General features: G+C 41.1%; 50 protein-coding genes and 1 tRNA gene (1 of these 51 running past the window's edge). 16 read left to right on the top strand and 35 right to left on the bottom strand.

The window, feature by feature from the left end; genetic code table 11:
• A protein-coding gene (gene thyD, locus UYK_RS0107145) for a thylakoid membrane protein ThyD (RefSeq protein WP_009458264.1) crosses the window boundary here: on the bottom strand, positions 1-379 show its start. 542 nt of this gene lie to the left of the window's left edge; 379 of the gene's 921 nt are visible here — the first part of the coding sequence; its start codon is at positions 377-379; its stop codon lies beyond the left edge, outside the window.
• A 263-nt stretch (positions 380-642) separates the two neighbouring features.
• Here thyD and UYK_RS0107140 point away from each other — a divergent pair, with 263 nt between their 5' ends.
• Entirely contained in the window at positions 643-990 is a 348-nt protein-coding gene (locus UYK_RS0107140) for a hypothetical protein (RefSeq protein ID WP_009458263.1), read from the top strand.
• A gap of 96 nt (positions 991-1,086) precedes the next feature.
• On the opposite strand, the gene UYK_RS0107135 is transcribed toward UYK_RS0107140, so the two are convergent.
• From UYK_RS0107135 to UYK_RS0107115, 4 genes are all read right to left on the bottom strand, one after another.
• A complete protein-coding gene (locus tag UYK_RS0107135) occupies positions 1,087-1,590 on the bottom strand; it encodes an FHA domain-containing protein (RefSeq protein ID WP_009458262.1) in 504 nt (167 codons plus the stop codon).
• 312 nt (positions 1,591-1,902) lie between these two features.
• A complete protein-coding gene (locus tag UYK_RS0107130; RefSeq protein WP_016871169.1) occupies positions 1,903-4,410 on the bottom strand; it encodes a heavy metal translocating P-type ATPase in 2,508 nt (835 codons plus the stop codon).
• A 548-nt stretch (positions 4,411-4,958) separates the two neighbouring features.
• Positions 4,959-5,234: a TM2 domain-containing protein gene (locus tag UYK_RS0107120; protein ID WP_009458259.1), complete on the bottom strand. Its 276-nt coding sequence runs from the start codon at positions 5,232-5,234 to the stop codon at positions 4,959-4,961.
• 767 nt (positions 5,235-6,001) lie between these two features.
• Positions 6,002-7,582, bottom strand: coding sequence for a CPBP family intramembrane glutamic endopeptidase (locus UYK_RS0107115; protein ID WP_009458258.1), 1,581 nt, complete (start codon positions 7,580-7,582; stop codon positions 6,002-6,004).
• Positions 7,583-7,645: 63 nt separating this feature from the next.
• Between UYK_RS0107115 and UYK_RS26015 the strand changes: the two genes are divergently transcribed.
• Entirely contained in the window at positions 7,646-7,789 is a 144-nt protein-coding gene (locus UYK_RS26015; protein ID WP_157221814.1) for a hypothetical protein, read from the top strand.
• A 213-nt stretch (positions 7,790-8,002) separates the two neighbouring features.
• Here UYK_RS26015 and UYK_RS0107105 read toward each other — a convergent pair whose 3' ends face one another.
• From UYK_RS0107105 to sufB, 4 genes are all read right to left on the bottom strand, one after another.
• Positions 8,003-9,271: a cysteine desulfurase gene (locus tag UYK_RS0107105; protein WP_016871167.1), complete on the bottom strand. Its 1,269-nt coding sequence runs from the start codon at positions 9,269-9,271 to the stop codon at positions 8,003-8,005.
• A 24-nt stretch (positions 9,272-9,295) separates the two neighbouring features.
• A complete protein-coding gene (sufD, locus tag UYK_RS0107100; RefSeq protein WP_009458256.1) occupies positions 9,296-10,636 on the bottom strand; it encodes a Fe-S cluster assembly protein SufD in 1,341 nt (446 codons plus the stop codon).
• Entirely contained in the window at positions 10,636-11,424 is a 789-nt protein-coding gene (gene sufC / locus UYK_RS0107095) for a Fe-S cluster assembly ATPase SufC (protein ID WP_009458255.1), read from the bottom strand. The genes sufD and sufC overlap by 1 nt, the downstream gene beginning before the upstream one ends.
• A gap of 117 nt (positions 11,425-11,541) precedes the next feature.
• A complete protein-coding gene (gene sufB / locus UYK_RS0107090; protein WP_009458254.1) occupies positions 11,542-12,978 on the bottom strand; it encodes a Fe-S cluster assembly protein SufB in 1,437 nt (478 codons plus the stop codon).
• A 219-nt stretch (positions 12,979-13,197) separates the two neighbouring features.
• On the opposite strand from sufB, the gene sufR reads away from it, so the two are divergent.
• Together sufR and UYK_RS0107080 are read left to right on the top strand one after the other, a co-directional pair.
• Entirely contained in the window at positions 13,198-13,872 is a 675-nt protein-coding gene (sufR, locus tag UYK_RS0107085) for an iron-sulfur cluster biosynthesis transcriptional regulator SufR (protein ID WP_009458253.1), read from the top strand.
• A 152-nt stretch (positions 13,873-14,024) separates the two neighbouring features.
• Positions 14,025-14,285, top strand: a complete 261-nt coding sequence (locus tag UYK_RS0107080) for a hypothetical protein (RefSeq protein ID WP_009458252.1) — start codon at positions 14,025-14,027, stop codon at positions 14,283-14,285.
• A gap of 84 nt (positions 14,286-14,369) precedes the next feature.
• Here the strand turns inward: UYK_RS0107080 and UYK_RS0107075 are convergent, their stop codons facing one another.
• Together UYK_RS0107075 and UYK_RS0107070 are read right to left on the bottom strand one after the other, a co-directional pair.
• Positions 14,370-14,999, bottom strand: a complete 630-nt coding sequence (locus UYK_RS0107075; protein ID WP_009458251.1) for a hypothetical protein — start codon at positions 14,997-14,999, stop codon at positions 14,370-14,372.
• A gap of 336 nt (positions 15,000-15,335) precedes the next feature.
• Positions 15,336-15,662 carry a YbjQ family protein gene (locus UYK_RS0107070; RefSeq protein ID WP_009458250.1) on the bottom strand — a complete coding sequence of 109 codons (327 nt, stop codon included), beginning with the start codon at positions 15,660-15,662 and terminating at the stop codon, positions 15,336-15,338.
• Between the two features lie 727 nt (positions 15,663-16,389).
• On the opposite strand from UYK_RS0107070, the gene UYK_RS0107055 reads away from it, so the two are divergent.
• On the top strand, positions 16,390-17,013 hold the full coding sequence (locus UYK_RS0107055; protein ID WP_026086386.1) for a tetratricopeptide repeat protein: 624 nt from the start codon (positions 16,390-16,392) through the stop codon (positions 17,011-17,013).
• A gap of 2 nt (positions 17,014-17,015) precedes the next feature.
• On the opposite strand, the gene UYK_RS0107050 is transcribed toward UYK_RS0107055, so the two are convergent.
• The 6 genes from UYK_RS0107050 to UYK_RS0107030 form a co-directional block, all read right to left on the bottom strand.
• Positions 17,016-17,867: an ABC transporter ATP-binding protein gene (locus UYK_RS0107050; protein ID WP_009458247.1), complete on the bottom strand. Its 852-nt coding sequence runs from the start codon at positions 17,865-17,867 to the stop codon at positions 17,016-17,018.
• Between the two features lie 92 nt (positions 17,868-17,959).
• On the bottom strand, positions 17,960-18,190 hold the full coding sequence (locus UYK_RS26010; protein ID WP_131474249.1) for a hypothetical protein: 231 nt from the start codon (positions 18,188-18,190) through the stop codon (positions 17,960-17,962).
• 34 nt (positions 18,191-18,224) lie between these two features.
• Positions 18,225-19,973, bottom strand: a complete 1,749-nt coding sequence (locus tag UYK_RS0107045) for an NAD+ synthase (RefSeq protein WP_009458246.1) — start codon at positions 19,971-19,973, stop codon at positions 18,225-18,227.
• 118 nt (positions 19,974-20,091) lie between these two features.
• Positions 20,092-20,838, bottom strand: a complete 747-nt coding sequence (locus UYK_RS0107040; protein ID WP_009458245.1) for an NUDIX hydrolase — start codon at positions 20,836-20,838, stop codon at positions 20,092-20,094.
• On the bottom strand, positions 20,799-21,398 hold the full coding sequence (locus UYK_RS0107035; RefSeq protein WP_009458244.1) for a nicotinate-nucleotide adenylyltransferase: 600 nt from the start codon (positions 21,396-21,398) through the stop codon (positions 20,799-20,801). Before UYK_RS0107035 ends, UYK_RS0107040 begins: the two co-directional genes overlap by 40 nt.
• A gap of 38 nt (positions 21,399-21,436) precedes the next feature.
• Positions 21,437-22,816 carry a nicotinate phosphoribosyltransferase gene (locus UYK_RS0107030; protein WP_009458243.1) on the bottom strand — a complete coding sequence of 460 codons (1,380 nt, stop codon included), beginning with the start codon at positions 22,814-22,816 and terminating at the stop codon, positions 21,437-21,439.
• A 539-nt stretch (positions 22,817-23,355) separates the two neighbouring features.
• Here UYK_RS0107030 and UYK_RS26700 point away from each other — a divergent pair.
• The gene (locus UYK_RS26700) at positions 23,356-23,493 is read left to right on the top strand and encodes a hypothetical protein (RefSeq protein WP_009458242.1); all 138 of its coding nucleotides are present in this window, start codon (positions 23,356-23,358) and stop codon (positions 23,491-23,493) included.
• Positions 23,494-24,111: 618 nt separating this feature from the next.
• Here UYK_RS26700 and UYK_RS0107020 read toward each other — a convergent pair.
• Entirely contained in the window at positions 24,112-24,807 is a 696-nt protein-coding gene (locus tag UYK_RS0107020; protein WP_009458241.1) for a hypothetical protein, read from the bottom strand.
• Positions 24,808-25,131: 324 nt separating this feature from the next.
• Between UYK_RS0107020 and UYK_RS0107015 the strand changes: the two genes are divergently transcribed.
• Positions 25,132-25,530 (top strand): hypothetical protein, encoded by a 399-nt coding sequence (locus UYK_RS0107015; RefSeq protein WP_009458240.1) that lies wholly within the window; start codon positions 25,132-25,134, stop codon positions 25,528-25,530.
• A gap of 39 nt (positions 25,531-25,569) precedes the next feature.
• Here UYK_RS0107015 and UYK_RS0107010 read toward each other — a convergent pair whose 3' ends face one another.
• Positions 25,570-26,280 carry a diacylglycerol/polyprenol kinase family protein gene (locus UYK_RS0107010; protein ID WP_016871164.1) on the bottom strand — a complete coding sequence of 237 codons (711 nt, stop codon included), beginning with the start codon at positions 26,278-26,280 and terminating at the stop codon, positions 25,570-25,572.
• Positions 26,281-26,338: 58 nt separating this feature from the next.
• Here UYK_RS0107010 and yidD point away from each other — a divergent pair, with 58 nt between their 5' ends.
• The 3 genes from yidD to UYK_RS0107000 all read left to right on the top strand — a co-directional run bounded on the left by yidD (position 26,339) and on the right by UYK_RS0107000 (position 29,964).
• Entirely contained in the window at positions 26,339-26,560 is a 222-nt protein-coding gene (gene yidD / locus UYK_RS0107005) for a membrane protein insertion efficiency factor YidD (RefSeq protein WP_009458238.1), read from the top strand.
• 295 nt (positions 26,561-26,855) lie between these two features.
• Positions 26,856-27,062: a hypothetical protein gene (locus UYK_RS26005; protein ID WP_146005842.1), complete on the top strand. Its 207-nt coding sequence runs from the start codon at positions 26,856-26,858 to the stop codon at positions 27,060-27,062.
• 709 nt (positions 27,063-27,771) lie between these two features.
• Positions 27,772-29,964, top strand: a complete 2,193-nt coding sequence (locus tag UYK_RS0107000) for a lytic transglycosylase domain-containing protein (protein ID WP_009458237.1) — start codon at positions 27,772-27,774, stop codon at positions 29,962-29,964.
• Between the two features lie 81 nt (positions 29,965-30,045).
• Here the strand turns inward: UYK_RS0107000 and UYK_RS0106995 are convergent, their stop codons facing one another.
• From UYK_RS0106995 to gndA, 12 genes are all read right to left on the bottom strand, one after another.
• Positions 30,046-31,824, bottom strand: a complete 1,779-nt coding sequence (locus UYK_RS0106995) for a glycosyltransferase family 2 protein (RefSeq protein WP_009458236.1) — start codon at positions 31,822-31,824, stop codon at positions 30,046-30,048.
• 18 nt (positions 31,825-31,842) lie between these two features.
• Complete coding sequence (locus UYK_RS0106990) at positions 31,843-33,150, bottom strand: glycosyltransferase (RefSeq protein WP_016871162.1); 1,308 nt, start codon at positions 33,148-33,150, stop codon at positions 31,843-31,845.
• A gap of 115 nt (positions 33,151-33,265) precedes the next feature.
• Positions 33,266-34,231: a GDP-mannose 4,6-dehydratase gene (locus tag UYK_RS0106985; RefSeq protein WP_016871161.1), complete on the bottom strand. Its 966-nt coding sequence runs from the start codon at positions 34,229-34,231 to the stop codon at positions 33,266-33,268.
• 157 nt (positions 34,232-34,388) lie between these two features.
• Positions 34,389-36,074, bottom strand: coding sequence for a glycosyltransferase family 4 protein (locus UYK_RS0106980; protein ID WP_009458233.1), 1,686 nt, complete (start codon positions 36,072-36,074; stop codon positions 34,389-34,391).
• Between the two features lie 22 nt (positions 36,075-36,096).
• On the bottom strand, positions 36,097-39,183 hold the full coding sequence (locus UYK_RS0106975; protein ID WP_009458232.1) for a glycosyltransferase: 3,087 nt from the start codon (positions 39,181-39,183) through the stop codon (positions 36,097-36,099).
• Entirely contained in the window at positions 39,158-40,678 is a 1,521-nt protein-coding gene (locus UYK_RS0106970; protein WP_016871160.1) for a class I SAM-dependent methyltransferase, read from the bottom strand. Before UYK_RS0106970 ends, UYK_RS0106975 begins: the two co-directional genes overlap by 26 nt.
• A 51-nt stretch (positions 40,679-40,729) precedes the next feature.
• Positions 40,730-42,001, bottom strand: coding sequence for an ABC transporter ATP-binding protein (locus UYK_RS0106965; RefSeq protein WP_016871159.1), 1,272 nt, complete (start codon positions 41,999-42,001; stop codon positions 40,730-40,732).
• A gap of 99 nt (positions 42,002-42,100) precedes the next feature.
• Positions 42,101-42,946 carry an ABC transporter permease gene (locus UYK_RS0106960; RefSeq protein ID WP_016871158.1) on the bottom strand — a complete coding sequence of 282 codons (846 nt, stop codon included), beginning with the start codon at positions 42,944-42,946 and terminating at the stop codon, positions 42,101-42,103.
• A gap of 180 nt (positions 42,947-43,126) precedes the next feature.
• On the bottom strand, positions 43,127-43,876 hold the full coding sequence (locus UYK_RS0106955) for a Uma2 family endonuclease (protein WP_016871157.1): 750 nt from the start codon (positions 43,874-43,876) through the stop codon (positions 43,127-43,129).
• 293 nt (positions 43,877-44,169) lie between these two features.
• Complete coding sequence (locus UYK_RS0106950) at positions 44,170-45,324, bottom strand: SpoIID/LytB domain-containing protein (RefSeq protein ID WP_016871156.1); 1,155 nt, start codon at positions 45,322-45,324, stop codon at positions 44,170-44,172.
• A gap of 301 nt (positions 45,325-45,625) precedes the next feature.
• Complete coding sequence (locus UYK_RS0106945; protein WP_009458225.1) at positions 45,626-46,144, bottom strand: P-loop NTPase family protein; 519 nt, start codon at positions 46,142-46,144, stop codon at positions 45,626-45,628.
• A 309-nt stretch (positions 46,145-46,453) separates the two neighbouring features.
• The gene (gene gndA, locus UYK_RS0106940; protein WP_016871155.1) at positions 46,454-47,884 is read right to left on the bottom strand and encodes an NADP-dependent phosphogluconate dehydrogenase; all 1,431 of its coding nucleotides are present in this window, start codon (positions 47,882-47,884) and stop codon (positions 46,454-46,456) included.
• 300 nt (positions 47,885-48,184) lie between these two features.
• Between gndA and UYK_RS0106935 the strand changes: the two genes are divergently transcribed.
• A complete protein-coding gene (locus tag UYK_RS0106935) occupies positions 48,185-48,925 on the top strand; it encodes a Ycf66 family protein (protein WP_009458223.1) in 741 nt (246 codons plus the stop codon).
• Positions 48,926-49,029: 104 nt separating this feature from the next.
• The gene (locus UYK_RS24095; protein WP_146005634.1) at positions 49,030-49,527 is read left to right on the top strand and encodes a hypothetical protein; all 498 of its coding nucleotides are present in this window, start codon (positions 49,030-49,032) and stop codon (positions 49,525-49,527) included.
• A 13-nt stretch (positions 49,528-49,540) separates the two neighbouring features.
• Here the strand turns inward: UYK_RS24095 and UYK_RS24090 are convergent, their stop codons facing one another.
• Together UYK_RS24090 and UYK_RS24085 are read right to left on the bottom strand one after the other, a co-directional pair.
• Positions 49,541-49,963 (bottom strand): DNA cytosine methyltransferase, encoded by a 423-nt coding sequence (locus UYK_RS24090; protein WP_026086385.1) that lies wholly within the window; start codon positions 49,961-49,963, stop codon positions 49,541-49,543.
• A 50-nt stretch (positions 49,964-50,013) separates the two neighbouring features.
• Positions 50,014-50,421 carry a helix-turn-helix domain-containing protein gene (locus UYK_RS24085; protein ID WP_040469099.1) on the bottom strand — a complete coding sequence of 136 codons (408 nt, stop codon included), beginning with the start codon at positions 50,419-50,421 and terminating at the stop codon, positions 50,014-50,016.
• Between the two features lie 245 nt (positions 50,422-50,666).
• Between UYK_RS24085 and UYK_RS26520 the strand changes: the two genes are divergently transcribed.
• Together UYK_RS26520 and UYK_RS0106915 are read left to right on the top strand one after the other, a co-directional pair.
• Complete coding sequence (locus UYK_RS26520) at positions 50,667-50,879, top strand: 4-Cys prefix domain-containing protein (RefSeq protein ID WP_009458217.1); 213 nt, start codon at positions 50,667-50,669, stop codon at positions 50,877-50,879.
• A 43-nt stretch (positions 50,880-50,922) separates the two neighbouring features.
• Positions 50,923-51,795, top strand: coding sequence for a serine/threonine protein kinase (locus UYK_RS0106915; RefSeq protein WP_235182308.1), 873 nt, complete (start codon positions 50,923-50,925; stop codon positions 51,793-51,795).
• A 198-nt stretch (positions 51,796-51,993) separates the two neighbouring features.
• Here UYK_RS0106915 and UYK_RS0106910 read toward each other — a convergent pair.
• Positions 51,994-52,062 (bottom strand) — tRNA-Gln (locus UYK_RS0106910).
• A 237-nt stretch (positions 52,063-52,299) separates the two neighbouring features.
• Here UYK_RS0106910 and ileS point away from each other — a divergent pair.
• Positions 52,300-55,176 (top strand): isoleucine--tRNA ligase, encoded by a 2,877-nt coding sequence (gene ileS, locus UYK_RS0106900; RefSeq protein WP_009458215.1) that lies wholly within the window; start codon positions 52,300-52,302, stop codon positions 55,174-55,176.
• A 152-nt stretch (positions 55,177-55,328) separates the two neighbouring features.
• Here the strand turns inward: ileS and UYK_RS26000 are convergent, their stop codons facing one another.
• On the bottom strand, positions 55,329-55,556 hold the full coding sequence (locus tag UYK_RS26000) for a hypothetical protein (RefSeq protein WP_131474248.1): 228 nt from the start codon (positions 55,554-55,556) through the stop codon (positions 55,329-55,331).
• An 8-nt stretch (positions 55,557-55,564) separates the two neighbouring features.
• On the opposite strand from UYK_RS26000, the gene UYK_RS0106895 reads away from it, so the two are divergent.
• A complete protein-coding gene (locus UYK_RS0106895; RefSeq protein WP_009458214.1) occupies positions 55,565-57,667 on the top strand; it encodes a M3 family metallopeptidase in 2,103 nt (700 codons plus the stop codon).
• The last annotated feature ends 4 nt before the right edge of the window (positions 57,668-57,671 follow it).

Genomic DNA, 57,671 nt, shown 5'->3' with positions numbered 1-57,671 from the left:
AGTAACCTATAGCAGAAGCGTTAACTAGAACACTAGGTTGAGGATCAGCCTTAGCTATTGCCTCCACTATTTTTTGAGTCGTCAGTTTACGGCTGTTGAGAATTTCTTGTTTTCGTTCTGGTGTCCACCGTCCTTCACCTATGGGTTCGCCAGTCAAATTAACAACACCATCGCAAGAAGCGATCGCTTCTTGCCAAGTACCAGATACAGTCGGCGTATAAGCAACAATTTCTACGTTAGAGAAAGCTTTCTTGGGAAAAACCTTTTGAGCATGGGCGATGTTACGAGTTAATACCAATACCCGATGACCATCTTTGTGAAGCTGTTCTACCAAGCGACTACCGACAAATCCTGTTGCACCGCTTATTGCTACTTTCATAAGTTAACCTCTATCAAATCTTATATTAAAGTTTTTTATTGCACATGGAAATAGAAGTTGGCAGCTAGTGGCCTGTGTCATTAATGATGAGAGGTTGGTAGTGAGCAAGTTATCGCTCAATTTTCACGAACTTTCACGATTTATCAAAATTAGTGACATGAACTACTAGTATCAAGCACTTCCTTAATGAATCTATAACTACTTGTGTTTAAGAGGGTTCGATATTATAGGATGGACTGAGTGTTACAAGCCTTGGGTCTATTATGGCTCGCTATACCTGTTCGTTCATTCTTTCTATTCCCATTCACCATCTCCAGCCTCTACTTGTAGAACTGCTACAAGACTGCAACTTGGATGTGCAGTACTCTACATTGGATTACATCATGGCGCGTGAGATTGTCGGTACTGTTTCCTACTCAAAAATGGTGACAGTAGAAATATTTATTGATAAAAGCACAGCCACCGAAACAGAAACTCGAATGAGCATTGTGATTAAAAACCAAGAACTGCCACTCCAGCTAGATAATCATTGTCGGCAGGTGTTTGAATATATCAAGCAGGCAATTGAAGAAAGCCGCCATTGGCATCTGATTGAAAGCTTAGCAGGATAAGATACAAATGCTTACAGCAAGGGCGTCTGCTAAAGCTAGCTTTGTGCCAATCTAGCTTAGAGCATAACGCCACAGAAAATATTACCAATGCACTTTTTAGTCTTCTAAATCGTCGGTCATACCGGGGTTGATAAGTGTAATGTCATATTCACTAACATCAGCCTGACCAGGGGGCATTGTATCACGTTTTAACAGGTAATAAATGGCACGTACCTGCGGCCCAAAAACAACTTCATCTTCATTTTTAAGGTCATGGGCTGCGAGTTTGCGCCCATTAATCATCAGACCATTAGAACTGGGCTTGCCTTTAGCGTCACCATCAACAATTCGATAATAATAACTTTTGCTATTATCATCTCTGGGCAACCTTACTAAGGTAGCGTGACGACGTGAGACAAATTGTGAGACTAAACGGATATCACATTCTCGGTCTCGACCAATGGAATAAATAGGACGCTCTAGAGTGAATTCCTTACGTCCTTGATCGTCTTCCACGATCAGTATATGGCTTTCATGGTTTTCTGCTGCCATTGACAAATCGTTACTAAAATCAGTTGAAGTCTTATGAATTAAGAATTGTTTAGAATTGTTTTCTGCCATTTTCTAAACCAGAGTCTCTAGTACTGCATAGTTACGACTAAGAGTAAAACAGTACAGTATAGTTTTACTCTTAATATCTACAGTGGCATCTACTGGCGCTCTGGGAAAAGAGTCAATGACTTTGTGAGATTTTTTAAACAGTGGCTTATCGATTTAGTTTAACCTGAGACAGACAGAACAGATATTCTATTCACTCTTTTGAAATATATCAGAGCAAATATTCTACCAGTATAGTATGGCAAAAATAACTACACAGATAAAATAAGCTAAAAAGCTTGATTTGCAAGCTTCGTAGCTTTCTGCCTTCTTGTATTAACTACGAGAAAACCGCCGCAGCATTAGGGAATTGGTAACAACACTAACCGAGCTAAAAGCCATTAGAGCCGCAGCGCCAGCAGGACTAAGAACAAAATGTAGACTGGGCAATAATATACCAGCTGCCAAAGGAATTCCTAGCGTGTTGTAGGCAAAAGCCCAAAATAAATTTTGGCGAATTTTGTTGAAAGTGGCACGACTGAGTTGAATTGATGTGACTACATCGCTTAAACAGTTCCGCATCAAAACAATATCAGCTGTTTCAATCGCTACATCTGTAGCTGTGTGTAAGGCAATACCAATATCGGCTTGAGACAAAGCCGGAGCATCGTTGATGCCATCTCCTACCATTGCGACTACAGACTTGGGATCGGCACTTGTTTCTATTTCTCTGTTTTGAAGAGATTGTATTACCTCTGCTTTCTTGGCTGGAGGTACAGCCGCCATGACATCGGCAGTATCTAATCCTAGCTGGTTAGCTATAGCGAAAGCTGCTGTTGGCGTATCACCACTGAGGAGCATAACTCGCAGTCCCATATGACGCAACTTGTCTACAGCTGCTTTCGCATCTGGTCTGAGGGTATCTTGAATAGCAATGAGTCCCGCAACTGTTCCTGCAATTGCCATTAACACAACAGTTTTACCATCCTCTGCTAATTTCTGTACCTGCTTGTGTACATTGTCATCAATGACGATTCCGTGCCAACTCAACCAATCGCAATTTCCTAATAGTACTAAATTGCCTTCAACTACAGCAGAAACACCAAGTCCCGGTTCTGTGTGAAAGTCAGTAGCTGGTAGAATAGTTAACTGTTGCTGCTGTGCTTGATTCTGAATTGCTGTCGCCAGAGGATGACAAGTACCCCTTTCTACGGCGGCGGCGAGTTGTAATAAGTATTGGGGATTAGGGATTGGGGATTGGTGATCGGGAGGAGACGCAGAGAATCTATCAAAATTATTTTCCATGTCCCCACCTTTGGCTTGTCCCTCCAGCACAACACAATCTGTAACTGTAGGATTACCACTAGTCAGCGTGCCTGTTTTATCAAAAACTATGGTATCCAACTGATGGACTTTTTCTAAAACATCACCGCCTTTGATTAATAGACCTCGTTCAGCAGCGATCGCAGTTCCTACGAGAATCGCTGTGGGTGTGGCTAGTCCTAAAGCGCAGGGACAAGCTACCACCATGACTGCAATGGCTAACTTTAAGCTTACCAACAACGGAGAGTGATGAGTAGGTATCGGTACACCATAATAGTGGTGGGCCATATTCATGCCAGCCCAGATGGTAACATCGTGCCAAACATGAGTGCCAATAAAGTACCAAAACAAAAATGTCAACACAGCTGCTGCTAGTACACCGTAGGTAAAGTATCCTGCGACTGTATCTGCTAATTTCTGTACGGGTGCTTTTCTAATTTGTGCCGCTTCCACTAGAGCAACAATTTGTGCCAAAGTGGTATCGTTGCCAGTGCGAGTCGCTTCAATTGCGATCGCTCCGGATTGGTTGAGTGTTCCAGCTGTGACCGTATCTCCTCTTTGCTTGAGTACTGGTACAGCTTCTCCAGTCAGCATTGACTCATCAATGGTTGTTTGACCATCGATCACTACACCATCTACTGGTATTTTGTCTCCTGGGAGAACTTGTAACCATTCGCCTACACGTACTTGTTCGGCAGGAATTTCGATCACCTCGGTAAGAGAAGGTTGTAAAGATGCACCATCTCTGGTCTCTACACTCCGTTTCGGGATCAATCTTGCTAACTGGGGCTGGAGGTCAAGCAAGTTTTTAAAGGCAGCGGTAACTCGACCTCTGGCTTGTTTTTCTAATGTTCGTCCCAATAAGATAAAGCCCAACATCATTACAGGCTCATCAAAGAAGCACTCCCAGCCAAGCTGGGGAAACAGCAGAGCAACCAAACTAGCTGTGTAGGCAATCAGTGTTCCCAAGCCGACAAGAGTATTCATATTGGGTGCTAGCCGTCGCCAGCTCACCCAGCCATCTATCAAAATCGAACGGCCAGGAATTAGTAGCGCTATCGTTGCTAATCCACAGTGAAACCAGATGTTATGCAAAACAGGCAGTACAAAGCCACCACTATTGCCAAAATGTCCGATTCCTGACAACAGCAGCAGCAATGCTGCAATAATCAACTGCCTACGTGCAGACTGAATCTCTCGGCGCTGTCGTTCTGCTGGGTCAGATTTGCCTTGGTTTTTATCCGCGACTTTCCCACTTGCTTGCCTGGGTTGAGACGGAAATCCAGCCGCCGTCAATTGCTGTGCTAGTGCATCTGCGTCTACCACACTAGTTTCTAACTCTACGACAGCAATCTCTGTTGCCAGATTGACACTGGCGCTCTTCACTCCAGGATATTGAAACAGTTGGCGCTCTACAGCCTTTACACAGCCACCACATTTCATACCCCCCACATCTAAGATGATTTTCTCTGTTGTCGGAGTTGGTTCTGGGGAAAGGTTAGTTTTTGGGACAAGTTGCATGGAATAGTGTTTAATTTTGTTACGAACCTAGAAGTACGCTAAGACGTACCTCTATTTCGAGAGTAGGCGAAATTCGCAACAATGACAGAATGTCAATAATATGAAGTTTTGTTAAGTAGAGGAGGCAGTGCGTTGCGGGGGTCTCCCTCCAACCTCACTACTGTGACGACCCCAAAGCAAAGCGTTGTAGTACCTGCCGTGCGTACAGCCGTACACCCCTCAATATGTATCAGGATTTTTGTGAAAAGGTATCAGTCGACTCTCTACGATTCCAGCGCAGATATGTAGAATAGATGATGACAAATAACTGTGTTGGCATCAAAGCTACCTGACTTCTTAAAAAAGGATTGATCTCTAAATGGGATAAGGTAGTAAAATATACCAATCCCAACAAAGCAAAAAACACTAAAGATATATACTTACGCTTGAAAATTAACATATTGGTAGAAGGGAGAAGGCAGAGGGGGTGTGAGGGGATGGAAGATGGGGCAGTGAGTGAGGATTAAAGACTATTAACCACTAACTACTAACCATCAACAAACAAGCAACTAAAACCAGCCTTGTTTGTTAACAAAGTAGGTATCAACAAATTGGTTATAGGATTTGTTTAGGTAGATCATTCCTTCTATCAAACCCACAAGCTGCATAATGAATAGGGTTAAACCGTAAGTAAAATAACCTCCCACTAAAGAAATCATGAGCATGATAAATCCTTCTGTGGTATAACCCAGAACAAACTTATGAATTCCAAGACCTCCTAGCATAATGCCACTATACCCAGCTAATAGTTGTTTAGTGGCATGACTGGGGTTGAGTTTTGCCATATGAGTACTACTCCTTTATTAGTAATGTATAAAATTGAAATTCTATATTTTTAACAAGAAGTAAATCTACTGACTATCCTGTTTACATTATTTTACTTTTTATTCAGTATAAATACTGAATAAATAAATATGTTGAACTGACGTTACTTGCGAGGTCAAGTAACGCTATTTTTTGAAGATATAGTGTTCAGAAATTGTCTGAAACTAGATATCTCCAGAAAACTATTTTGAATAAAAATAAAAACCGCTACATAGATAGTATTGAATTCTAAGCCAGAAACCTCTGTGTTACAGGATCAATGGCAAACACATTGTGTCATAATACTTTATACACATCCGACAGTATCATTTCCGGATTTTTTATTGTCACGGTAAATAATTAAAGATACTGACTTAGAGTAAATTAGACACCTTATTTCAGCGGCTTTTTACAGATGGTTTTCTAAGTTTAGCCAGGCAAATAGCTACAAACTAAATTCTGTAAATTTTCCGTAATCATTTAATTGAAAACGGAAATGTAAAAGTTAATATTCCTGGACAGAAACTGTCAATAAGCAATAGTCATCCATTAATGGCTAATTTGTTATTTATTTAACTAAATTGCTTGAGTTTTTATTAGCTATGTATTTTCTCTCAAGCTAGCATTTTTTTATCCTGAATATCAACATACTGTTGGTAGATTTTTGTGACGAAGGGGATTAGGGATCAGGGATTGGGCATTGGTGTTTCTTTTCTCCTGTTTCCCTATTCCCCGATCCCCGGTTCCTTTAATTACTGCCACTACCAAGGATAAATAAGCTAAGTAGAGTGCCACTGTTCCAGAGGCTGTGGAGGAGCATGGGGGCAAGGAGATTACGCGATCGCGTGTAAACTACCCCCAAGACAATTCCCAAGGCGAATAGTGGTAAAACTTCCGATAAACTCAAATGAGCGATCGCGAACAAAAAGCTACTGGCGATAATTGCCCACCATACGGACATATAACGAGTCAGAGAAGGTAACAGAAAACCCCGAAATAGGAATTCTTCAAACAAAGGAGCAGCGATCGCAGCAGTCAAGAAAAATATACCCAAAGCCAGAGAATCTTGACTTTCCAAGGCTAACTGCAACAGAGGATTACTACCACCTTGTCCTTGCCATATTTGTTGATTAATCAAAGATACCACAACTACCACAGGCAAAGCCGCACAGTAACCACCAAATCCCCACAAAAACCACTTACCCCGTAAATTGAAGCGAAACCAGCCAGAGTCTAGTGGTAAAAAACGTTTAATAGATAAATACAGTACAGATATAGCACCCGATGCCACTAATATGTAACTTAAGAATACATAGAATGCTTGCAGGCGTAGATTTTGGGCAGGACGGGGGATAGGAAGTAGGGATAAAATTATGGGGATCAATACTTGTCCCATAAAGAAAAAGCCGACGACAAATACTTGCAAAATCGTTTCACCATCCCAAGGTACTGACCAACCCGTATCAGCATTTTGTCCCAATAAACTAGCTTTACCTTTAACAACACGTTGACCAATTAGAAAAATCAGCAATCCTACACCCACAAAAGCTCCCAGTGCTGGAATAGTACCAATAATCGCCAATTTCACAAAAGCTTGTTCCGCAGCTTCTTGTTGTGCTGTTTTAAGGTTGGCTAGAGCTTCTTGACGTTGTTGGAGTTGGTAGAGTTGAGTCAAAGCAGTATAACGAAACCAACCATCTAAATTATCTTGAATCAGTTGTTGAGCATTGGGAAGCAAACGAGGCGGACTACTCCACATTCCACTCAACGCCGTAGCAGTTTCGCGTAACTCCGGTTTTATTTGGGAATTTTGCTGTAATTGCTGCCAAGTTTTCAAGGCTGTATCTGTTTGTTTTTGCTGTGCTTGTAACATTCCCAAGCGCAAATCGATCTCAGCAATTGATTTTTGCAGTTGCTCAATTGTTTTTTGTAATTGTTTTTGCTGTATTGAACGAGAAGTATTAGTTGCAGGAGGAATTTCTGGTTGGGGTTTAGGAGTTGTGGGAGTTGTGACAGGTTCGGAACTTAAGTTTGCCAGCAGTTTTCTAGCTTTTTCTAAATTAATTTCAACCGATTTCCGTGCTTCTTGATACTGCTTAGTGGCGGTTTCTAGGGGTTTTTCACCGATGATTGCTTCTTTGGCTGCTTGAAAATCATTATCCTTGCCATCTGAGATTTGCCACTGGGAAGCTTCCAAGACAATATTTGTCTGATAAAGTTCGAGGCGAATTTGGAACTGTGGTTCTTTCCAACTGTTGAGTAAAGACGAACCTGCAACAAAAATCGCTAATAACGTTAACAAAAATAAACCCAACCGCTTAGGTGTCATTTATTCTCCTCTTGACTCATACTGAGTTGCAATTAATTCGTGTTAACTGGGGAGGTACGGGGGATGGGAGCATCCATCACTACCCCATCAGTCTCTACGACTAAATACTACTTTTTTTATCAGCCATTTGGAGTGCTGCACCTAATGGGAATTTGCGATCGCTTTTTACTGTATGGTGGCTTGGTGGTAAAAAGTCATACTTTTTAAACCACGAAGACACTAAGACACAAAGGTTTATATATTACACTACTGCTAAAGATTTATCTTTTTCCCAGGTGAGTAATTGGTCAAGTTTTCCTAATTCTGTAAAAGTTCTAGGAGCTAGTAGACTATGCAGTAAATTAATAGACATTTTTGCTGGATAAACAAAGTCCGCCTACGCGGACTTAATTATAGTTTGAGGAGGTGTATTGCTCTCCGTCATTCATCACCAAACAAGCCGCTAAAAAAGTCAATTGTTTCTTTCAAGGCTTTGATGAATACATCAATTTCCTCACGGGTATTGTAGAAAGAGAGACTGGCGCGTGCGGTGGCAGGAATTTTGAGATAGCGGTGTAACGGTTGGGTACAGTGGTGTCCAGAACGGATGGCAATCCCTTCTGTATCTAATAATGTTGATAAGTCATTAGCATGAACTTCGGCGGCGGTGAATGCAGCTAAAGCAGCTCTACCTTCACCTTGAGCATTTGGTTTGGGCCCGTATATTCTAATTTGGGGTATTTTTTCTAATTGCTGGAATAGGTAAGCAGTTAATTCTGCTTCGTAGGTGTGGATTTTGTCCATGCCTATTTTAGTAAGATAGTCTACTGCTGCACCAAGGGCGATCGCTTCGCCAATGGCAGGTGTACCAGCTTCAAATTTATGTGGTAAATCTGCGTAGGTAGAATGGTCTAAAAACACCTCCGCAATCATCTCACCACCACCTAAAAATGGCGGCATAGCTTGCAGTAATTCCAGCTTGCCATACAAAATACCAATACCAGTGGGAGCGCACATTTTATGCCCAGAAGCCACTAACCAGTCGCAGCCAATTTGCTGCACATCAACGGGCATGTGGGGGACACTTTGGCAAGCATCAATTAATACTTTGGCTCCATATTTATGTGCGAGGGTGCAAATTTCTGCCACTGGGTTAATGCAACCCAAAGTGTTAGAAACATGTACCACCGACACCAATTTTGTTTTATCCGAAAGCAGCTTTTGGAAATGTTCCAAATCCAATGTTTCTTCTGGTGTCAATTCTACAAACTTCAGTACTGCACCCGTTTTAGCGGCGACAAACTGCCAAGGAACAATATTACTGTGGTGTTCCATCACCGACAGAATAATCTCGTCTCCTGGCTGCAAATTATTCATTCCCCAACTGTAAGCAACCAAATTGATCGCCTCAGTTGCATTGCGGGTAAAAACAATTTCCTGACGTGATGCAGCATTGACGAACGCAGTAACTTTATCTCTGGCTGCTTCGTAAGCCTCTGTAGCTTTAGCACTGAGGGTATGTACGCCACGATGGACATTAGCATTGTACTGCTCGTAGTAGTCTCGGAGAGTATCGAGTACGAACAGAGGTTTTTGGGATGTCGCAGCGTTGTCAAAGTACACTAAAGGTTTGCCGTTGACTTCCTGGTGTAAAATCGGGAAGTCAAGACGGACTTGATCAGCAAGGGTTCTTTCTTGGGTAAAAGTCATGTTTAAAAAGTCAAAAGGTATTGACTAAAATCTGTTGATGGTTTGCGTGAGTTTTTCACACAGGGAAGGAACTGGTATTTGGTGAATAATTTCCGCAGCAAAAGCATGAACTAATAAACTGCGCGCACTTTCTTCATCAATACCCCGACTTTGCAGGTAGAAGATTTCATCGTCTTCCAACTGACTTACAGTCGCACCGTGAGCGCATTTAACATTATCTGCGGTAATTTCTAGTTGGGGTTTGGTATCAACTCTGGCTTTAGATGATAGCAGCAAATTGCGATTCAATTGTGCCGCATCCGTTAACTGCGCTAGTTTAGGAACAAAAACTTTGCCATTGAACACCGCATGAGCGCGATCGCCTACGATAGTTTTGTGCAATTGCCGACTTGTACCATAAGGATAATTGAGAGCGATCGCACTGTGAGTATCCGCCAACTGATTACCACCGATCACCGTCAACCCATTCAAATTAGTTTCCGTTTGCTCACCAGTTTGCAAAATCTCTAAATTGTGGCGCGAAACCCTACCACCCAAACTAATCGCATTACAAGTATACCGACTGTAACGCCCTTGGGTCACAGCAGTCTTCCCAATATGAAAAGCCTCCCTACTATCCCACTCAACCCGCGTGTGATTTACCTGAGCATTATCTTCCAACCAAATCTCAGTCACCGCGTTACTCAAGTAAACCTCCTTGGCGTTCTTGGCGTCATGGCGGTTCCTATACTCTTCCACCAAACTCACCTGTGAACCACTTTCCGCCACCACCAAACAACGCGGCTGAGAAATGAACGGCTGATCACCAGCAGCAATAAACACCAAATGAATCGGTGTTTCTACCACCACATCCTTCGGAACCCAAACCACCGCCACATCATTAATACCAGCAGTATTCAGGGCCGTGAACACATCCAACGCTCCCTCAGCTCGTGCCAAATATTTCTGCACACCAAGCTGACTTGCAGCATCCAAATTGCTAACTACTACCCCCTTTGGTAACCCAGCTACCACCGATAACTCTGGTACATAGATACCATTCACAAACACCAAACGAGAGTTAGCAGCTTCCGGCAAAATATCTGGTTGTAGAGACTTTGCATGCAAGGTCTCTACATTAAATTTTACCTGCCGTAAAGCAGACAAATCAGTAAACCGCCATTCCTCATCCCGGGTAGTAGGTAAAACAGAATGACGCACCCAATTCGCTGCGCGATCGCGCACCTGTTGCAACCAACCCTCTGACTTTGATACAATCACCCGATTTAATAACTCAGTTAAATAAGCATCCCTATCTAACAAAGTTGCACTCAAACTAGCTGCACTTGAGTTAGGAATTGGACTGGGAGAAACTTGGATAGCCATTACACACCCACCTCAGCCGCAAATTCATCTAACAACCAGTCATAACCACGAGATTCTAACTCTAACGCCAACTCCTTACCACCAGACTTAATAATCCGTCCTTGTGCCATCACATGCACATAGTCCGGCACAATATAATTCAGCAGTCGCTGATAGTGAGTAATCATAATTGTGGCATTCTCAGGACTCGCCAATTGATTTACACCATTTGCCACAATTTTGAGGGCGTCAATATCCAAACCTGAATCTGTTTCATCCAGAATCGCCAGCTTAGGTTCCAGTAACGCCATTTGCAAAATCTCATTGCGCTTTTTCTCACCACCAGAGAAACCTTCATTCACACTCCGGTTGAGAAAAGCCGAGTCCATTTTCACGACTTCCAGCTTTTCCTCTATCAAGTCGTCAAAATCAAAAGCATCGATTTCTTCCAAACCCTGCGCCTTCCGCTTGGAATTGTACGCCACCCGCAAAAAATCTAAATTGCTGACCCCTGGAATCTCTAAAGGATACTGAAAAGCCAAAAATATCCCACTTCTGGCCCGTTCTTCCGGTTCCATTTCCAGCAAATTCTGTCCCTGGAAAATCACCTCACCGCCAGTCACTGCATACGCCGGATGTCCAGCCAACACCTTAGAAAAGGTACTTTTACCAGAACCATTCGGCCCCATAATTGCATGAATCTCACCCAAACGCACTTCCAGATTCACACCCTTGAGAATTGGTGTTCCATCAACTTCAGCCGTCAAGTCTCTTACCGACAGCACAACTTCGCTATTTTCAATAATCATGTTCTCTCTCTTTATATATTCTCTGCGCCCTCTGTAGTTTTTTTATTTCGACCACAGATGCACACCGATAAACACAGATGATTTATCTGTGTGCATTTGTGTTTATCTGTGTTCGATTTACCCAACACTACCTTCCAACTTCAAACTCAATAGCTTATCAGCTTCCACAGCAAATTCCATCGGCAGGTTATTAAACACATCTTTACAGAAGCCGCTAATCATCATCTTTAGCGCATCTTCTGTGGAAATACCTCGCTGTGCAAAGTAAAATAGCTGGTCTTCCCCAATCTTGGAAGTAGAAGCTTCATGCTCTACTTTAGCAGTATTGTTTTGTACCTGGATGTAAGGGAAAGTATTAGCATGGGCATTATCCCCAATCAACATGGAGTCGCACTGGGAGTAGTTTCTAGCTTTTTCTGCCTTCTGGTTAATTTTTACCAAACCCCGGTAACTGTTACTAGAATTACCAGCAGAGATACCTTTAGAAATAATTGTGCTGCGGGTATTTTTCCCAATGTGAATCATTTTTGTACCGGTATCGGCTTGCTGCATATTGTTAGTCAGCGCTACCGAATAAAATTCACCCACGGAGTTATCACCCACCAGTACGCAGCTAGGGTACTTCCAGGTAATGGCAGAACCAGTTTCTACTTGTGTCCAAGAAATTTTGGAATTAACACCTTGACATAAACCGCGCTTGGTGACGAAGTTGTAAATCCCGCCTCTGCCTTTTTCATCGCCGGCGTACCAGTTTTGGACGGTGGAGTATTTAATTTCGGCATTGTCAAGGGCAATAAGTTCGACAACCGCAGCATGTAGCTGGTTGCTGTCGTACATTGGTGCTGTACAGCCTTCGAGGTAGGAAACATAGCTGTCTTCTTCAGCGACAATTAATGTCCGCTCAAATTGCCCGGTTTCACCATTGTTAATCCGGAAGTAGGTGGACAGTTCCATCGGACATTTGACGCCTTTGGGAATGTAGACGAAGGAACCATCGCTAAATACCGCTGAATTGAGAGCAGCAAAATAGTTATCGGCAATGGGAACGACGCTACCCAGGTACTTCTTGACTAATTCTGGGTGTTCCTGTAATGCTTCGGAAATAGAGCAGAAGATCACCCCTTCTTTTGCCAGTTTTTCTTTGAAGGTGGTGGCGACGGAAACGCTATCAAAAATTGCGTCTACGGCGACGTTCGCCAGTCGCTTTTGTTCTGACAGAGGAATGCCCAACTTTTCAAAGGTTTCTAGAAGGGTAGGATCTACTTCTTCTAAGCTTTTCTTTTTGGCTTGTTGCTTGGGGGCTGAGTAGTAAATTATATTTTGATAGTCGATTGGTGGGTATTTAACGCTAGACCAAGTTGGTTCTGTCATTTTTTGCCACTGGCGATAAGCTCTGAGGCGAAACTCCAGCATGAATTCTGGCTCGTTTTTCTTGGCAGAGATCATGCGGATGATATCCTCGTTTAGTCCCCGAGGAATTGTGTCTGCCTCAATGTTGGTGACGAAGCCGTATTTGTAGGGTTGATTTACTAGGGTTTTAACAGTGGCACTCATGGATGATTTTCTCTTGTGTTCGCAACTCTATACTCTTTAAGGATGGAGAGGGATTTTTGACCAATTCCCAACTCGTGTTACCGAATGGTCACACGACTGTTACAATAAGGATAACTACTAAAACAACAGCTCTGTTGTTTAACACATCTTCATTTTACGCTAGATTAACAACAATATTGTTGTCAAAGTGAAATTTAATCATGATTTTTTGGGACGACGATGGTGACTACCCAGCAGTCCTCAACCAAGCAAGATATCCTAGAATATCTAGTAAAGCACGCTCAAGCTACGGCAGTTGAACTGGCCGCAGCTTTGGATATTAGCCCACAAGCGATTCGTCGCCATCTCAAGGATTTAGAGGCGGAAGATTTAATTGTGTATTCTTCGGTGCAGGCGGGAATCGGGCGACCGCAGCACGTTTATAAGTTAAGCAGTAAAGGACGCGATCGCTTACGAAGAGAAGCGGCTGATAGTTATGGAGAGTTTGCCGTTTCTTTGTTAGATACGGTAGCCCAAACGGTTGGACACGACCAAGTCAGCAGTATTTTAAGAAAACAGTGGGAGCGTAAAGCACAAGAATATCGCGATCGCCTGGGTAATGGCTCTTTACACCAAAGGGTAGAAACTCTGGTGGAACTCAGGAAAGCAGAGGGTTACATGGCGGAGTACCACCCCATAGACTCTAATGAGCCAGGAAGTGGCGATCGCTTTATTTTAATGGAGCATAACTGTGCTATTTCTAACCTTGCAGAGTCTTTCCCCAGTATTTGTGGGCATGAGTTAGAAATGTTTGCTGCTGTTTTACCAGACTGTACGGTAGAACGTACTCACTGGATTATTAATGGTGAGCATCGTTGTGGCTACTTAGTGCAAGCGAGAAAAGTCAGATCATAAGAAATATATATAGCTTTTCATATTTAGTGTATTTCAAAGATAATGGTCAATTGGTAATTTGTTTAACGGAAAACCAAATATCTTGTTAACTCTTAGTTAATGGTTATTGACTACTAAAAGAGTACCAATTACCAACTACTAAATGCCTATTTATGAATTCACTACCCCAACAACCATCAGAGCAATTTTTAACTTTAGAAGAGTCAGCAAAAGTAGATGCTGCTTTGTTGTCTTCCTCAGAAAAGTTTTTATCTCGATTGACTATTTCATCATTAAAACTCTTGAAGCATATCGCCCAAGAATACAGTGTTTCTATGGAAGATTTGACAACAGAGCAAGTAATCGCCTGGTTTGAAAAAGATGGCAAAATTAGGCGAGAACAAGGTGTAGAAGCTTCATACTTAAAATGGTAAATGGTTGATAGTTGTTTGCTGTTAGTTGTCTGTGTAACAACTAACAACTCTTAACTACCAACCATCAACTACTAATTACTAACTTTATGTGTAATTTGCTTGAGTGCGAGGACTACGAGCGCCGACAGCGGCTCCGATCATAGCAGCAATTAAACCTAGTAAAGAGCCGAATACAAACCACCATAACCCTGAGCGTAAATTTGCTGCAATTTCACGAGCTTGCTGGGCAGTAGGAGTGGTTTGTGGTACATTAACACCACCTTGCTGTTGCAACTGATTAATTACTTCTCCTGCATTAGAAGCTGCTACACCAAAAGCACCAGTTACACCGCTTGCTAGTAACCAAGAACTAACTGCTAAAGTTGTAGCCCAGAGAATTGCACCGTTGAGAAGGGCTGTATTACGATTCATAGGACCACAAGCGCGGGTTGTCACCCAACCACCCGTGAAAAGGGATATTAATAAGGCTATAGTTGACCAAATACCGACATTACCAGCAACATTAGGTGTTATTGTTCTTGGTCTACCAGAAGCTTCAATACTACCTGCTCCAAGGGCAGCAATTATAGCGCTTAAAATTAACTGAGTTGCTATGGCCACTAATAGACCAGAAATAATCGGTCCCCAACGGACGCGATCGTGGTAATCAACTACTGGTGCAACTGCAACAGGTTCATTAATAACTTCACCAGTAGGACGATTTACATAGGACATAAACTCATTTCTCCTGAATAAAATTTTAAGGTTTTTCTGCTATTTTGATAGTTATCTTCAAATTAAATTGCTATCTCTTGTTTTTAATATCTATCAATAGAAGGAGTTAATATGTCTACCTTGGGTATTAAGTTTATTTCACAGGTATATATATTATTATGTGAGATTTTTATTAAAATAAGTATCAACATGAGCCAGCCTCAGTTCCTAAATCTGTAAAAATAAATTTTTAAATATTAATAAATATATACGTTATTCAAATACGTAGCTGTTATGAATTATGCCTAATAGCAGGCAAAGAGCTGTTTGCTCTTTACATGCATATTTGCCACCTACTTAACGCATTTTCACAGCCGTGCCTGTAGCTGTGATTAATAGTAATACTCCCGACTGGTCAACATTGATTGTACCTGTATCAATTTCGATGCCAATTACTGCATCTGCACCTAAGCGCAAGGCTCGTTGTTCTAACTCTGCTAGTGCTTTCCGTTGACCTTCTTCAAATAAGCGCTCGTAGCTACCAGTACGTCCGCCAATGATATCCCGTAGACCAGCAAAAAAGTCTCGCAGAAAATTACTACCATAGACAATTTCTGCTGTCACAATACCCAAATATGACTGGATAACAGCTCCTTGGATCACATCAGTAGTAGTTAAAATCATAAGTCTACCTCACAAATATCAATATGTATTAGTATCTGATTTGATTAATGAACTTTCTTGCGTAAGCAGGTAATGTACCTAGCTTCACAATAATCAAATATAAATCCTATTTTAGGTATTCGTATCTTTATTAGATTGATTGCAAAAGTCAGAACAATTTAAATAAGGGCGTTGCATAAAATCGGGATGGATTCTTGAACCGCGTTAGACGCGAAGTGCGCGAAGAAGTTAGATTTTTTCGTTTACAACAATTCAAAAACATCCTACTTTCTCTGCAACACCTAAATAAGAAAGACTAAAAAAAGAAGATTTTTGTTCACCCTTTAAATCTTTATTTTTTTGCCAGAACACCCTATTATCTGCTTTGTGGGTTTAGCCCGTCATGGGTCAATAGTTAGAATTTTGAGTTGAAATTGAAAATTTTGTATTATTTATAACCAGTAATCAAAGTATTACTATGATTACCTGTCTCTCACTGGTAAATTTTTTAATCATCAAAGAAGATGCTGGAAATGAGCTATAAACCAGAAGGCAAAAAACGAGAGAGCTTTGAAATTTTTGGTAAAAAAGATGCATATGGAGTTTGCAAAATAGAATATTTTTGTTTTAATGGACAAGCAATCAGAGAAAATCTGTTCAATTGGCACAAACTTTCAGGTTGTTGGCTGTGTACAAAGGAACTTCATTTTTATTTAGTGTTCTGTTAATGGGAAGCATTGTGACAACAATGGCTTCAGTGACTCAGGCTCAGGTATTAGTAGTACAGCGTCAAAGTACTCAAGAAGTTAAAGAACTATTGGAACAAGGACGTAGATTAGTAGAGACAGGTGATTATGGTGGTGCGATCGCTGTCTACCAACAAGCAGCAAACCTAGAGCCAAAAAATGCTTCAATCTATTCTGGCATTGGTTATTTGTATGCTTTACAAGGAAATTTTTCCGCAGCTTTAACTGCTTACCGTCGGGCTGTGGCTCTTAACCCTAATAATAGTGATTATCAATATGCTTTGGGTTATATCAGTGGTAATTTAGGTAATAACAATGCAGCAAAAGAAGCCTATCGCAAAGCGATACAGTTAAACCGTGGGAACATCAATGCCTATATAGGTTTAGGTACTATTCTAGTGCGGTTAGGAGAATACACTAGTGCTCAATGGGCCTATGAGGAAGCTGTGCAACTTGCTCCCCGAAATCCCCAAGTTTATGAGTTACGGGGAACAATCTTAAAAAAACAAGGTAAATCCAAAGAAGCGATCGCTGTTTTGAAAAAAGCCCGTGATTTATATGAACAACAGGGTAAGTTTGACAGTGTGACGAGAATGGAAGCTACCTTACGGGAATTAGGGATGTGAAATTAATCTAACTGACGTCCAGTTAGTTCTACAAAAATATCTTCCAAGTTAGAGGGACGTACCATTATCCCTGTCTTGTCTTGTAGATTTTCTAAATAATTGTTTGCTTCACTCAAGGTGGGGAAAAACAGATATTCCCAACGATCTCCTACTTGTTTGATGACCAAGCCTTCACCATGAGTGGAGCGCAATTGTTGTAAAGTTCCTAAAGAAATTAACTTACCATTATCCATAATGCCGATGCGATCGCATAAATATTCCACCTCTTCCATATAATGGGTTGTTAGCAGCATAGTCATACCCTGCTTATTTAAATCTTTGATAATTTCCCAAAGACGCCGCCTGGTTTGGGGATCTAGTCCTACTGTTGGTTCATCTAAAAATAGAATTTGGGGTTGATGTAACAAAGCCCTAGCAATTTGTAATCGCCGCTTCATCCCTCCAGACAAAGTTTTTACTAGATCATTACGTTTTGTGGTAAGTTCCACGTAATCCAGCCATTGGTTAATCAGACGTTGGCGCTGTGGATTAGGAATGTGATGTAGCCTACCATGTAGTTCCATGTTTTCCCAGACAGTTAAATCACCATCTACACTGATTTGCTGTAACACTACACCTATACATTGCTTTACCTGCATTCTTTGGCGTATGACATCATAGCCACACACCTCAACGTTTCCTTGTGTAGGTTTGGTGAGGGTGGTCAACATCCGAATTGTGGTGGATTTACCAGCGCCATTTGGGCCAAGTAACCCAAACATTTCTCCAGCAGCAATGTCAAAAGAAAGATTATCGACTACGGGGACTTGATTGTAAATTTTGTAGACGTTTTCGAGAGAAACGGCAACGGTCATGGCTAACTTGGGGTGTTGCTGAGAGCGCGTAAAGTTTTATTAACACTATTCATAATTGTAGGGTCAGCAATGCCCACCTTACAAAATCTGGTCTAAGCATTTTCTCTATTGCTCATTACCTTTTGCTGTTTCCGCCTTAGTCTTGCTAGCGATCGCTCTTCATTTGGTGAGGTTGGCGAGTTTCTCAATTGGCTTGAAGAAGGCAGAACTTCCTGGGATCTGAGCTTCACAGAGGCAGATAGATGGCAGAAGGCTTTCTTCGGATGGAGATTCAAACCCCACCCTACCGTGACACGCAAGATTGGAAATGTGGTAAATTCCATCCCATCTGCCCTCTTTTTGTGCCTTTCCCTTTCCTTATTTCATTCTGGGATGAGTATTTTGCCCGTTCCAAAGTGTCAAGGAAGGTGTAGGTACACTTCTCGTCTGATAAGTATTTTTAACAGCCAGCCAATTACTAGCTATGGGCATTCGCCATCCAGTACCAAAAGCGCGATCTGTAATTTTTAATCCCGGCGGTGCTTGTCGCCGCTTGAATTCTGCCCTAGCTACCATTTTCATGACTTTTTCAACAACGGCTGGATCGTGTCCAGCACTGACAATCTGGGCGGGTGATTGGTGATCTTGAATCAGGCGTTGCAAAATGTCGTCGAGAATATCGTAGGGGGGTAGAGAATCCTGGTCAACTTGACCCGGTTTAAGTTCGGCGCTGGGGGCTTTGGTAAGGACGTTGTGGGGAATAATTTCGCCGTTGCGGTTTAACCAGCGACATAGTGCATAAACGCGGGTTTTGGGGACATCAGCTATGACTGCTAAACCACCATTCATATCACCGTAGAGAGTACAGTAGCCGACAGCCATTTCTGATTTATTGCCCGTTGAGAGGAGAAGATGACCAAATTTATTGGATATAGCCATCAATAAGTTACCCCGAATTCGGGATTGAATATTTTCTTCTGCTAGTCCAAATTCAGTCCCAGCAAACAAATCTGCAAAGGTTTTGTCATATGCTTGCATTAAATCCCCGATGGGTAAGATATGAGTTTTGATACCAAGATTTGCTGCCAATGCCAAGGCATCAGTGATGGAATGGTCAGAACTGTGGGGAGAAGGCATGAGAACACCGAGGACATTTTCTTTACCAAGGGCAGATGTGGCGATCGCAGCCACAAGAGAAGAATCAATCCCACCACTCAAACCCAAAACTACTTGACTAAAGCCACATTTACGGGTATAGTCCTTTAGTCCTAAAACTAAAGCTTGCCAAATTTCTTCTTCTTCGCAGTCATAGTTAGGTGCAATAAAGCCCAACTTGAAATCCCGTGCTTCTTGATCAAATTCAATGATTAATAAATCAGTGACAAACCCACGGGCCCGACAAATAACTTCACCCTGGCGGTTTAAAGCAAAACTTCTGCCATCAAAAATTAAATCATCGTTGCCGCCCACTTGATTAGCATAAATAATCGGTTGGCGAAAACGTACTGCACTGTGACTTAGCATTGCTTCCCGGAACCGTTCCTTGCTGAGGGTGTAAGGTGAAGCGGACAAATTCACAATTAAATCCACACCCAAAATTGCTAAGTCAGCAATTGGGTTAACAGTGTAACTACGTTTGCCCCAAAATTCTTCATCGTTCCACAAATCTTCGCAAACAGTGACGCCAATATTAATGTCATCCAAGGTGAAATAATTAGCTTGCAAACCTGGTTCAAAATAGCGGTGTTCGTCAAAGACATCATAGGTAGGTAAAAGCCGTTTGTGAAAAATTTGTTTTACTTTACCCGCTTCTAACCAAGCGATGCTATTGAATAAAGTTTTGCCGCCAGTGGTTTTGGCTTGAAAATTTTTGTCTACAGTTCCGACTAATACTGCTAACTTAGGTGGTAAGTCTCTAGCTAATTGTTGCAAAGTAATACCCATTGCCTCAATAAAACTAGGATTTAATAATAAATCCCGGGGAGGATAGCCACATAAGGACAATTCTGGTGTCAGCAATAAACGCGCACCTTTTGCTACTGCTTGTTGTGCAGCTTCAAGGATTTTTTGAGCATTTTTTGGTAAATCACCAATGATAGGATTAAGTTGAGCGATCGCGATTTTCATGATAGTCAATAGTCATTTGTCATTAATTATTAGTAGAGACGCGATGTTCCTCGCGTCTGTACAATAGTCATGAGTTTAGAAGTCAAGAATGAAACCTCCTGCCTCCTGCCTTCTGCAATTAAATAAACACTAAAGGCTTATCTTTAAAAGGGGCAAATGCTTCTGCATCAAATCGATATAAACTAGCTGGACGTCCTGCACCCCGTGATACTTTAATACCCGTATCGTATAAAAAACCTAACTTGAGTAGACGCGCCCGAAAATTAGAATAATCAGAAAAATTTTCTCCTAAAACAGTAGTGTACAACTGATATAAATCATTCAAAGTAAACGTTTCTGGCAAAACTTCAAAAGCTACCGGGCTATACTCTAATTTGTTTTTTAAACGTCTGTGTCCGTATGCCAAAATTTCATTATGGTCGAAGGCTAGCTGGGGCACTCGTTTGACTGGATACCAAGCTATACCAGCAACTTTGTCAGCAATTAATTCGGCTTCTTCAAATCGCACTAAGGCAAAGTAACTGACACTGAGATAACGCACCCCATAACTATCGCTTGCTTCTCTTGGGTCGCGACTGGGGCCGCCAAAAGTATACAATTGCTCTAAATAAAGATTTTTGACTTTGATTTTCTCTGCCAGAATGCGGTAAGCGGCGTCTTCTAACGATTCACCTCGACGTACTAAAGTACCCGGAAGACCCCAATAATTTAAAAAGGGTTCTTGTTGTCGCATTACTAATAGTACTAGCAGTCGGTTTTGGGCAGTATCTACTGAAAAAATTACATTGTCAACACCGACTTTGAAATCAGCCAAAGGTTGTTGGTTTAGCGTATCTGCAAGCTTTTTTTGGATGCGTCCTGGCATTTGTACAAATGCTGTTGATGAATGTAGTCAATTACAGGGGGCGTGAGAGCTTCGGGGTCTCCACTGTTACGATAAGCTGTAGAGGATACATCTGGAGCATGTAACTGGGCGATCGCTATTTTTGCTCCTAGATTTTCCACTGTTTGCAAAGTAGATTGATCTATTACATATCCCGGTCGTGGGACAACCAAAAGTTGGACTTGATGTAGTAAATCTTCTATCCGATACCAGTGTGGTAGTTGAGGGAGTAAATCTGAACCTATAACTAAAGTAAACTCTGTTTCTGTTCCCCAACGTTGCTTGGCTTTATCCAGAGTTTCCAGGGTTCTGAAACTACTGAGTTCTTGTTCCAAACTGATATTATGCTGTGGCGCATGTATCTCATCTATGAGTAGATGTAACATTGCTACCCTATGCTGCAAAGGTGTTTGATGGGATTTAAAGGGATTATCTGCTGCCCAAATAACTACACGATCATAATTTTGTGACAACCATTTGATAATCGCTTGATGTCCAGCAGTTGGTGGATCGGCACTAGTTCCAAATAAGGCAATTTTCATTTTTTGGTAATTGGTAATTGGTGATTGGCAATTGGTTGCTAACTACTAACTAATGCTGGTTTTTTCTTGGTTTCCTCGGTTAATTTATGTAATTTATCAGAGATTATCATTGTGACTGGTATAGGATTTTCTAATTGTCGAGTTTGTTGGGGTAAACTCGCTACAGAAGCGGTAGTACGCTGACGAATGGTTGCTAATGTTTCTGGTGGTTGTATCTGTTTACCTTTGTGCATAAATAGTTGCAATAAAGGTAATCCTTCCAAATGATTTTCATCTGCTAATCCCAAACAATCTGTTTTCAATTTTCCTTCTACAAAGGAACGGAAAACTTGTTTGCGTCCCGGATAAGTCATCTTACCACTCGATTCTTTCATTACCGGAATGCTATCAATTTCTACCAATTTATAGACTCCATTTACAGGTTTTCCTGTTACTAGTTGGGTTCCTACACCATAACTATCAATCTCAGCACCTGCATTTTTTAAGGAAAGAATTTCTTGCTCATCTAAGTCTCCACTAGCAACTATTGATACATCTGGTAGAAGCGATCGCACTTTTTTTGATAATGTGACCAAATCACCAGAGTCTAACCTCACCCCTCTCAATTTCATTTTTCCAGAGTTGACTTTAAGAGCTAATCGCTCGGCAGCAGCAATGGTATCGTAAGTATCAATTAACAAGGTTGCATTTGGGAAATACTGTTGAAATGCAGCAAAAGCTTGATCTTCGCTACCTTCAGTTGCTGTTAGTGCCATCACCAAAGCGTGTGCCATTGTACCACTTGGTTTCTCACCTAGTTGTAGCGCTGCTAAGACGTTTGATGTGGCATCAAATCCAGCCGCTAACGCTGCCCGTGCTGCCCACAGCGAAGCTTGGGGACTAAATGCCCTTCTAGTACCAAATTCCAGCAGATTTGCTTTTTCACCGGCTACATCACGCATTCTGGCAGCGCGTGTTGCAATCAATGTCTGGTAATTGAGGGTATTAAGTAAATAAGTTTCTACCAGTTGCGCTTGCCACAATGGTGCTTCTACCCGCAACAGTGGTTGATTAGCAAACACTGCTGTTCCTTCTGGTACAGCCCATACATCCCCGCTAAAATTTCCTGATTCTAGCAGTGACCAAAACTGTTTTGGTACATGAGCAAAAATTCCTGTGGATTGCAAAGCTTCTATATGGGCAGGAGTAAAGCGAAATTTTTCTAAATATTCCAGCGCTTGGGCTAGCCCCATTGCAATCAAATAGCCGAAACCTTCTGGTAATTTTCTGACAAATAACTCAAAGCTGGCTGTTCGTTGTTCTATACCTTCACCAGTGTAACAAGCTGCCATCGTCAACTGGTAAAGGTCTGTCAGTAGGCTGTAATCTTCTGCACGCGGAATTAATTCCTGGTTCAATATTCCTGGGTGATACGTCATGCGATCGCCTCCCTCCAAGGATGCTTCCTTATTTTATGGTATTTTTCACTATAAATATTGTCAATGTCTAGAAATACAACGTTTATAAAAGCCTATTTATAGTATTTTTACAAGGATAATTATATTTTTTTGTAAAAAATTAAACTATTATAATAGTTATATTCAATAATATCCAATTGAAAAATGATTACGACAAATGGAAACCTGGGCGTTGCATAATTTTGGGATGATAGCGGATAAAATCGCACCCCATCGATTTTGTAGAGACGTTGCACTGCAATATCTCTACTGCTTATCCAATAAATATTTCATCATCTAAAATCCAATTTAGGGTATAAGCTAGATGCTAAAAGCCTGTTATTTACAGTCAGACTTAAACTAGACAGTATCACTATTCCTGAAGCTAAACCTCTGCAAACATTTATCAAGTAAAATTGCCATAAATATCAATATGTTGAAGATAAAAGCAAATCAAAAATCCTGGAAGTAGAGTATAGATATTCCTATAAAACTAATAAAAAAGAGGGAGTCTAATTATTATGAGGGCTATCTCGAATCTCATCGCTAGTGTGACTCGCTATATTACAGAAGCTGCGGTACGGATATTTGGCCCTAATGACGATGCTTATCCCAATATTGGTGTCCAACCCTACACAGGAGATGTTTATTCTGAATAAGAAAAATTAATCAGTGATTGATAAAAAATCTCAGATGAGTCATTCAATTCAAAATCGGTGGATATAGATTGTTATTCACCGATTTTTTATATATTACTCCCAAAGATAAATAACCCGCTTGCAAACAAACCCATACAAGCGGGATAAATTTTATTAGTTTACAAAAAAATCTGTTAAAAAGCAACAACATTCCGATTCTTCTGTTTTATCTTAACAGTGTCAGAAACCTCAGGCTGTTCTGATGGATGTTTTAGCATCCCCCTGGTAACTGTAAAGCAGGGGAAACGGCAAAAACCCTGCACCACAAACTGACTTAGGGTAAAGGAAAAGAGATTGACAAAAGTCTTTAAACCTTTCCCATTGCATCTCCGCACACCGCAAACATTTAGTAAATTAATCGGTTGTGTTGACTATTTGTTCTTATTTTAATCCACGCGATCGCTCGCTACCCTGACGCCGTTCTCCTTTGGGAAGCGATAAACAGGACAAACAGCACAACTCCTGCGTCGATCATGCAACATATATTCTAGGGAAATCTTTTATATATGCTGCATACTTTTATTGTGAAATAAAACCTCGTACTTGTAGTCTAAAGTACAATTTTTTTTAAAAAACTTTTTATTTTGCAACCAAACGCTGCTCGTATTGTCGTTGATTAAATAACTTTTGTTCTGGTGTTAAAAGATCGTAATCTTTGATTGGTTGGCGCATATCCCATTGCCACTCTGCCAATACTAGTAAACTAATTGCCATGACAATTCCAGTAGCGCAAAATTGCCAACCACCACAAAATGGTAAAATAACAATACTGGTGAAGTGAATTATAGCCATCAGTAAAAAAGTATGCGATCGCACACTCCAAGCTGTCAATAAGTAGCCGAGAGCGCTTATTGTTAACCACAAAGGACACAAGTTTATCAAAACTGTACTCCAGCCATAGAAAATTCCCAAATCAGTCAGCGTAACACCTGCAATCATTAAGATTATCCAACCATATAACAGCCAACGCAACTTTTCTACACTTACCCAAAACCATGTCAAAATTATCATGCTCACACTACCGATAAGAGTGAGAACTGACCACCAAATAGCTTGTATATACCAGCTAACAGGTAAAAATTGTGCTGTGGTAAAAATACCAGCACAAATCAAACTCCAGAGGATAAATACTTGATCAATTCGGGTATAAAAACCTGACCAAAGATTAAACTTACCTAATTTCAAATTTAGGCGTAATAAACCTTGTAAATCTTGAATATCTAAATCTTCTTGTTTGTCACGCAGTAGTGGTTGAGATAAAGGCAAAAAAGTCATCCGAAATTTTCGCTGTCATAGTTTAGTAGTTATTACTCAGTTTAGTATGTATTTTTGTAAAGTTTTCACAAATAGCGAAATTATTTTGAGATGTCAGTTCACTAGGAACAATTTTCACAACAACATTTAGTGATAATCATTTCCTAGACCAAAAACTCGGTCTTGAGAACAGGACGGAATCTCAAACAAGCCATTAGTTGGCAGTAAACAAGAACTGCGTGAACCACCAAGCATAAACAATAAACCTTCCAACCTGATAGGTGAGGAGTAAATCAAGGATTGAGAAAGGTTTAGCAAAAAACAAACTATTAGGAGTGTAAAATAATGTTTTGGAAGTTCGTAGTCAGTACTTTAGTATTGCCTATTAGCTTGGGATTAGAAGTTGCCGCAGCACACACCTTGTCCTCTACCCAAGTACCCATCATTTCACAGCAAGAAATTGGGGCAACAGAACCAGAACAAACGAGACACAACCAAGATTACAAAATTAGCCAACGACACAGACACTATCGCTACAGAAGAACGCGCCACTACAGACAAAATCCTCATCATAGACGCCGTTATAATAATAGGCATCGTTACTACAGACGGTATCACTATAGACCTCATTATCAAAGAGTTTATAACTATCATCCGAGAGTACGCTACCGCAGAATCTATCGTCACGGCGTCAATTTTCCGCAACAAAACTATTACTACCGTAGATACTACTATCATAGGTAATTGGTAATGGGTAATTGGTAATTGCTTACCAGACAGCAATCAACCACTTATAAACTTAGTTAACACAAAAGCCAGGGCAGCACTACCTAATGGAACTGTCAAATTGTCAATACCGACAAAAGAAATAGTTTCTAACCCAGTAGCTGCTAAAGCCACTACCACAGATATAGCCCAAACTTGCCAAGAGTTGCCTTGTACACTCATCAAAATCAAACTGCAAATCAGAAAACTGACAATAGCCATTGTCAAAGAACCTTCCCAGCTTTTTTGTCCTCCAAAAAGGTAATATTTATGTTTACCAAATCGCTGTCCTACCAGGGCAGCTAGTCCATCACCCCAAGACATAATTAAAATTCCTAATGCTGCATAATGGGGTTGTTGCAGATACCAAAACCAAGCTACCAAAACACCAATACTTATAGAATAAAAAAAAGTCCCAAAGCTCAGCCTTCCCACGCTATTAATACCAGGGAGAATAGGAAAGCTATAGGACAATAAAGTAACAGCACTCGCTAAAATTGAGGCTGTAATACCTGCGATCGCTGGAATGTGCAGCCACCAAGCTAGCAAAATTACATTACCAGTTCCTATATGTACTATCTTCCGCACAATTTCTGAGTCTGCTTGAGCAAAACGACTAACCCCCCACGCGGTTAACATCACGAGGGACAACCAAACTGCAACGCTAGCAAGTTGCAGTCCGAAAGGAGGAATTAACTCTAAACCGGAAAACAAACTTAACAACAGCAAAGATTTAAATAAAAAATTTTGACCTTTGTTACCAATTTATTAGAAAAATGTGATTTTGATGAAACTATTATTAATCTGGCTGATTCGGTTCTACCGAATGTTTATTTCACCGTTATTTCTTCCTACCTGTCGCTTTCAGCCTACCTGTTCTATGTATGCCATCCAAGCCATAGAAAGATTTGGACCATTACGCGGTTCTTGGTTAGCAGTTCGACGCATTCTACGTTGTCATCCATTTCATCGAGGTGGTTATGATCCTGTACCAGAGGTGGAAGAGTAGGTGATGGGCAGGTGGAGAGGTGGGGAGAAAACAATTCAAAATTCACGCAATAGGAAGAGAGTAGGGGGTGTGAGGAGTGTGAGGAGTGTGAGGAGTGTGAGGAGTAGTAAGCAATCAACTACTAACTACTAACTATTAACCCTTGACAATTTGCCAATTACCAAATGTATTAATTTTTTTGTCGATCACTATACAATATTCTTGATATTTGGTATCACACATTAACACCCTCACTTAGGAGTCGCCTGTGAGTATCTCAAAGTAACTCACAGGATTTCTCATATAGGAATTCAGTTTGATTTATGAACTTAATGATGAAGAGGAGAAGTGGGAAATATCTAGGCGTTGCAGAGAAAGCGGGATGATTTTATTTTCTCTTTTAATTGAAAAACTCAATTCTTGGCATTCTTGGCATCTACCCTGCGGGAAGCCGCTACGCGTCTACATCCCCATTTTATGCAACGCCGAAATATCTAAACGTACTGGGTTTTTTCAAAAATAGAATGTCAGTTCTATCATTCAGTTCTATATATAGTCTTTTAATATCAAGGAAAAGACGAGATTTTAGTTTTTACAAAAAATATTATTAGATATAACATTTCTAAATTATTCGTGAGAGACAAGCTCCCCGACTTTTTAGAAAAGTTGGGGAGCTGGGTTTTGCAATTCTCACAAATTAGATAGGAAAGTTCAGTCAGGACTACAGAAAATGCGATCGCTGTTGGTTAGTGTCAGCTTGTAGCCAGTACTATGGGAAAACATAAAGTTTCACCTACTAGGGTGATTCATATCATGTCCGTTTGAAGACTTATCATATCTGTGAAGACCGGTAATTGGTAATGGGTAATTGGTAATGGGAAAAACCAATTACCTGTTATCTACAAGACCAACCATATCGTAAGTAATTAGCCGGACTTGATATCATTTGGGTGAAGACGAATAGCAAGTATCAATTCCAAAATAAGTGTATGTAGTCATGTTTACTTCTACTGCAAATATACCTCTTTTGGAACATGAAAATATACCTATTGAATGATGCTAAATATAATATCTGTTGCTAACTTTTCTTAACAAAAGTATAAATATAGCAATAGCTATTAACTGCCAAATTTTTCGTCATCAATCAAAAATTGAAAGGCAAAAATGGTTCTCTACAGTATTAGTAATGTTAAAGTGGCAAGAAATTCATGTCAAATTTTCAGCGGGTCTCAATGCTGAAGAAGCTACAGAAAAAACAAATATCTATCATTGTGGGTGCAGGAATATTTGCCTTCCTGGCTGGGGCAATGGTTTCAGCCCCTCAGATGGGAAAATATCTGGGGCAATGGCTCAAACAATTTAACAATCAGCCAGAACAACTGACAGAAGCCAACAAAGCGGAATCAGCTGTTTTCTCTTTGGTACTGCAATCTCCTGCCCAAAGAGCAGCAAAACTGGAAGAATTAGCCAAAGGGTTTCCATCACAAGATCGGAACCGCGCTCGTTATTTGCTGGCGAGTGATTTGATTGAACGCAAGGAAGCCAAAGAGGCGTTAAATTTGCTGGAAGGGCTGGAGAAGGATTATCCGCGACTGGCGCCCTACATTTTGCTGAAAAAAGCCCAAGCATATGACATCTTGGGAGAACCGGGCAAAGCCTCCGATAATAGGCAGACAGTGGTCAAAAATTACCCTGAACATCCAGCCAGTGTTAAAGCCCTCTATCTAATAGCACTACCTGAGTATCACCAAAAAGCGATCGCCTCTTTTCCTTCCCATCCCCTGACGTGGGATATTATTCGTAAGCGCTTGGTAGAAAATCCTAATCAGCCACAATTACAATTAATTTTGGCAAAACACGCCTATGACCAACCAGGAATTATTCCCGTCTTAGATGCTTTAAGTAAAAATACTAATTTAAAGCCAGAAGAGTGGGAAATTGTTGCTAATGCCTATTGGGAAAATAATCAATTTGCTAAAGCAGCAAATGCCTACGCGAAATCAAACAAGACGCCTCGTAACCTCTATCGCGTAGCCCGGGGATTGCAGATAGATGGTAAACGAGAGCAAGCGATCGCCACTTATAAACAACTACTTAGTACTTTCCCAGAAGCCCAGGAAACAGGTACTGCCCTACTGAGGTTGGCAGAAATGAGCAAACCACGTCAAAATGCTCTGCCTTATCTTGACCAAGTCATCAGTAAATTTCCTGATCTTGCAGGAGAAGCACTGTTAGCCAAAGTCAAAGTTTTGCAAGCTCAAAATAACACCAACGGAGCAAATGCGGCACTGCAATTACTGATTAGCAAGTATGGGAATACTGAGGAAGCAGCAGAATACCGTTGGAAAATGGCATTAGAAAAAGCTAAAGCCAAAGATTACCAAGCTGCATGGCAATGGGCAGAACCGATTCCTACCACTAACCCTAACAGTATTTTGGCTCCGAGAGCAGGTTTTTGGGTCGGGAAATGGGCAACAAATTTAGGAAAAATGCAGGAGGCGAAACAGGCTTACGAGTATGTACTTAGTAACTTTCCCCAATCTTACTATGCGTGGCGCTCAGCAGTCACTTTGGGGCTGAATGTCGGCAACTTCAACAACGTCCGTCAGTTGACACCAGAAATAGTTCCCCTTGTACGTCCTGTACCTACAGCCGGTTCTGAAACCTTCAAAGAATTGTATCTGCTTGGTCAAGACCGTGATGCTTGGTTGCAGTGGCAAGCGGAATTTCACAACAAAGCCCAACCTACGGTAGCAGAACAATTTACCCAGGGTTTGATGCTGCTTACCCAAGGGGAAAATTTACTGGGAATTGACAAAATCTCTAAATTGGAAGACAGAGAAAAACCAGAAGAAAAAGCTGAGTATGAAGCTTTAAGCAAACAGATTATCTACTGGCAAGCTCGTTATCCCTTTCCTTATCTTAAAGAAATAGAATATTGGTCAGGGCAACGTCAGCTAAATCCTTTACTGGTAACAGCATTGATTCGTCAAGAGTCACGGTTTCAGCCAAAAATTAAATCCGTTGCCAATGCAACTGGCTTAATGCAGGTATTGCCAGATACAGCTAAATGGATTGCTCCCCAAATTAAAGAGGATAGTAAAAAAATTAACCTCGAAGACCCCAACGATAATATCATGCTGGGTACTTGGTATTTAGATCATACCCATCAGCAATATGGTAATAATTCGTTGCTAGCGATCGCTAGTTACAATGCTGGGCCCGGTAACGTTGCTAAGTGGTTGCAAACTATACCAACACAAGATCCAGATGAATTTGTAGAACTAATACCCTTTGACGAGACCAAAAATTATGTGCGCCAAGTCTTTGGCAACTACTGGAATTATTTACGACTTTATAACCCCGAAATTTCTCGGTTAGTAAGACAATACTCAGCCAAGCATCCACAACTGCCACAGCAATGAGGCAAAATGAATGGAGAACGTGGGGAGTGGAGATGTTCTCCATGTCTCCCCTGTCTTCCTTGTCTGGTTTGTCCATCCTCTTCAAAACAATTCAAAATTAGGAGCTTTTAAAGACAGATTGGGATTGTAGTAAGGATCTGTACCTAATTTCTCAAAATAATCTTTCCACTTATGATTTAATTGCTTCCATTCACCTGGTTTTAAACCTTTCTGCCTACTAGCAGATTCATAATGAATCAGTTGAGCATAAGGCGTAACTACATTCCGATATCCAGCCTGATGCGCTTTTAAACATAAATCCACATCGTTGTAGTTGAGGGGAAAAGCTTCATCAAGCCCACCTAATAATTGAAAAACCTCTTGACGCATCATTAAACAAGCAGCCGTTACCGCTAAGTAATTTCGATTAACAATATTTGAACAAAAATAACCAGATTGTTCATTATCAAACCCGTAGAAAGCATGACAGGGATTACCTTCAAGAATCATTACCCCTACATGCTGTAATCTGCCATCAGGAAATAAAAGTTTTGCTCCCACTGCACCGATTTCTTTTTGTTGTGCAAGTTCTAACATTGATTCGAGCCAATCGGGAGTAATTACTTCTGTATCATCATTCAACAACAGTAAAAATTCTCCCTTGGCTTTGGCTGCACCTCTATTAATTCGCATCGAGAAGTTAAAAGGTTCAGCACAACGGACTAATTTCACATCTAAAGCAAGTATTTTCTCTAAAGTTTCTTCTGGGATATCATAACCATCTACCACAATAATTTCAAAATTGCGGTAGCTACTCAGCTGCTGAATGCTGCGAATACAATTTTCTAGAAGACACAGGGAACCAGAAGCAGTATTAACAGTTGCACCTGCACTGGGAATAATAATACTAACTAAAGGATTGCCAATAATATCGCGTCTAACTCTGTAAATCCCTGGATTCGGTGTTTCTTCGACATGTCCTGGATATATGCTACGCTCTAGCATTGATTCTAAAGCTTTTCTACCAGCAGTATATGCCCACGGCTTTGCTTGTGAGCCAGAAGCAGCAGAAGCAGGTATACTGCGCCAATGATAGAGAATTTTAGGAATATGAAAGATATTTTTTGTTTTTTCTATGAATCTTAATACCAAATCATAATCTTGTGAACCATTATATTCACTACGAAAACCACCAATTTCACGCACAATACTAGTACGATAAACACCTAAATGGCAGGTATACATACAAGAATAAAAATATTCTGGCGACCAGTCAGGCTTAAAGTAGGGAGAAAATCGTTTTCCTTTGCTATCTATTTTATCTTCATCACTATAAATAAAATCTGCTTCTGGATATCGGTTAATTAACTGAGCATTTTCAAATAAAGCGTTAATTGCTAATTGATCATCATGATCTAAAAGTGCAATGTAGTCTCCTGTAGCCAGTTCTAAAGCGGAATTACTAGCTGCTGAAATATGTCCATTTTCTGTACGGAATACAACTTTAATTCGTGAATCAAGTTGACTATAATGAGTTAATATATCATAAATATGAGATTTGGTAGAAGCATCATCAGCAATACAAAGCTCCCAATTACTATATATTTGATTGCGAACTGATTCAATGGCCTGTGTTAACCATTTTGCTTCTACATTATAAACAGGCATAATGATAGAAAATTTAGGTTGGATTTGCCATTGAGCTATTTGCTGACGAGCAATTAGAATATGTTGTTGATTAAGAGTATTTTTTTCTAACCATTGTTGATACGATATTTTATTTTTGATATGAGAGGCAGCGTTTTGATAAAAAAAATTTAAAACTCCTAGTATTCCCCTTCTTCTCCAGATACGTTGTATTTTTTGAACTTTATAATTCATAAATATTGGTGTTATACATTAATTAGTACTTCGCAAAGAATATATTTTTTTCAATTTCAACCACTGATTACGCAAATGCCAAAACTTACTCGTTTCCATAGTTGCAACTAAGTTTTGCAATCTTTGAATTTCTACAGTTTGATATTGCAGTTCTGTATAAAGATTATCAATATTTGAGGAATACTGACGCCTCTGCATTACATGAGCTAATCTATTTTTGATCTTTTCTCCAATTACTTTTGGACTTAACACAGACTTGATCTGCTCAGATGCTTTTTTAGCAATTTGTTTAGCGTCTTCATAATTATTAAACACATACTGCATTAAATATGCAGCATGGTCAATATCTGGTTCTGCCCAGAAATTACCTTTTTTGTAAGGACCATGATCTTCAGTAATCTTCACTACAGAGTATTTGACCAGAAAGCTATTATTAATATTCATAAACTCAAGATTGGCTGAATAAGCAGTTGCGATCACTGGTTTACCATAAAACATGGCCTCTGCCATTGTTAAGCCAAAACCTTCTGCACGATGTAAAGATATATAACAATCACAATGGTAAATTAGAGCATTAAGTTCTTCTTTGAGTAAATAATTATCAATTAATTTAATATTGCTAAAATCTTCAACTAAATTTAGGAGCTGTTGGCATTTTTCGGGAAAGTAATTGGCATTAGAAAATTTAAGTACTAGTAAAACATTTTCATTATCTTTACCAAAAGCTTGTTTGAATGCTTCAATAACTGCCGCAGGATTTTTACGTTCAAAAACACTACAAAAATCAAATATAAATAGAAAAATAAATTTATTGTCTGCTAAGCCTAATGATTGTTTAGTGATTGCAGGTTCAGGAAGCGAGATGCTGTGCATAACCTTTAATACTGGAATAGGAGATACAGGTGCGATCGCATCCACACAATAAGCGCTAGGAGTCCATATTTCATGAAAAAGATTAAACGCAGACAACCATTCTTTGGGAAATTCTGGTAATTCCCAAGCCCAAAAGCCAATATTATACTTGTCTTTAAAATATTCAGGACTAGCAGAACTGATGAAAGTATTAATCATATCCACATTCACCTGAATAATATTTATCGGATAAGGATTTTCATCAGAAAAATCTGTGTAGGAAGAATCCATCTTCCTATGCATTGTATTAAAAGTACAATTATTAATCACAAAAGGAATTCCAACCGCCTCAACAGCTCTAATAGTTCCTCTAACTCCTTCACCAAGTCCAAATTCACTGTTAACATAACCTGAAATATTTACACCAAAATCATGGCTAGTGGTATTGTTGGCAATTCCAGGTTTTAAGTCCATATTTTTCTCCTATTATCCACAGATACACACAGATAAATACATAGCATAGATGATAAAGCAGCAAACTGATACATTAAAACAGTAGCTGCAAGACAAAATTAAATTTATAAAACTATTACCTGTTACTTAATTCTTTCAAATCATGATCAACCATTAGCTGTACCATTTGTTCAAAGGAATACTGTGGCTTCCAACCTAATTCTGCTTTAATTTTATAAACACAACCGACTAGTTCTATAGGCTCATCAGGACGGTAGAATGCAGGATCAACAGATACATAATCTTCCCAGTTCAAATCTAAATAGTTAAAGGCACATTCTACCAGTTCTCGCACCGAATGAGTTTCACCACTAGCAATAATGTAGTCATCTGCTCTACTTTGCTGTAACATCAACCACATTGCATGTACTGCATCTTTGGCATAGCACCAGTCACGGCGTGCATCTAAATTACCAAGTTTTAACTCTTGGGCTAAACCTAGTTTAATCATAGCCGCAGTATGGGTAACTTTACGAAATACAAACTCTGTACCGCGACGGGGAGATTCATGGGTGTAAGTGATACCACAGCAACCAAAAAGATTGTACTTTTGCCGATAGTTCACCGTCATCCAATGCGCATAAGCCTTAGCAACACCATAAGGATTGCGTGGACGAAACGCAGTACGTTCGGTTTGGGGTGACTCATCCGGTTGCCCAAAAACTTCGCTACTGGAAGCTTGGTAAAATTTAGCATCAGGTTTACAGCGCCGGATCGCTTCTAGCAGGCGCGACACCCCCAAAGCAGTGTATTCCGCAGTCAGTGCTGGTTGTGTCCAAGACAAGGGAACGTAACTTTGGGATGCAAGGTTATATATCTCATCTGGTTGACACTCAGTCACTACATCCATCAAGGAAGACTGATCTAACAAGTCACCAGATACAATTTGGATCTTGTTAGACAGATGACTAATACGTTCTAGATTACTCGTGCTAGAACGGCGGACTAAGCCGAATACTTGGTAGCCTTTTTCTAAAAGGAGTTCGGCGAGATAAGAACCATCTTGTCCGGTTAATCCGGTGATAAGGGCTTTTTTGGTCACGGCTGTAACTTATTTTATTTTTGCCAGACTACTAATATGACCCCGATTATAATAAAGCTCAAGCCTGCGAGACGCATACAGGAATTTCTAGAGAATTTGCATTTTTACCATTAAACCAAGTCTAATTTTTGCTTCAGCTTTATCCACCATATTTCCATCACTTGCCTAGCCTGCCTACAGCAATTGATAAATTAGTCATGCCCTTTTCAAAGGCACTTTTAGCATTCCGACCAAGGGCAGCTAAAACAGACGGTCTATCGATAAGATACTGGAGGCAAACTTCTGCTTCTATTTCGTCAGCATAAAATAAGCCGCACTGTTCATTGCGGCACAATTCAACAAGTTTTTGATTTAGTTGGGGAACCAATAGCGATCGCCCCTGCCTCATACCCTCAATTAAATCTCGCTCTTTGCCATTATAATCAACAACCCAAACAAGTTCTACGTTCTGCCAATCTTCAGGTTCGATCCAATCACTCATCACAAACCGATAGCGTTTATTACCGTCGTGCTGGTAGAATTGGTCAATGACAAAAGCGCACTCTGGTGATAGATTATCGCCACTGCATAGGATGATGCGATCGCTTCCTGGCGTCATCGTTGTCTCTTTATTCTGATAAACCTTTACAATATGCTGCACATAGTTGTTGAGCGTATCCTCTGCTACCTGCTCATGTGCATTACGACCCATTATTTCTATATGGTTGCGGTTCTGAGCCATCTCTACCATTTTTTCAGCCAACATTTGGGCGTTACCAGACTCAAACAAATAACCTGTAACACCTTTTCTCACAAGTTCCAGATTGCCACCAAGGGCGGAAGCTAAGACTGGGATACCCGCAGCCATCGCTTCCAGAATAGTTACTGGCTCGTTTTCCGGCCAGATTGACGGTGTGACTAAAACATCGGTACATTCGTAAACAGTCTCAATTTGAGAGTGATCGACTTTTCCCCATAACTTCACAGCAAAATCAAGGCGGTTTTCCTTGACGAATTTTGCCACCTGGTCTGCCATCTCACCGCTACCGACGATGTTTACCATGCACAGATTGCCAAGGTAGCCTCGTTTGCGCAGCAATTCCATTGCTTTGATCAGTACATGAACACCTTTATGGAAACCGAGGTGTCCGATGAAGGTGAAGCGCATTGGTCCTTTTGTCGGGACTTTCACTACTCGCGAAAAGCGTTCAACATTCACACCGTTGGAGATGATGCTAATCTTGTGGGCTGGTATTCCAGCTTTGACGTAGGTGGATGCTAGATAAGAACTCGGCGAGATAAACCGATCAACCTTGGCAAGTTGCAAGGCAATGTAATCTTGACGCATTCGGATGTGTAGCAGCTGCCCTCGACTATCTGTTAAGTCTGGTAAACACTCTCTGCATTTTGAGAAGTCACCACAAACTTGCTCTTGTTCCTTGAGCAGGGTATTTTTATAACAAAATCCCCAATAGTCATGCAAGGTAAGTACAGTCCGAATACCACGCTGGCGCGCTCGATATATAATGCCCAACGATAGACAAATAATATTGTGAAAGTGGACTACGTCTGGTCGAACTTCCTCGACAACCCCATCAAATAAATCGTCGACAGCAGAATTGTGAAAATTTTCACCTATCTGATAGTTTGGCGTGTGTAAAATAGTACGGAAGATGATAATTCCATCATAAGTTTCCCTGATTAGTGAATATTGACGAAGGCTATCATCGTGCTTACCGCAGAATACAACCACTTCATAACCTAACTTTTTCAAAAGACATGCCTGATGGTGGGCAATAATCTCTGCGCCGCCAATGAAAAAAGGCGGGTAAAAATTAGTACAAACGAGTATTGTTTTAAGCATATATACTCACATAAAAATAATGTCAATGCCGTGAATTTTTCAGGGATACTTCATAAAATTCATTCGCTGAGGCCCCAAAGGTGAGGTCGCCTTGACGTGGTGTCGGAGAAAGTAGAGCCAGTGCTAAACCTCCCCACATTTCTCCTTTCGCCAAATTATTTTCGCCTTCAATAATACGTCCCGGCACAAAATCTATATCTACCCAAATTACATAGGGCGAATCTTGCCATCTCGCACTCATCATTCCGCGTCGACACTCTGGGTTGAATGAGTCATGCATCATCACGAACAGCGGTCGTTTGGGCACATACGTCAAAATAATTTCTATGTCTCTGCGCACGCCTTCAGCAGAATGATCGCCATCGATCAGTACAAAATCTATTGGGATATCAGCTTCATCAAGTGCCTGAAATAGCAATGGTAGCAGAGTCGTTGACGCCCCAGTCAAAAAGCTAACGTTTTCTATTGCCGGAACTCGTGAAATTACCTCTGGATCGATATCAATCGAAAACACCATTTCAGAGTACTGTGCTATCAGTGATAGGCTACCGCCATAATACGTACCAATTTCAACACTGCATCGTGGCTGATGCCGGGCCAACAATCCAGCTAATGCCATACGCTCTGAATCATGCATCTGCCAACGCTCAAGCAGGCAGTTCTGGTAAAGCAGATCCTCATAACGAATGATTTCTAGGTTCTGGGTCATTGTCGCATTCACAACCATAGCGTATGTCTCCTCCAGACCTAAAGCAGTCAATACTTCCTGGGCGTAATCTTCCCAAGTTTTGAGTGTGCGGTCAATTGCTGCTTGAAATAATTCGGCAAGCAAGGTGCGATCGCACGACAAGTTGTAAATTGCTTGAGCTAAAGCCTGAGCGTCGGTCATATCTACTACTAAACAGCCGCCTCCTGCTGCTAATTCTGCCATCACACCTTGGTTATGGCACAGGCAAGGTCGTCCATGCCAAATGCTTTCTAATACTGGCATTCCGAAACCTTCGATTAGGGAACTGTAGATAGTAAAGGTCGATTCCTCATACAACTGATGCAATCTGGCATCATCTACAATTCCCAACCACTGAATACGTGGATCTTCGGCTGATGCCTTTTGGACAGCTTCGTAAATCTGTGGTGCGCCTTCATAGCGGTTACCAACAAGAGTCAAACGCCAATTCAGTTGAGGATAATGCTGCGCTAAAATTTTACAAGCTTCTAGCAATGTGCGGTGATTTTTGCGCGGTTCCAGGGTAGAAACGCACAGCATATGCACTTGAGGAGATTGCTCCTTGGGCATTTTCACATTGCGGGCTGCTTGACCGAATTCCCCTGGCAGTAATGTAGTACTTATCTTACCGTGCTTGATGTTCTTTCGATGACAATAATCCTGAATGCTTCTTGCAGAAAAATCCGAAACTGGAATAATTACATCGACACTCGACAGCATTTCCAAATATGGAGGAAACAGTTCGTTCACCGTGGGACTGCACCATTGCGGATACATTACCGGAATCAAATCGTGGAGGATAGCCGCTGTTTTCCACTGTTGCTTTTGGGCGTAAGCAAAAGCTTTTGTGCTATGTCCGTCTAAAACAGTTTCTGGGAAAAAAAGTAATGCTGGACGATTTCGCGCTTGTGGATCAAGTGCTAGAAATTCATCCAGGGATATTGTTCCACGAGCCAAAACTGCCTCTGCATAAGTTGGTAGTTTGGGTCCGTTAAACTGACCTAGCTGCAAGTAACCATCCTGGGAAGGTAACACGTATTGCTCTGTTGTCCAGTCCCAAACAACAAATACCGGATCGCAGTATTTTTGTAGTGTACGGCAAAGTTGACGAGTAACCCTAATTACACCAGAATTGCCGGGGTCACGGCAGCTATTAGTAACATCAACAATCAAGATGGGAGTAGTATCTCGGCTTGCTTTTAATGCATTCTCAAAATAATCACAGTAGGTTTGAATTACTTTTTCCCAACGGAAATTTTCCCGAAACTTGTTGTAATTATCTGCGGATATGACTTCATTAGGAATTTGTCCTGTCAAAACGTAACCCGCTTTTTCCGCCATCTCTGCAACATCGGCGCACAGGAACCAGGGATTTACAACTACCTCCGGATGGGCAGCAAGATTAAACGCTAGTGCTGGACGTCCCAACCATTGCATTTCTGCAAGCGGCAGGTTAAAACCTTCCCAAAGCGATACAGAAATTCCCAAGGCGACATTTTTCATAATCTCCTGTAGTTCGGCATCATCTGGGAATCCAATCGGTTTGATGTATTCTTTGAGATCCTCTGGAATCTTAATATCCGATGGATTTGCTAAGACTAGCAAAGTCACTTGTGGGTGTCGCTGCACCAGCTCCCGTATTACCTCAAAACAGGCTTCAGAATTCTTATAGCAGCCTGGCTCCCAACGCCCCAGATTTAGAATATATGTACGTCCTGTTTCCTTCAGTGCTGTCAATGTGGAGAAATTTGTGCCGCTACTTTGACTGACCATATGTGCTTGCCATAGGGACAGTTCCATATGGTCAGCACCAAGCAGAACTGTATGGATACCATCACTATTACCGCGATCAACTATTGTCTGTGATTTAGCTATAAAATCACTAATTGGCAGTATTGCTGTTGCCTTGGGTAAATAACGCTGACGGAAATTTCTCAGTTTCTGCTGAATTAGTAGAGGATGACCAACAAAACCATCTAACGGTACTGCACCTGCATCAATAAAAATAACGGTCTGACAAACTTGAGAAAAAAACTCTAGTGCTTGAAAAAATGGCCATCCCCCAATAATCACCAAATCTGGTTTTTCAGACTCCGAAAAAAGATTGTGCCATTGGTTCTCTAACCACTTAGTTGTAGACTCATTGGCGTTGGCATAATCATCGGTGGGTGGGGGAACGGGGATGAATTTTTTGGCAATTTGACTCACTATTGGTTCATCCCACCAATAGCCCATCATGTAGACGTCATTGCCTCGCTCTACCATGCCCTTCCCAATTAACATCAGGACACGATCAAGACCAAAGCGGAACAGAAATCTTTCGTTGCAAATTAATACTTTCATTGCATCACCCAATTTATGATTTCCATCCAATAACTGCATAATCCTGGCAACCTAGCAGGATATCTTTCAAGAATTGGTTATCCAGACCGTGGTTATCGGTCATTGGGTGCAGACGATTAATTTGAACGTGGGAGAAGCCACGATTTTCTAACAAAAACTGTGCTGTTGGTGGTGGAATAGGGTTACGGTGGGTGGGGTCTATATAAAAGTTACAAGCTCCGACAATCAAGTTTTCTGGGTTGGGTGTCTCAAAGATGACGATTCCACCGGGACGAATCACCCGTAATGCTTCATTAATGAGGCTGATAAACTCCTGTAATGACAAATGCTCGATCACATGAAATGCTGTCAACCCTGCCAAGGAATTTGCTTCAATATTACGTAAGAAAAGCAGACCATCTTCCTTAGCAACATCTAAACCCCTTTCCTGACAATACTGCACCATCGTAGTGTTGATATCGACACCAGACGATTTCATCCCTCGTTCAGTTAATAACTCTAACCACTCACCCCGACCACAACCGATATCGAGAATTGCAGCATTTTCTGTTGCTGCGATCGCTTTTTCAATATAAGGAATATAGGTTGTCAGACGATTTTTGATTTCTTCACGGCTACCACGAAAACGGTCTTCAAAAGCTGTGTATAAGCTGTCTAGTAAATGCTGTTCTTCATTGACGAAAGTTCGCAGTTGTTGTTGATCAAATGGTTCTGGCAATCTGCGTTTTGCTTCTTCCAAAAACATCATCAATAGATGTTTTTGTTGAATTAAATCATTTTTGAGGTAGTTGTCGTTTCTAAGATGACGATTGTCCATTTGTTGCAGACGCTCGTCTGTTGTTTGCATATGATAATTTACATTGCTCAACTGCTCATTGATTCCTTGCAGGTGAGTGTCAACTCTATTTAAGCGATCGTCCATCCACTGTAAGCGGGTATCTGTAGCTTTTAAGTGATCTTCTAGTTGCTTTTCTTGATTAGTTACAGCATTTAATTGCTTTTCAAAACTACTTATCCAACTATTTACGTAATTATCAATATTATTCAAACTGTCATCTATATTGGGAACACGACTATACACAGTTCCAAAGCGCTCATCCATTTTTTTTAACTGAGTTTCCATATCTACTAAGCGCCGATCTATTCTTAAGCTTGCAATTTGCTCTATCAACTGCCTATTTAGCGCGACAGATTCTTGTAAAGCTCTGATTAGGTTATAGTTTACTTCTCTTTGATCTTTAAATATAAAATTCAGTAACTTTAAAATAAATTTCTGTATATTTTTATTTATTTTAAAAGGAAACTTGTTAAGATTGTCAGGCCATTTTGTACGAATTTCTGATCTTAATTGTGCATTTTTAAGCAAACCTTGGATAAGCTCTATAGTTGCATTGTGGTGGTTTTGAATACTTGGTACTGATGACTGATAAGTGAAACGCTTCGATTGAGAATAATTCCGGCGCTTAACCACTTCTTCTCGAATTTTATGCATGATTTCATCAACATTGACTTTAGACTCATGTTCTTCATTCATAATTCACCTTTTCAAAATACTTAAATTCTTCATTACTATTCATCATGTTTTCTATACTTGAGCAGAAATTGCTCTAGTGCTGAATGATACAGTTGACTTGAGGTCTAATACACCATCACAGTAAATATTATTATCTACTTCAAATACAACCATCTCATCTATCCAGTCGTAACTTATACCTTCTTCCGAATGTACGCCAACTGTTACTGTGTACACGCCCTTATTTAAATGGCAAGGAACTTGAAAGGAAACTTTTAATTGCTCACCATTAGACAATTCTGGTAATTTTACATTTAGTAGTTTAGTATTTGTCCCATACATTACTAATCCCATCAAATTCCTAATGGAAATTCCTACAATTACATCAGATAATTTTCCTTTGGCTACCAATATAATTTCTATATTAAAAAATTTTCCCGTCTCTACTTTTGTTATCTCTTGTTGAGCCAAAGATAAAATTTTGACATCTTTAAGAACTGCTAGTTTATTACCATGTCGATGGTTAGATAAAGAATCATCTTGAGTATCTGTGACAAAATCTTCATAATTTTCAATAGAATCTATTTCCTCAATTTCTTCCTGATTTGTTTGTGAACTTAACAGAGCAATATAATGATTTACGACTTCTTTGGGTTTACCTATTTCTAAAACTCTGCCATGATTCATTAACACAGCAGTTTTACACAACATCTTGACACTAGAAGAGTCGTGAGAAACAAACAGGATAGTTACTCCCTGTTCTTTCATTTCTCGAATTCGCTTCATGCAACGAGCTTGAAATTTCGCATCGCCTACAGCTAAAGCTTCATCAACTATTAAAATACTCGGTTCTGTATTGGCAATCACTGCAAATGCCAATCTCACCACCATCCCACTAGAATAGGTTTTAACTGGATGTTCTATAAAATCACCTATTTCAGCGAAAGCAGCAATATCATCAAACTTAGCTTCTATTTGCTCTTTACTCAGACCTAAAATTTGCCCGTTAAAAAAAACATTTTGTCGTCCTGTAAACTCTGGATTAAAACCACTACCCAGTTCTAATAACGCTGAAACTCGCCCATTTACCCACACCTCACCTGTAGTAGGTGTTAGTGTTCCAGCAATAATTTGTAGTAGCGTACTTTTACCAGAACCGTTTTGACCAATAATTCCTACAGTTTCACCTTTGGGAATTTCTAAGTTTATATCCCGTAAAGCCCAAAACTCTTGAGCATGATTCTGACCACGTAATAAGATTTCTTTGAGCTTATCGACGGGACGAGCATAGCGCTTGTAGCACTTAGAGATATTCTTTAGTGAAATTGCAATCTCCTCACCCATATCACTACACACGCTTTCAAAAGTAACTGTGCTAAATTCTAAACACTAATGTCATCAAACAGTAAAAAATTTCTGTTTGAGTTAATTGCACGCAGTTTTTTACAAAACATCAGCAAACGCTGGGCGCAGCCGCTTATAAACTGAAAAACCTATACAAAATACAATTGCAGATATTACAGTAGTTACTCCCCACTCACCCCAGTGCTTTACTTCTCCTACTAAAACTAAATCACGATAAACTTCAGCAATAGCTGTCATAGGATTTAACCAAAACACCAAATTCCGCCATTCTTCTGGAATTGCTTTCGCAGGATAAAGAATTGGTGTTAAATACAACCAAATATTGAGAATTACTCCCAAAGTTTGGGGAATATCTCGCAAAAACACAGTTAATCCTGCCATAAAATAACCTAATCCTGCTGTCAACAACAATTGTGTTAACCAAATTAATGGCAATAGGGCTAAGGTTAAATGTAAAGTGTGGGTAGATACAGCTACAAAAAAAATCAACGCCATCAATCCAAAAGAACTTTCAATGAACGTTGATAAAGTTGGCACAAGGGGTAATAAAGCTAGAGGAAACACTACTTTTTTCACTAAATTAGGTTGTGCTACTACTGAATTTGCAGCTTGAATTAATCCACTGCTAAAAGCAATCCAAGGTAGTAAACCAGCAAATAACCACAAACCAAAGGTAAAATTGTTTTCTGGAACGCCTTTAAGACTGAGTTTTACCTTTAAAACGACCGAAAATACATAAGTGTAAATCAGTAACTGCGATAGCTGATTCAATAGAGGCCACAAATTACCCAAGATGGAACCTTTGTAGCGAGCTTCTAAATCACGCCTTACCAGCGCTCTTAATAAATCAAATTTCGCCCACCACACTTCATTGATTGGTAGCCATTTTTTCAGCTTTCCTGCTTTTCGGACAAATCCTCGCATGGTTTGCAACAATTTTTGCTTCCTCGCTCACTTTCTACACACCTAATTGCTTGTTTTGAAGCTGATTCGTTATGAAAGTTCCTTTGTTATTTTATTGAAAATAGTTGCTACTCCAAAATACCAGCAAAAATATTTAGGTGATTTTACCACAAATGGTTATTGGATTTGCTCTGTTAATTTCTAGTATTCGGTTCTGTCAGGATAAGTTAAATTATCTGGTTCAATTCCTAAAGAACGCAACTGCTCAGCTAAACGCTGCGATCGCTCTCTTTCCTGTTGTAAAAGTAATTCTGCATCATTTGCCCTAGCTGTTGCTTGTTGTGCTTGTTGTTGAGCTATAAAAGCAACTTCTTCTGGTGTGGGAACTAAATCACCGCCCGCAGTAAAATAGCGTAATTTGTTTTCGTGTATACCTAAATACAAACCAAGTACTTGACTCCAACGCCATCCTTGGGAATTGGGGACAATTTCTTGATACTGATTGCCCACTAATTCAAAACCAACAAATTCCAGAGTTTCTGGTGAAAACCAAAAATATTCTGGCGTATGAAAGCGACTTTGATAAAGATTTTTCTTCAAAGTCCGGTCAACATTAGCCGTGCTATCAGAAAGTAATTCTATAATCAAATCTGGGTAGCGACCATCTTCTTCCCAAACAACCCAAGAATTACGCGATCGCTTTTCGGTATCCTTGACTAAAAAAAAGTCTGGGCCTCGAAAATCACGATTTCGCAATTGCTGCCGACTAAAATAAATCGTCAGATTCGCACCAATAAAAAAATCATTTTGCTCTCGCCACAGCCACTCTAAAGATGTTACCAGTAACAACAATTGAAGATAATGCAAAGAACTTTCTATTTCCGGTGCATCACTTAACAACCGAGTAGCATCAGGCATTTGTTGTTCCAACTGTTGGGCTGCGTTTAACATCTATCTATACCTACTCACTGGTTGATTTAATTTTAGTCATTGGTTAGTAGTTAGTTGTTAGTTGTTGGTTATTCCTCAGACTCCCCCCCACTCCACCTTTACCTTAAACCCTCCGGGTACTCTCCCTTGAACCCGCTACCTGCAGAAGCCGCTGTTGCTACGCGTGTATTGTATGCCAGGTGACGCCACGTGCTACAACGGGGGGACTCACCGCCCCCCGTGGGGATTGGGGGTTGGGGGAGGGAACCCCCCATTCTGCGCACTGGCTCACCGCTTGCACGCTATACACTCCCCTACTTCACCTTAATCGGCGTCAGGGCTACACCTTTGTAGTAATGCCCTAATATTTGCAGATAGCTGGCTCCCTGCAAAGCTAGATTGTAAGCGCCCCATTGACTCATGCCAATACCATGACCAAAACCTAGTCCTTGGAATGTGAAGCCATCATTACCGTTGGAGACATTAAAGCGGGTACTCTTTAGCTTTAAGGCTGTACGTACTTCTTCGCCTCGCAGCAGCTTTTCGCCTTTGTCACCGACAATTTTTAAAGCTTTCACACTGTTAAAAGGCGATCGCTGTTCAATAATTATCTGCTTGGGATTACCTATTTCTGGAAATTTACTACTAATTTCCGTAGGGGAAAAAGTTCTCATCCAATAGCATTCGCGGATATTTTGGTCAAAGTCAGGAACAGCACGCAGGTAGGGTTCTTTGCTTAACCAAACATCTTCGACATTTTCAGTATGTCCACCAGAGCAAGCATGAAAAACTGAGAGAATAATTTGGTTGTTATACGTGAGGACTTGCCCGGCGGTAGCATCAACAGCGGCATAAGTATTACGAGATTCGCTAATCACACCTTTATAAATCTGCCAGCGATCAGGGCTATCACCCAAATCGTAAATGGGATTATTACGCTGTCTTCCTCGTTCATAAAGGGCGTAGGTACGAGCTGCGATCGCTTGGGCTTTGAGGGCTTCTAGGGGCCAGCGACTATCCATTTCCCCACCCAAAACACTGTAGAGGTATTCTTCTAAATCTACCCAGTTAACAGCAGTGACACCTTTGTTTGTGCGGACTACTAGAGTTCTTCCCCGATACCAGCGATCGCCTATATAAACAAATCCCTTACCTGTTGGCTCAATCCAAAACAAACCAGATTGCCATTTATCTAGGGCTACTCCACCAGGGACTGTTTGGGCATAGTACGCATTCATTGCTGGTAGTTGTCCCAGAGTACGCCCACTACCATCTTTGACAATCGCAGTTGTAGAACTGCCAATTTTAACCTGCTTGGCATCCTGTTCAATTGCTACCCGCAGGATCACGGACGCTTGGGCTGGTAGACACAATGCAATCCATAAAAGTACACCGAACCACCAATGACGTGCTTTGATTTGGGAAAACAAAGAGGCTAAGAACAGTTGGAATTTCATGCCGCTGATCATTTAGTTACAGTTTATACTTATCAGACGCTCATTTTTACAGTAGTTTCCCGGAGGTAGGATTTGAATCTCCATATGATAGGGATATTTGATGGCAAAGCTTGTGTGGTGATCGCTTATTTTAGCGTCACCAGCAAATCTGTTGCTGCCAATATTTACGTTTTCATTACTTCTGGATGACACATCACTGATCAGCTAAGATTTTTTCTTTGGCTTGATTTTGTCATATCAACGGGGAACCGAATTACCGATGAGTCTGTGTTTTTAACTTATTCTGCCTAAGCTTTCTGATTTCAACAAGACCTTATAAACTAAACAACCAATCTTGTGTAGCTTGTGGCGATCGCAAATGTACTACTTGTAGGTGAGCATATTCCGGTTGACTAAACAAAATTGGGTACTCTTTTCGCCTTTTGTGGTAGGTATTTAGTCCCCATAACAAAATAGAATCACGACTGAATGTAGTTTTCCATGTTTCGCGGTTGCCATTACAGACTGGTTGTTGCGTCACTACGCGCCAAAATGTCCGTTTCAGCAGACGACTCATAGTTAAAACAAAAGCATAGTCTAGCCAAACAATTGTATCTGCTTTTCGCCAAATAATTTCCCGTACTTTGCTGTAATTACCATCTACTACCCAACTATCACCTGACAGTGCCTGAGAAACTCTCTGTTGAAAAATATCATCTGCTACTTCTGTCCAGTTGGGTTCCCAGTGCAGATAGTCTAACTCTACATGGGGAATGTTAAGGCGCTGTTGAATTTGCCGCGCCAAAGTCGTTTTACCTGAACCAGTGGTCCCTACGACGGAAATACGTTGCATATAGCAATTATATTTGGTTTGTGAAAATCAAATTATTTAGGGAACTAACCTGGTGAATATGCACTGATACTCAACTTTGATAGCACAGGTAAGTTAATTAAGAAGGATATCATCTCGATTTGAAGAAGACCCTCACGGGTTTTTGCCCACCAACGAGTGTATAAAAAATCGACCACCGATGCACACAGATAGATTGTGAGTTTGCTGCTAAATTAATCCCCTAACAAATGATAATTAACCACCAACTTAAAAAAGTGGCCCTGAAACTCGGGCCACTTTTAGCTTTTCAGCTTCAAACTTGATGAAGATTTAATGGGATTTTTCAGTAATCGGAACCCATTCGGTGTGGAAAGTACCTGGTTTGTCGATGCGTTCGTAAGTATGCGCGCCGAAGTAATCGCGTTGAGCTTGAGTGAGGTTTTGGGGCAAGCGATCGCGACGATAGCTATCAAAGTAATCTAAAGATGCACTAAACGCCGGTACGGGAATTCCCAACTTCGCAGCAGTTGCTAAGACTTCCCGCCAAGCAGCCTGTCTATCGAGAATTGTTTGCTTAAATTCTGGCGCTAACAGCAGGTTAGGTAATGCTGGATCTTCGTTAAAAGCCTTCTTAATCTTGTTCAAAAATCCTGCGCGAATAATACAGCCACCTTTCCAAATTCGTGCTAATTCACTCAGCTTCAAATTCCAGTTGTATGTTTGTGAAGCTTTGGATAGTAGTGCCATCCCTTGAGCATAAGAACAGATTTTTGAGCAATATAAGGCATCACGCACCATGTTGATGAAGTCCTTGGTTTGCCCATTGTACTTACCAGAAGGACCTGTAAGTACCTTAGATGCAGCTACCCGTTCTTGTTTGTAGGAAGAAATAATGCGAGCGTTTACTGCTGCTGTGATTGTAGGTATGGAAACCCCCAATTCCAATGCTGTCTGCACTGTCCAGCGTCCAGTACCTTTTTGCCCAGCCGAATCCACAATTAATTCGACCAAAGGTAAATTTGTATCTGGGTCGATGTAGGGGAAGATATTAGCGGTGATCTCAATCAAAAATGAATTGAGTTCATCGGTGGTGTTCCATTGGGCAAAAACTTCGTGTAGCTGATTGTGATCCAATCCCCCAGCATTTTTCAGCAAATCGTAGGCTTCAGCAATCAACTGCATATCGCCATACTCAATGCCGTTGTGTACCATTTTCACGTAGTGACCAGAACCACCAGGGCCAATATAGGTAACACAAGGGCCATCATCTACTTGGGCGGCAATTTTATTGAAGATAGGAGACAGATACTGATAAGAGCTTTCAGTACCTCCTGGCATTAAAGAAGGGCCATTGAGCGCCCCTTCTTCACCACCACTTACACCCATACCGATATATCGGAAGCCAGCGGGTTCTAGTTCTTGGGTGCGTCTGTCTGTATCTTCAAACCAAGAGTTACCGCCGTCGATAATGATGTCGCCTTCATCAAGCAAAGGTTTGAGCTGGGCAATTACTGCATCTACAGGTTTACCAGCTTGTACCATGATTAAGATTTTTCTGGGACGTTCCAGAGAAGCGACAAACTCTTCCAGGGTAAAAGCAGCTTTGACGTTTCTGCCCTGGGCACGTTCTGCCATGAACTTGTCGGTTTTTTCGCGTGAGCGATTGTAAACAGCAATTGGGAAGCCATTACGCTCTACGTTGAGCGCGATATTTTCCCCCATGACGGCCAAGCCAATCACACCAAAGCTTTGTAGGGTCATAAATTTTTGGCTAACTCTTCGTGATCTTTTATCTTTAAGGGTAGTCCGAGATTTTCGCTTCTTTCCTAAAGAAGACATTAAAAGTTCAGCGACAGAGTATAAATGCACAAACTACACAGATAAGTAATTTCAATTTGTATCGAAATCAACAATTATCTTGCAAAATTAGTTAGTGGTTAGTTATTAGTTGTTTGTTGTTTGTTGTTTGTTGTTTGGAACTACCAACCACCAATAACCAACCATTAATCACCAATTACCAACAATCACCAGTCCCATGACGTAGTTAAGGAGAAACACGAAATGCTGGCACATGTCCTAGCACTAACAGTAGGTCTTGGTAGTATAGCCATTTATTTAGCGGCTTTCTTTTTCCCAGAAATTCACCGTAAAAATGATTTTATCTGGAGCGGTATAGGACTGTTTTACGCATTAATGTTGTGGGTGTTTGCGCCACGCATTACCGGGGGTCTGTTACTAGGTCATATTGCCAGTGTGGCGCTTTTGGTTTGGTTTGGTTGGCAAACCCTTTCATTGCGTCGTCAGTTAGCGCCTTCTGCACAACAAACCCCTGTACCCAGTACGGAAGCAGTGCAAAATACGATTCAGGAACAGGTGACTAAATTATCGCTGCCAGAACGTTTGGGACAGATACAAAGCAGACTGGGTGGAATTTTCTCTGGTGCCAAGAATCGCGTCCAACAAAGTGTCAGTACAAAGACACCAGAAACCCCTCAACCCACAGAAGAACCCGCTGTTGAGATTACCGATCATCATACTACTACAGTAGAAACAACACCGTCAGCAGATATACTTACACCTGTTGATACTGAAGTTAAAACAGAGAGTGTACCACAAGCAATTCCCCCTCACCCGCCATCACCTGAATTGGTAGAAGCTGCCCAAGAAGCTGCTGCTCAAGCCGAGGAAGTGGCAGAAAAATTAGAACAAATTCCTGTAGAAGAAATTGCACCGGATGCCGAACTCGCCCCACCAGCTGAAGCACCACCCGAACAAACACCACCGAGCGATCGCCCTAATTAAAGAGGGTACAAAAAGACAGGTCTACAGCCATAGCAACTGAGTGTGAACAGTTTGCAAATCGCTTCATTGACTCAATGCCAACATTGGTAAGATCGCCAGCAGAAATGGAATCCAGCCCGCGCAATCTCTATGAAATGTGTGGAGCAGCAGTATTTGTTGAAAGTAATTCAATCTCCAGGAATCTGAGTACAACAATGGGTGATCTTTGGGAAATAATTGCTAATATAAGTCCCTACACCGTAAGCCCAGAGAGAGATTTTGGGCTTAAGATCACTGGTATCGACTCGATTATTTTATGCGGAGGAAAAGGAGAACCCGTATTCGCGCAGATCAAGACACAGCGTAACACCCTCACAGGTAGTCAAGCACCCAGATCAAAGCGTGAACTAGAACTCCACCAGCACCGAATTTTTGCAGCAGCCTTTTGCACAGGTGGTGGTTGGACATTTTCAAGTACGAGTATTCCTCGTGTGTGTGGAGCTGAATTTTGGACTATGGTTGGACTGGAATATGAGTTATTGAAGTTTCATGTAAAGCAAATGATACTCAAAATTCAATCTGCTTACGTATCACTTCAACAGGAGCCTCCTATTTTGAAGTGAACAAAAATGTGCTTCACATAAAAGGTAAACACAGTTGTTTCGCAGAACAAGAATGAGATTTCCCTAAAACATCTAACTCCCAGCTAACATCATCGGTTTTTAAATATCGAGAATAGGGAAAATCCCTAAAAACTTTTGGCTCTACGCCGTTTAAGTAGTTCACTAACATCCTACCGATCGCTCTACCAAGAGAGCAGGGAACAGCATTTCCTACTTGCCGATATTGGTCTAATAAACTGCCCTCAATAATCCAATCATCTGGAAATTCCTGTATACGTTTATATTCCTGAATACTAAGAGGTCTATCCTCTTCTGGGTGCGCCAAATCTGTTGCAGGCATTGCTGGATGTGTAACGAGAGTTGGAGAGGGTTTATCCCAAGCTAATCTCCGGTAGAAACCAGTTTTTCCACCTCCCGCATGATAAGACGCTCCCAATGCTTCTTTGTGTAACTCTACTGGTAAGTCTCGCCAATATTGTCCAGGCTTTAGTAGCCTAAATCAAGACCCATGCAACCAGAGAAAAAGCTTAAAGCCTTAAGATTAGGTTTACTAGAAGCTCTTCTTGCATGATCTGGAATAACTTGATCAGGGTTATGCTCTTTACAACGATATTCGCTAGCAGATTCTGAAGCAACCACCCATCTGTTACCAATCATTTCCCCGTTAATTTCTCCACTTCTAAGCAACTTACGAACGTATTGCTCAGAGTAACCAAGCATTTCAGAGGTTTCTTTTACGGAGAGGTATGCAGTAGACATAGGGGTTTCGTAAGCGAAACTAAGATTAAGAACCAATTTTAAAAGGAGTACAGTTGTTTGGCAAGTTCTGCAAATTAGTGTTTTGATTAATTGCTGATTTTTAGTCCCGTCAGTTATATATAAAAATTGCTGCATTGGAAAGGAGACATAGGTTATCAGCCTTTGGTGAGCTTTTTTCTTAGACGGCAAAATAACCTTTGAGGTAATGCTTCAATACTTCAATGCTATTTATAAAGTATTTAAAGTCACATCTAATCTTAGAGTAGATTGCGATCAATCATTTTTTGTCCAGTGAAAATACGCATAATGTAAAATTAGACGCAGTCGAATAGACTGATGAGCGATCGCAATCACCAACACAGGCAAATATTATTTTTACAATGCCCTACTGTATTAACCCCCGTTGTCCAAATCCTCTTGATCCTGAAAATGTAAATAATTCAACTTGTCGCAACTGTGGTTCAGAAATACTATTACAAGGTCGTTATACGGTTGTTGAAAAACTAGGCAAAGGCGGTTTTGGCAATACTTTTGAAGTAGATGATCGCGGTACACGTACTCGGACGCACTTTTGTTTTTCTACTCACAGGTAAAGAACCCCAAGATTCAGCTATCTATAATCCTTTAACTAATCAATTGGACTGGCGTCCTCATGCATTGCAGATTTCGCCACTATTTGCAGATTTAATCGACTGTTTAATGGCTCCAGTTGCAAATCAACGCCCTGAAAATACACAGGTAATTTGGCAATGGCTAGAAAAAATTGAGCAAGATATCAACCAAACAGATATATGTTCACAAAAAACATTACTGCAAATATTGCCAAAATCAGCGTTATCTTTTGCCACTACATTTTTTTCTCATCCTAGCCAGACACATCAAAAAACTTGGAAAATCTTTCTCGGATCAGGAGTAGGATTAATTGCTGCTGTCACAACACTTATTAATCCAATCAGCACTAAAAACTCAGTTCCTCTTAACAAACCCTCTGTTTCACCTCCCTCAAAAGTTTCTATTGTTAATCAAAAGTCTCAACAAACTAGAGACATTAAACCATCTGCTACTGTAGTTGCTAAAAATGCAGCGATCGCAACACAATCACAAGTAAAACAAAAAAAATCTCAAGTTCAACCACAGCAAGAATTACAAGCAAATTTAAAATCAGAATCAAAATTATTAAAAACTGCTAATTCTCATGAAAATACAAAAAATAATTTAATTCAACAAAGAAAACACTCAGTCATACTCCAAAATCAGCAAAAAATAAAAAGTAGACCAAAAAAGAAAAAAACAGAGCTAAATGTAAATAGAGACTTTAGAACAATCAAATTTAGAACAAATACATTGCCAAGAGAAAAAGCACCAACAATAGTCATTAAGGTTCAAAAATCCAAAAAGCTATTAGTTACTCAAAAGATAAGACGTAAAACTCAAACTCAGCAAACCAGGCACATAATAAAAGTGAAGTTAAAAAGAAATTATAATCATCTCAAAAAAGACAGGAAATAATTACTCTGTGGCTATATATTTTTTGAACGCAGAAGAACGCAGAGTTTTTTATTATCTGTTGATAGGAATTAACTCCTTTATATGAGGCTATCCAAACAGCAGTTGACTTGAGTTCTATCTCGGTAACTTAGCATCAGTGCTGATGTCAATAATTTCTGCTGTAAGCTGATCGCTCTACCAGTGAGCTAACTTTGGGGGAGTTTGATGTAGGATTTGAACCTACGTCAACCGATCAACTCGGACGCTCTACCACTGAGCTAATCAAACAGTGAATAGTATGCAGCGCTTGGCGGTATACGCAATTAGACCAGAGGCTAGCGCACCAGTCGGGCTTACAGAACCCGCACCACAGCTAACAACGACTTCACTACTAAATCTTTTTCAAAGAGAGCGCAGCCGAACTATCAAACAATTCGCGTACCTTCTTGTACTAGTTAGCCGTTCTGGACGCGTGGATTCTATAATGATTGGAACATCATTTGCTGCTAATTCAGGCATGAAGCTGTGACAGAAACTGGAAGCTACAAAGATACTGTAAACCTACCCAAAACGAAATTTGATATGCGGGCAAACGCTAGCAAGCGTGAACCCGAAATCCAAAAATTTTGGGAAGAGAATAAAATCTACGATCGCCTATCTCAAAATAATCCCGGCGAATTATTTATATTGCACGACGGGCCTCCCTATGCAAACGGCTCTCTGCATATTGGTCATGCTTTAAATAAAATTCTCAAAGATATTATTAATCGCTACCAACTGCTGCGCGGTCGGAAAGTGCGCTATGTTCCTGGTTGGGACTGTCATGGTTTGCCAATTGAGCTAAAAGTTTTACAGAATATGAAAGCTGCGGAAAGGCAAAACTTGACACCTTTACAACTGCGGCAGAAAGCGAAAGAATTTGCCCTAAATGCTGTCAATGAACAGCGTGATAGTTTTAAACGCTACGGAGTTTGGGGTGATTGGGAACATCCGTATTTGACCTTAACACCGGAATACGAAGCCGCCCAAATCGGTGTTTTCGGACAGATGGTGTTAAAAGGTTACATCTATCGGGGCTTAAAGCCAGTACACTGGAGTCCTAGTTCTAAAACTGCTTTGGCAGAAGCTGAGTTGGAATATCCAGAGGGTCATACTTCTCGCAGTATCTACGCCGCTTTCCCTGTGACGAGTTTGGCGGAAGCGGTAAAACCTGCTTTATCAGAATTTTTACCAAATTTAGGTGTAGCAATTTGGACAACTACACCTTGGACAATTCCGGGTAACTTGGCGGTGGCGTTGAATCCAGAACTTAACTACGCAGTTGTAGAAGTTACTTCATCAGGAGAAGGTTTAGGGTTTAAATACCTTATTGTCGCTGCTGATTTAGTAGAACGCCTGTCTGCGACCCTGGAAACTCCACTCTCAGTAAAAGCCACAGTCAAAGGCAAAGATTTAGAACACTCTACTTATCGTCATCCCTTGTACGATCGTGAGAGCCCGATTGTCATTGGTGGCGATTATGTTACCACTGAATCTGGTACTGGCTTAGTCCACACTGCCCCTGGGCATGGTCAAGAAGACTACATTGTTGGTCAGCGTTATGGTTTGCCTATCTTAGCCCCAGTTGATGACAATGGTAACTTTACCCCAGAGGCGGGACAGTTTGCTGGGTTGAATGTGCTTGGTGATGGAAACCAGGCGGTAATTGATGCTTTGACGATTGCTGGTTCCTTGTTGAAAGAAGAACCCTACGTCCACAAATACCCCTACGACTGGCGGACAAAAAAACCAACGATTTTCCGGGCGACAGAACAGTGGTTTGCTTCTGTGGAAGGATTCCGCGCAGAAGCACTCAAAGCGATCGCTTCTGTAAGATGGATTCCCGCCCAAGGTGAAAATCGAATCACACCGATGGTAGCCGATCGTTCTGACTGGTGTATCTCTCGTCAGCGGAGTTGGGGTGTACCAATTCCAGTATTCTACGATGAAGCTAGTGGAGAACCACTGCTGAATGAAGAAACCATCGCCCATGTCCAAGCAATTATTGCCGAAAAGGGTTCTGACGCTTGGTGGGAATTATCTGTTGAGGAGTTACTACCCCAAACCTACCGCAATAATGGCCGTACCTATCGCAAAGGTACAGATACAATGGACGTGTGGTTTGATTCTGGCTCATCTTGGGCATCTGTACTCAAGCAACGTCCAGAATTACACTACCCCGCGGATATGTACTTAGAAGGTTCAGATCAGCATCGGGGATGGTTCCAGTCAAGTTTGCTGACCAGTGTGGCTGTTAACAACTGTGCGCCATACAAAACCGTGTTGACTCATGGTTTTGCCCTAGATGAACAAGGGCGGAAAATGAGTAAGTCGCTGGGAAATGTTGTCGATCCGGCTATTGTCATTGAAGGTGGCAAAGATCAGAAAAAAGAGCCGGCTTATGGTGCTGATGTGTTGCGGTTGTGGGTATCGTCGGTAGACTATACCTCCGATGTGCGCCTGGGTAGCAATATCATCAAACAACTGGTTGATATCCGGAACAAAATTCGTAACACCGCTAAAAATTTACTGGGTAACTTGCATGATTTTGATCCAGCCAAAGATGCTGTACCCTATGAACAATTACCGCAGCTAGACAAATACATGCTGCACCGAATGACAGAAGTATTCCAGGAAGTTACTGAAGCATTCGATAGCTTCCAATTCTTCCGCTTTTTCCAAACTGTGCAAAACTTCTGCGTGGTGGATTTATCCAACTTTTATATGGATATCGCCAAAGATCGGTTGTACATCAGTACTCCCAATGCTTTGCGGCGTCGCAGTTGTCAGACAGTGTATTGGTATGCACTGGAAAACTTAGCCAAAGCGATCGCACCTGTATTATGTCACCTAGCCGAAGACATCTGGCAATATCTTCCCTACCACACTCCCCATAAATCAGTATTTGAATCTGGTTGGGTACAATTGCAGCAAAACTGGCATAATCCAGAACTAGCAACTTTTTGGCAACAACTACGGGAGATTCGCCTTGATGTCAACAAGGTATTAGAACAAGCTAGGGTAGAAAAAATGATTGGTTCCTCCCTAGAAGCAAAAATCTTGCTCTACATCAGTGATGCAGAATTATTAAGTGCAATCAAATCACTGAATGCTAGCAACAGCAACGGTGTAGACGAACTTCGCTACCTATTCATCACCTCACTCGTGGAATTGGTAGACGCACCAGAAAAACTGCAAGGTTCAAAATACAACTTGCAAGCCGATAGGTGGCGGATTGGTGTACTACAAGCAGACGGGCAAAAATGCGATCGCTGCTGGAATTACTCTACTCATGTAGGAGAAAATGCAGCACATCCACTGATTTGTGAACGGTGCGTGGCTGCATTAGCCGGAGAGTTCTAACAGCTATCAGTAGTTCCAGTCTGTAGCTAGGAAGATGTTTTCGAATATCGAACGCCGATGAAAATACAGACAGCCAACGCAAAAACCAAATCTGTGTCCATCTGTGTTCATCGGTGTTCGATAATAATTATCCCTTCCACCTCGCCACAATCTCAAAAAACTTGACACCGATACACACCGATGGGCGATCGCTGTGCATATGGTGGCTGGGAAGAGGTTCTGAAAATCGAACACAGATGCACACCGATACACACCGATGGGCGATCGCTGTGTGTCATTCTGGAATTTTCTACTATTGGCGATTGACTAGTGAGTAAAATCGCTACATTAGAAGGTGGAGAAAGAAAATCACAGTTGACCCACACAGAGCGGGTACTCACGTAAAACCATGAGTGTAAACGCCACGATTATAGATAATCCTTTATTGCAAGGCGCTGGTTTACCTGATTTTGTGAACATTAAACCAGAGCATGTGGTGCCAGCGTTTAATCAGTTACTGGCAGAATTAGAACAAGAACTAACTAAGTTGGAAGCTGATGTTCAGCCCAGTTGGAGTGGTTTAGTAGAACCTCTAGAAAAAATCACAGAACGCCTGAATTGGAGTTGGGGTGTTGTCAACCATTTAATGGGTGTGAAAAATAGCCCCCAACTGCGGGAAGCTTTTGAAACTGTGCAGCCGCAAGTGGTGCAGTTTTCTAACAAGCTCAGCCAAAGTCAACCAATTTACAATGCTTTTAAAGCCCTTGGTGCTAGTAAGGCTTGGGATAGTTTTGACTCTGCTCAACGGCGTATTGTCGCAGCTGCAATCCGCGATGCTGAACTTTCTGGCGTGGGTTTACAAGGTGAAGCGCGCGATCGCTTTAACGCTATCCAAATGGAGTTAGCAGAACTTTCTACTAAGTTCTCTAATAATGTTCTGGATGCAACTAAAGCTTTTAGCTTGACGCTGACGAAGAAAGAAGAGGTGGACGGCTTACCCCCCAGTTTGCTAAGTTTAGCAGCACAAGCGGCGCGAGATGCAGGTGCAGAAAATGCTACCCCGGAAAATGGCCCTTGGCGCATTACTTTAGATTTCCCCAGTTACTATCCTTTTATGCAGTACAGCGCTCGTCGCGATTTGCGGGAGGTGCTTTACAAAGCTTATATCAGCCGTGCTGCTGCGGGAGAGTTGGATAATAACCCGATCATTGAACGCATTTTAACGCTGCGTCAAGAACTGGCAGAGTTACTTGGCTACAAGACTTATGCGGAAGTTAGCCTAGCTAGTAAGATGGCTCCCCATGTCGAGGCTGTCGAAAAGCTCTTGGAAGAACTGCGTGGAGCAAGTTATGATGCTGCTGTTAAGGAATTAGAAGAATTAAAAGCTTTTGCTGCAAGTAAGGGAGTAGCAGAAGCAAATGATTTAAAACATTGGGATATTGCTTATTGGGCAGAACGCCAACGGGAAGAAAAATTTGCTTTCACAGCTGAGGAATTGCGTCCTTATTTTCCCCTTCCCCAAGTTTTAGATGGCTTATTTGGGTTAGTGAAAAGACTATTTGGTGTCACCGTCACCCCTGCTGATGGTCAAGCACCAGTTTGGCATGAAGATGTCCGCTATTTCCAAATTGCTGATGAAACAGGTAATGCGATCGCCTATTTTTACTTAGATCCCTACAGCCGTCCTGCGGAAAAGCGCGGTGGTGCTTGGATGGATATTTGTATCAATCGCGGTAAAGTTGCTGAAAATGGCGTGAGCAAGACTCGCTTACCTGTGGCATATCTGGTGTGTAATCAGACACCACCCGTTGATGGTAAGCCTAGTCTGATGACTTTCGCGGAAGTAGAGACTTTGTTCCACGAGTTTGGTCATGGTTTACATCACATGCTGACCAAGGTAGATTATACTTCGGCAGCAGGTATTAATAACGTTGAATGGGATGCAGTGGAATTACCTAGCCAGTTTATGGAAAACTGGTGCTATGACCGCGCGACTTTATTTGGTATGGCTAGGCATTACGCAACAGGCGAACCATTACCAGAACATTACTACCAAAAGCTGTTGGCAGCCAAGAATTATATGAGCGGTAGTGCAACGTTGCGGCAAGTCCACTTTAGCCTGTTGGATATCGAATTACATCACCGCTATCGTCCTGGTGGTGATGAAACTCCTAAACAAGTGCGCGATCGCATTGCTACAACAACCACTGTCATACCTCCGTTACCTGAAGATGCATTCTTGTGTGCTTTTGCACATATTTTTGCCGGTGGTTACGCAGCTGGCTACTACAGCTACAAATGGGCGGAAGTACTGAGTGCAGACGCTTTTGCTGCTTTTGAGGAAGTTGGTTTAGAAGACGAACAAGCTGTAAAAGCTATAGGTAAGCGCTACCGTGATACAGTCTTAGCACTCGGTGGTAGCAAGCATCCAATGGAAGTATTCAAATCTTTCCGGGGTCGTGAACCTAGTACTGAAGCTTTGCTCAGGCACAATGGTTTAATAGCTGCTTAGTTAT

This window comes from Fischerella thermalis PCC 7521, from assembly GCF_000317225.1.
GTDB lineage: Bacteria > Cyanobacteriota > Cyanobacteriia > Cyanobacteriales > Nostocaceae > Fischerella > Fischerella thermalis.
This window is presented reverse-complemented; position numbering and strand designations above follow the sequence as displayed.

What these genes read in the sequence shown, in the direction of transcription:
- UYK_RS0107075 (WP_009458251.1), bottom strand. Translation starts at nt 14,999, where the DNA reads ATGTCCTATGTAAATCGTCCTACTGGTGAAGTTATTAATGAACCTGTT.
- UYK_RS0106990 (WP_016871162.1), bottom strand. Translation starts at nt 33,150, where the DNA reads ATGGACTTAAAACCTGGAATTGCCAACAATACCACTAGCCATGATTTT.
- sufR (WP_009458253.1), top strand. Translation starts at nt 13,198, where the DNA reads ATGGTGACTACCCAGCAGTCCTCAACCAAGCAAGATATCCTAGAATAT.
- UYK_RS0107105 (WP_016871167.1), bottom strand. Translation starts at nt 9,271, where the DNA reads ATGACTTTTACCCAAGAAAGAACCCTTGCTGATCAAGTCCGTCTTGAC.
- sufC (WP_009458255.1), bottom strand. Translation starts at nt 11,424, where the DNA reads ATGATTATTGAAAATAGCGAAGTTGTGCTGTCGGTAAGAGACTTGACG.
- UYK_RS0106895 (WP_009458214.1), top strand. Translation starts at nt 55,565, where the DNA reads ATGAGTGTAAACGCCACGATTATAGATAATCCTTTATTGCAAGGCGCT.
- UYK_RS0107055 (WP_026086386.1), top strand. Translation starts at nt 16,390, where the DNA reads ATGGCTTCAGTGACTCAGGCTCAGGTATTAGTAGTACAGCGTCAAAGT.
- UYK_RS0106945 (WP_009458225.1), bottom strand. Translation starts at nt 46,144, where the DNA reads ATGCAACGTATTTCCGTCGTAGGGACCACTGGTTCAGGTAAAACGACT.
- UYK_RS0107115 (WP_009458258.1), bottom strand. Translation starts at nt 7,582, where the DNA reads ATGACACCTAAGCGGTTGGGTTTATTTTTGTTAACGTTATTAGCGATT.
- UYK_RS0106995 (WP_009458236.1), bottom strand. Translation starts at nt 31,824, where the DNA reads ATGAATTATAAAGTTCAAAAAATACAACGTATCTGGAGAAGAAGGGGA.
- sufD (WP_009458256.1), bottom strand. Translation starts at nt 10,636, where the DNA reads ATGGCTATCCAAGTTTCTCCCAGTCCAATTCCTAACTCAAGTGCAGCT.
- UYK_RS0107020 (WP_009458241.1), bottom strand. Translation starts at nt 24,807, where the DNA reads ATGACTTTTTTGCCTTTATCTCAACCACTACTGCGTGACAAACAAGAA.
- UYK_RS24085 (WP_040469099.1), bottom strand. Translation starts at nt 50,421, where the DNA reads ATGCAGCAATTTTTATATATAACTGACGGGACTAAAAATCAGCAATTA.
- UYK_RS24095 (WP_146005634.1), top strand. Translation starts at nt 49,030, where the DNA reads ATGGAATCCAGCCCGCGCAATCTCTATGAAATGTGTGGAGCAGCAGTA.
- UYK_RS0106950 (WP_016871156.1), bottom strand. Translation starts at nt 45,324, where the DNA reads ATGATCAGCGGCATGAAATTCCAACTGTTCTTAGCCTCTTTGTTTTCC.
- UYK_RS0107030 (WP_009458243.1), bottom strand. Translation starts at nt 22,816, where the DNA reads ATGACGTATCACCCAGGAATATTGAACCAGGAATTAATTCCGCGTGCA.
- UYK_RS0106975 (WP_009458232.1), bottom strand. Translation starts at nt 39,183, where the DNA reads ATGCAGTTATTGGATGGAAATCATAAATTGGGTGATGCAATGAAAGTA.
- UYK_RS0107135 (WP_009458262.1), bottom strand. Translation starts at nt 1,590, where the DNA reads ATGGCAGAAAACAATTCTAAACAATTCTTAATTCATAAGACTTCAACT.
- UYK_RS0107130 (WP_016871169.1), bottom strand. Translation starts at nt 4,410, where the DNA reads ATGCAACTTGTCCCAAAAACTAACCTTTCCCCAGAACCAACTCCGACA.
- gndA (WP_016871155.1), bottom strand. Translation starts at nt 47,884, where the DNA reads ATGACCCTACAAAGCTTTGGTGTGATTGGCTTGGCCGTCATGGGGGAA.
- UYK_RS0107040 (WP_009458245.1), bottom strand. Translation starts at nt 20,838, where the DNA reads ATGCCAGGACGCATCCAAAAAAAGCTTGCAGATACGCTAAACCAACAA.
- UYK_RS0107120 (WP_009458259.1), bottom strand. Translation starts at nt 5,234, where the DNA reads ATGGCAAAACTCAACCCCAGTCATGCCACTAAACAACTATTAGCTGGG.
- UYK_RS0107015 (WP_009458240.1), top strand. Translation starts at nt 25,132, where the DNA reads ATGTTTTGGAAGTTCGTAGTCAGTACTTTAGTATTGCCTATTAGCTTG.
- UYK_RS0107000 (WP_009458237.1), top strand. Translation starts at nt 27,772, where the DNA reads ATGCTGAAGAAGCTACAGAAAAAACAAATATCTATCATTGTGGGTGCA.
- UYK_RS0107080 (WP_009458252.1), top strand. Translation starts at nt 14,025, where the DNA reads ATGAATTCACTACCCCAACAACCATCAGAGCAATTTTTAACTTTAGAA.
- UYK_RS26520 (WP_009458217.1), top strand. Translation starts at nt 50,667, where the DNA reads ATGCCCTACTGTATTAACCCCCGTTGTCCAAATCCTCTTGATCCTGAA.
- UYK_RS0107140 (WP_009458263.1), top strand. Translation starts at nt 643, where the DNA reads ATGGCTCGCTATACCTGTTCGTTCATTCTTTCTATTCCCATTCACCAT.
- UYK_RS0107035 (WP_009458244.1), bottom strand. Translation starts at nt 21,398, where the DNA reads ATGAAAATTGCCTTATTTGGAACTAGTGCCGATCCACCAACTGCTGGA.
- UYK_RS26010 (WP_131474249.1), bottom strand. Translation starts at nt 18,190, where the DNA reads ATGGAATTTACCACATTTCCAATCTTGCGTGTCACGGTAGGGTGGGGT.
- UYK_RS0106980 (WP_009458233.1), bottom strand. Translation starts at nt 36,074, where the DNA reads ATGCTTAAAACAATACTCGTTTGTACTAATTTTTACCCGCCTTTTTTC.
- UYK_RS0107070 (WP_009458250.1), bottom strand. Translation starts at nt 15,662, where the DNA reads ATGATTTTAACTACTACTGATGTGATCCAAGGAGCTGTTATCCAGTCA.
- UYK_RS0106960 (WP_016871158.1), bottom strand. Translation starts at nt 42,946, where the DNA reads ATGCGAGGATTTGTCCGAAAAGCAGGAAAGCTGAAAAAATGGCTACCA.
- UYK_RS0106955 (WP_016871157.1), bottom strand. Translation starts at nt 43,876, where the DNA reads ATGTTAAACGCAGCCCAACAGTTGGAACAACAAATGCCTGATGCTACT.
- UYK_RS0107045 (WP_009458246.1), bottom strand. Translation starts at nt 19,973, where the DNA reads ATGAAAATCGCGATCGCTCAACTTAATCCTATCATTGGTGATTTACCA.
- UYK_RS26015 (WP_157221814.1), top strand. Translation starts at nt 7,646, where the DNA reads ATGGGAGCATCCATCACTACCCCATCAGTCTCTACGACTAAATACTAC.
- UYK_RS0106965 (WP_016871159.1), bottom strand. Translation starts at nt 42,001, where the DNA reads ATGGGTGAGGAGATTGCAATTTCACTAAAGAATATCTCTAAGTGCTAC.
- UYK_RS0107050 (WP_009458247.1), bottom strand. Translation starts at nt 17,867, where the DNA reads ATGACCGTTGCCGTTTCTCTCGAAAACGTCTACAAAATTTACAATCAA.
- yidD (WP_009458238.1), top strand. Translation starts at nt 26,339, where the DNA reads ATGAAACTATTATTAATCTGGCTGATTCGGTTCTACCGAATGTTTATT.
- UYK_RS26700 (WP_009458242.1), top strand. Translation starts at nt 23,356, where the DNA reads ATGAGGGCTATCTCGAATCTCATCGCTAGTGTGACTCGCTATATTACA.
- sufB (WP_009458254.1), bottom strand. Translation starts at nt 12,978, where the DNA reads ATGAGTGCCACTGTTAAAACCCTAGTAAATCAACCCTACAAATACGGC.
- UYK_RS0106935 (WP_009458223.1), top strand. Translation starts at nt 48,185, where the DNA reads ATGCTGGCACATGTCCTAGCACTAACAGTAGGTCTTGGTAGTATAGCC.
- UYK_RS0106970 (WP_016871160.1), bottom strand. Translation starts at nt 40,678, where the DNA reads ATGAATGAAGAACATGAGTCTAAAGTCAATGTTGATGAAATCATGCAT.